The organism is Rathayibacter sp. AY1B6, from assembly GCF_002932755.1.
In the GTDB taxonomy this organism is placed as follows: domain Bacteria; phylum Actinomycetota; class Actinomycetes; order Actinomycetales; family Microbacteriaceae; genus Rathayibacter.
Map to the genome: position 1 here is coordinate 1 of NZ_PSWL01000017.1, position 56,455 is coordinate 56,455.

Below are 56,455 nucleotides of genomic sequence, written 5' to 3' on the forward strand. Positions count from 1 at the left end.
GGGGTGGGGGGGGAGGGGGGGAGGGGGTGGGGGCGGCGCTCATTGCGGACTCCTTCGGCAGCGGTCCGACCATCCTAGAGCCCCGGTGGAGCGCTCTCTCGCCCCGGAACGCGGGGCATCCCGCCCTGGACGACCACGAGGCGCCGCCTCCGCGCCCGGACACCGCGGTGAGGGCGGGGTCCGGGCGGCGGAGGCGGCGCCCCGGAGCAGAGGAGCGGGAGCGCAGGACGCGGGCGGCCGGCGCCTCCCGATCAGGCCCGGTGGGCGCCGTGCCCGTCGCGGGGAGGAGCGGTGCTGATCGAGTCCGTCCGGACGTCCGGCTCGATGCTGCCCGCGGCCAGGTCGGCCCCGGCGCGCGCGGCCAGCTGCGGGTCCGTGCGGCGCAGCTCCTCCGCGCTGTCCTCGGCCGCGAGGTCGTGCGCCTCCTGCATGGCCGACTTCGCCCGCAGCGGCGGGGTCTTGAGGAACCACGAGAGCACGAAAGCCAGCAGGACCACACCCAGCGCGACCTGGAACACGGTCACGGTCGCGTCGTTGAACCCGGTCAGGAACGGTGCCGACAGGGCGCGGTCCGCGGTGTTCAGGAACGAGGTGTCGCCGTCGAGCGCGGAGCCGATCGCGGCGGTGTCCTGCGACTGCAGCAGCTTCAGGATCCCGGCGTTGGCCGGGTCCGCGGCGACGGCCGGATCGGTGGCGGCCCGCTGCAGATCCGCCGCGAGCGCCGGGTTCTTGAAGGCCGCGGCGATGGTGTCGGGGATGCGGCTGAACAGCACCGAGAAGATCACGGCGGTGCCCAGGGTGCCGCCGATCTGGCGGAAGAACGTGGAGGCGCTGGTCGCGACTCCCATGTTCGCCACGTCGACCGAGTTCTGCGAGGCCAGGGTGAGGGTCTGCATCATCTGCCCGAGCCCGAGGCCCAGCATCAGCATCCCGCCCATCATGAAGATCACCGGCTTGTCGATCGTCACGAAGGTGAAGTAGAAGAACGCGGCCGACATCAGGAAGGTGCCGACGATCGGGAAGGCGCGGTAGCGGCCCGTGCGCGAGATGATCTGACCCGAGACGATCGAGGCGATCATCAGGCCGAGGATCATCGGCAGCATCAGGAAGCCGGACTCGGTCGGCGTGGCGCCGTTCACCAGCTGCAGGTACAGCGGGATCGCCATCATGCCGCCGAACATGCCGAAGCCGACGAGGACGCCCAGCACGGTCGCCATCGAGAAGGTCGGCGAGCGGAAGAGCTTGAGGGGGATGAGCGCGTCGTCGCCCATCATCCGCTCTGCGGCGATGAAGCCGATGATGCCCAGCGCGCCGACGATGTAGCAGACCCACGCGATCGGCGAGCCCCAGCCCCACTCGCGGCCCTGCTCCGCGATCAGCAGCAGCGGGCCCGCGGCGATGACGACGAGGGAGGCGCCCCACCAGTCGATCCGCACCGAGCGCTTGCCGGCGGGCTTGGGCAGGTGGAGGAACCGCACGACGATGAAGAGCGCGACGGCGCCGATCGGCAGGTTGATCAGGAAGACCCAGCGCCAGCCGGTGATGAAGAGGATCTCGGGGGTGCCGGCGAGCAGGCCGCCGATGAGCGGTCCGACGACGCTGGAGATCCCGAAGACGGCCAGGAAGTAGCCCTGGTACTTGGCGCGCTCGCGCGGGGGCAGGATGTCGCCCATCACCGTGAGCGCGAGCGACATGAGCCCGCCGGCGCCGAGGCCCTGCACGGCGCGGAAGCCGGCGAGTCCGAGCATCGAGGTCGAGAAGCCGGCGAGCGTCGAGCCGATCAGGAACAGCACGATCGCGATCAGGTAGAGCGGGCGGCGTCCGAAGATGTCGGAGAGCTTGCCGTAGATCGGCGTCGCGATCGTCGAGACGATCAGGTAGGCGGTGGTCACCCACGCCTGCTGCGAGAGGCCGTCGAGGTCGTCCGCGATGGTGCGCATCGAGGTGCCGACGATGGTCTGGTCGAGCGAGGAGAGGAACATCCCCGCCATCAGGCCGAAGATGACGAACAGGATCTGCCGGTGCGACATCACGGCGCCGGACGGCGTCGAGGTCGGAGCGGATGGAGCGGAGGCGGAGTCGGCCACGGTGGTCCCCTTGTCTGGCGGACGCGTCCAGGCACGGCGATCCGCCGCAAACGTTGCGTGCTGCGCAAAGTTACACCGCGTGCGGAGAGCACGACAGGGCGTCCGGCGAGCCTGAACGGGATCTCAGGGCCGCCGTGCCGGGGCGATGCCTCAGGCCGGAGCGGGGACCGCCTCGTCCGCCCAGCCGGCCTCGCGGAGCGCTGCGCGGGCCTCGGCTCGGGCCGAGTACGGCGTGCGCACGCCGAGGATGTCGCGGTAGTTCTGGTGCCCGGGGCCGGCCCAGAGGACGGCGTCGCCCTCGTGCGCCAGGGAGACGGCGACGCGGATGGCGCGCTTGGGGTCGTCGACCTCGTGGATCTCGGCGTCCGGACGTGCGGCGCGGGCGGCGTCGACGAGGGTGCGCCGGATCGAGGCCGGGTCCTCGAAGCGCGGGTGGTGGTCGGTGACGACCAGCACGTCGCTGCCCCGGACGGCGGCTTCGGCCATCGCCGGGCGCTTGAGCGCGTCCCGGTCGCCGTCGGCGCCGAACACCATGATCACGCGGCCGGGAGTGACCTCGCGGACGGCCTCCAGGGTGCGAGCGAAGGCGTCGGCGCTGTGGCCGAAGTCGACGTACACCGTGGGGCCGCGGTCGCCCGAGACGCGCTCGGTGCGGCCGGGGAGGGAGGCGTCCACTCCGCCGTCGCGGTGCAGCGCGGCGCGGATCTCGCCGATCGGCCGACCGGACTCGATCAGCATCACGATCGCCAGCCCGGCGTTGGCCGCCATGTGGGTGCCGATGATCGGCACGGAGGTCGTGATGGCACGGCCCTCGCGGTTCCCGATCCGGAAGCGGGTGCGGCCGAACTCCTGCTCGAGCACCGTCACGGTCCAGTCGGCGTCGACGCCCGGGAGGGAGGTGATCGTGGTGACCGGCACTCCGGCGACCTCGACGAGGCGCGCGCCCGCGGGGGAGTCGAGCGAGACGACGGCCCGGCGCGCGCGATCGGGCTGGAAGAGCTGCGCCTTCTCGCCGAAGTAGGTGTCCATGTCGCCGTAGTCGTCGAGGTGGTCGTGGCTGAGGTTCGTGAAGCCGGCGACGTCGAAGACCACGCCGTCGACGCGGTGGCGGGTGAGGGCCTGGGCGCTGACCTCGATGGCGGCCGCGCCGACGCCCTCCTCCTCCATGCGGGCGACGAGCGCGTGCAGCTCCGTCGCCTCCGGGGTGGTCAGGCCGCTGGTCACCGAGGTGTCGCCGATGTGGCGCTCCGCGGTCGAGCTGAGGCCGGGCACGACGCCGAGCTGGCGGAGGATCCCCTCGAGCATGTGCACGGTCGACGTCTTGCCGTTGGTGCCGGTGACACCGAGCAGCACGGGGGAGCGCTCGGCCGTCCCGTAGACGGCGGCGGCCACGGCGCCCAGACGGGAGCGGGGGTCGTCGACCACGAGGACGGGCAGACCGGTCGCGCGCGCGGCGTCGGCGCCCGCGGTGTCGGTCAGCACGGCGGACGCGCCGCGTGCCACGGCCTGCTCGACGAACTCGGCTCCGTGGCGGTTGACCCCGGGCAGGGCGACGAAGAGGTCGCCGGGCTCGACGTCGGAGGCGATCAGCGTCACTCCGCTGATCTCGGCCGTCAGGCCGCCCTCGTCCGCGATCTCGAGCGTCCGCGCGAGGGCGGCGAGAGGGACGGAGGGTGCGGTGAGGGGTCGGAGCATGGGGTCCTTCCATCGACGGCTCCGTGGGGGGCCGTGCGGCCGAGGGGGCGGTCGCACGCGGAGTCGTGGCTGTCACTCAAGCTAGGGGGTCCGCTTATGTGAATCCTTAGAGGATATGCGCGACCCGCGTGGAGGGGCACGGGTGGACAGAACCGATCGCCAGTGCTTCAGCAGATGCGCAGGAACGGGTCTGTCTAGGCTCGGAGGATGACGTCGAACGAGAACGAGCCGACCGATGGGCACTCCGTCCGCCGCAGAGCCCTGGTGATCGGGGGTGTGGCCGCCGCGGCGGGCCTGACCGCGCTGGGGATCGGAGCCGCCATCGGGAACGGTGCAGCGGCGCCCTCGCCGACCCCCTCGACGGCGCCGCCCGCTCCGTCGCCCTCCACCGCCGCGACCACCTCGGCTCCCACAGCGGAGCCGACCACCACCCCCACGCCGACCCCCGCTCCCACCGCCTCCGGGATCGACCTCACCGCGCAGTCCGTCGACGACCCGGCGAGCACCTGGGTCGTCGTCAACAAGCTGCGGACGCTCGCGCCGGTCGACTACGTCCCCGCCGACCTGACCTTCCCCGACGTGCCCTACGTCAACCGCCAGCCGATGCGCCAGGCGACCGCGGACGCCCTCGTCCCGCTCTTCGCCGCCGCCCGCTCCGAGGCCGGCCTCTCGCTGGCCGTGCAGAGCGCCTACCGCTCCTACGACACCCAGGTCAGCGTCTACGCGGGCTGGGTGTCCTCGCGCGGGCAGGCGGGAGCGGATGCGACGAGTGCCCGCCCGGGGCACAGCGAGCACCAGACCGGCTGGGCGGTCGACGTGGTGGGAGCGTCGGGTGCGTGCGCGCTCGAGATCTGCTGGGGCGACACTCCGGAGGGGCAGTGGGTCGGCGCCAACGCCCACCGCTTCGGCTTCCTCGTGCGCTACAAGCCCGACACCACTCCGATCACGGGGTACGAGTCTGAGCCGTACCACCTGCGGTACGTCGGGACCCCGCTCTCCGGCTACCTGCACGACTCCGGCATCGAGACGCTCGAGCGCGCCTTCGGCCTTCCGGATGCGCCCGATTACGCGCCGGGAACCACTTCCTAGGCGATCTAGCGATCACAGACGGACACGATCGGGCGTGACACGCGCCGCTCGTTACCGTACTGTTATTCGGAGCGCTTTCAGAGGCCCGTCTGACGGGTCTCCCACCCCCGCCTGGTGACATAGCCGCTTCCCCTGCTCCCGAGCCCGGTCCCCCGCCGAGCCGCCGACCCGTGAGACCTCTCTGTGCCCCCTCGCTCCACCCGCTCCACCGTGCCCGCCGACCACCCCGCGACTCCCGCGCCGACCCCCGGCGCTCCGCTGACCCGTCGTGAGGCCCGCGAGCGCGAGGGCCGCATCCGGCCCGCCGCTCCCGCGGCCGCCGCGCGACCCTCGGCTCCCGCCCCGGTGCACCCGGCCCCCGAGGAGTCGTTCCCGTCCCGCCGCGACCGGCGCGAAGCGGAGGGGCACCGGCTCCGCTCCGCACCCGCCCGCCGCGGAGCCTCCTTCTTCCGCCCGTCCCCGCGCACGCTGGCGATCGCCGTCTCCGGCGGGCTCGTCGTCGTGGCCGTCGCGTCGAGCCTCAGCCTCACCGTCGGCACCGGCTCCTCGGCCGGATCGGCCACCGCGACGCCGTCCGCCGCTCCGACCTCGACCAGCGTCGCCGTGCTCCCCGCGACCACCGCCTCCGCCCGGGTCGTCCTCAGCTCCGTCTCCACCACCTCCGGCACCGTCGCCGGCGGCACGAGCGTGACGCTCGAGGGATCGAACCTGGACTCGGTCGCCACCGTCCGCTTCGGCGAGGCCGAGGGCAGTGTCGCCGTCGACAACCCCGACCAGATCACGGTCACCGCGCCTCCCGCCGACGGAGAGGCCGCGGGGGAGGTGCCGGTCGCCTTCTTCGACGCCGACGGTCAGGCCATCACGTTCGACGCGGTCACCGACTCCGCTGCGGCGGTCACCGTCGACGGGACCCCGGCCGACGCGGTGCAGCCCGCCGTCGACACGTCGGGCACCGCGGAGGGCACGACGGCCGAGGCCTCGACCGACCTCGCCGCCCCGACCGCGACCGCCACTCCCAGCCCCGCCGCGACCGGCGTGCTCGCCAGCACCAAGGTCGTCGCCTCGGCGATCACCTTCGCCTACACGCCCGACCCGGCGATCGAGGCCGCGAAGGCCCAGGCCGCGCTGGACGCGAGCCGCCTGGCCTCGCAGCTCGACTACCTCTCCACCTACTGGAACGACTACAACTCGGCCCAGTACGGCGTGATCTCGGGCAACGACTGCGTCAACTTCACCTCGCAGTCGCTGATCGCCCGCGGCTGGGAGATGGACGGCGAGTGGAGCTACTCCTCCTCCGGCGGCTACAGCTCCGCCTGGGCGTCGTCGACCGCGTTCAACGCCTACCTCGGCGCGCACCCCGAGCGCGCGACCGCGATCCCCGACTCCGAGCGGAGCCGCGTGAAGCCGGGCGACATCGTCCAGTTCGACTGGGACGGCTCGGGCGACTGGGACCACACGGGCGTCGTGACCAGCGTCGACGGCGACAGGATCCTCTACTCCTCGCACACCGCCGACAACCACGACCAGAGCATCGACGCGGCCTCCGCCGGCCGGATCATGTTCTGGGGCGTCTGACGCACCACGCACCACGCACGACGACGGGGCCGCCACCGCTGATGCGGTGACGGCCCCGTCGAGGTTCCGGTCAGATCACTTCTTGAAGACGTCCTTGACGTCCTCGCCGACCTTCTTGGTGTGGGCCTTGGTCTGGTCGGCCTGGCCCTCGGCCTCGAGGCGCTCGTTGTCCGTCAGCTTGCCGACGGCCTCCTTGGCCTTGCCGACCAGGTTCTCGGCTGCGTTGCGGATCTTGTCGTCTGCACCCATGAGGGGCTCCTTCTGTTCGGTGTGACCATCCGCCGGCGGATGCCGGGGAAGCTGCGGGACCGGGGTCAGGCGACCCGGTCCTCCTTGGAGAAGCCGGCGCGGGCGCTCGAGGCGACCTCGAGCAGGACCGGCAGGCGGGCGCCGAGCAGGGCGTCGAGCGCGTCGACCTCCTGGTGCACGGCGTCGACCACGGTGCGGGGCGAGACGCCGCCGCGGGGGAGGACGCGCACCTTCAGCGCCGTCTCGGATCCGTGGCGGTAGGCCGCGACGGTGACGTCGAGGAGCTCCGTCCGCCCGGCGAGAGCCGTCTCGAGGACGTCCTCGGCGAAGCCGGTCGCGATCTCGATCCCTCCGGCGGGCGTGCCCTCGGCCTCGTCGCGGAGGACGGTGCCGGTGCGGCCGTGACCGTGGGCGAAGGCCATCACCAGCGCGAGGACGATGCCCAGCAGGCAGATCCCGACGACGGCGTAGAGCGGCCAGAGGACGGCTGCATCGCTCCAGACGGTGCCCTCCTCGGGGGACAGCCGCGACACCAGAGCCGCGCCCTCGCCGTCGGCGAAGGAGAGGACGGAGTCGCGGACCGGCTGCGAGACGGCGATCAGCACGGCACCGGCGCTGACCAGCGCGAGCACGAGACCCACGACGAGCAGGACGAGCCGGTTGACGAAGCGGTTGCTCGTGGTCATCAGATCCTCCCGGAGGTCGAGACGCGGACGGTGGAGCGCGGGGCGGGCTTCGCGCCGATGCGGGCGAGCTCCTCGTCGACGGCGCTCTGCACGGCGTCGCGGTCGACCGCGATGCCGGAGGCGGGGGTCACCTCGACCAGTGCGGTGCGCCGACCGAGCGAGGCGCGGGTGTCCTCGCGCCGGGAGTGGGCGGCCGTGCGGGCTGCGCGGGCGAGGGAGGAGGCGATCACGCCGTCGTCCACGACCACGGCGAGGCGGTCGTCGTCCACGGTGTGGCGGGCCCGGGCGCCGGGCGCCAGGGCGAGCACCAGCAGGACGAGAGCGAGGACTCCCGCGCCGACGGCCACGCCGATGAGGGCGGGGTTCGCCAGCGACGCGACGCCGACGATCGCGCCCAGCAGGGCGGACGGCGCGGCGAGCAGAGGCGCGGCGCCGAGGATCGCGAGCACCGCCTCCGTGCCGACGTACGCCGCGACCAGGGCGATGAGCACCAGGACGATGATCTGCGCGGCGGAGCGGGACTTGTGGGTCTCGCGGCGGAGATAGCGGCTGTAGCGGGTGTCGGGCGCCGACGGTGCGGGGCTCATGCGACTCTCCTCGTGCTTCGGGTGCGGGTGCCCGTGACCCGGATGTCGATCCGGCTGACGGTGCGGCCGGTCAGCGCCTCCATGCGGGAGGCGATGCGGGTGCGGTCGCCGTGCAGGCGCTCGAGCAGGGAGCCGCCGGACGGGGAGGCGCCCGGCTCGACGACGACCGGCGCGGTCACCGCGAGGGCGAGGCCGCCCCGGTCGTCGGAGAGGCGGACGCGGATCGCGGAGACCTCCACGCCCAGCTCCTCGTGGACGATCGCCACGGCGGCGCGCTCGATGGAGCGCACGGTGATGGTGACGGTGCCCGCCACCGGCGATGCGGGACGCGTGTCGAGAGCGGTCACGGTGGGCTCCTAGCGGGAGGTGGTGCGGCCGCGGAACACGTCCACGAGGCTGCGCACGTCGAGGGTGCCGTCGGCGATGCGGGCGATCACGACGCCGAGGGCCATGAACAGGGCGGTGAGGACGAAGCCCCAGAAGCCGAACATCAGGGCCGCGAAGGCGAGGATCGCGCCGACCACGACGCCGAGGACGGTGCTGCGGCCGCCGGGGGCGGTGGGCGCGGGGCGCTGGAAGTCGCTCATCGGACGCGGCTCTCGGTCGACTCGTCGCCCTTGTCGTCACCGGGGATGTGCACGTCGACGACGGCGACGTTGATCTCGGCGACGGTCATGCCGACCAGCTCGGTGATGGCCTCGGAGACGGCGGCGCGGACGGAGTCGGCGACCTTCTGCATGGGCACGGGGTACTCGACGACGATGGTGACGTCGGCCGCGACCTGGGTCTCGCCGACCTCGACGCTCACGCCCTGGGCGTGGTCGGCGCCGCCGACGGCCTGGCGGATCGCGCCGAAGGCACGGGCGGCGTTGTTGCCGAGGGCGAAGACGCCGGGCACCTGGCGGGCCGCGATGCCGGCGACCTTGGCCACGACGCTGTCGTCGATGACCGTGGTGCCCTGGGCGGTGCCGGAGGTCCGCGAGCCGCCGAGGCTCGTGACCGTGTCGACGGGGGTCTTGTCGACGCGGGTGGTGGAGGGGGTGCGCGTGGTGTCGCTCATGAGGTCTCCTGGACGTCTCATCGGCTGCCGTTGCTGAGCAGACCGGGGTCGAAGGCCCGGCGGAAATCCGGTCGGGCTGTGCTTTCATGAGTGAGACGGAGCCCGGACGGCGTTCGTCACGGTGCTCGGCGGACTTTTTCCTGAGCGTCACCTGAGAGGCGGCCCGAGGCCGCGTGAGCGGAGAGGGAGGAGGCGCCGTGCCCGGACTGGAAGCGGCGAGCGATGCGCTGCTCGCCGAGCGCTCCGCCGAAGGCGACGTGCGCGCCTTCGAGGTCCTCGTCAAGCGGCACCAGTCGATCCTCCGTGCCTACGCGTGGCGGCTGACGGGCTCGCAGGCGGACGCCTCCGACGCCGTGCAGAACGCGCTGATCACGGTCTGGGCGCAGCTCCCGCAGCTCAAGGAGCCGGCGAGCGTGCGCAGCTGGATGATGCGGATCGTCAGCCGCTCCAGCGTCGACCTGCTGCGCCAGCGCCGCCCGACCGACGACGTCGACGCCGTGGAGCATCCCCCGGCCCGAGAGCCCGGCCCGTTCGAGGCCGCCGAGCAGAGCGACGCCATGCGGGCTCTCGCGCACGCCCTGTCCGAGCTGCCGGAGTCGCAGCGGCAGTGCTGGGTGCTGCGCGAGGTCGGCGGGGAGTCGTACAACGAGATCGCCGATCACCTCGGTCTCACGGTGACCGCCGTACGGGGCAAGCTCGCCCGCGCGCGCGAGTCGCTGGTCGTGGCGATGGAGGACTGGCGATGAGGGAGCAGACGCGATGAACGCGGACCAGGGTCCCGGCGACGGGCCGGAGCGCGCGGGGGAGCACGACGTCGTGCTGCCGCCCGCACCCGAGGCGGACGCGACGGAGCAGGAGGGCGACGGCATCGGCATCGACGAGCTGAGCGACTACCTCGACCGCGGGCGCACGCCGTACGACCCCGCCATCGAGGAGTCGCCGGAGCACCGGCGCACTCTGCGCGCCCTCGAGCGCGTGCGCGCCCTCTCCGGCGCGCTCATCGACGACGACGCCGCACGCCTGCCCGCGCCGGAGGAGAGCTGGTTCGGCTCGATCCTCACCCAGGTGCGCCGCGAGTCGCGGGCCGGACGCGACATCCCGCTGGCGAGCGTCCAGCCCGACGTGGCGCTCACGATCACCGAGGGAGCGGTCCGCGGACTCGTGCGCGAGGCGGGCGACAGCGTCGCCGGCGTGCTGGTCGGCCGCTGCCGCCTGGTCGGCGACATCGCCGAGCCGGGCGCGGAGGTCGTGGTGGAGCTGACGATCTCGGTCTTCTGGGGGGTGCCGATCGCCGAGGCGGCCCAGCAGGTGCGTGAGCGCGTGCACTCGCGGCTGCTGACCCAGACCGAGCTGCGGGTGTCGAGGATCGATGTCCGCGTGGAGGACGTCTACGTCCCCGGGACGGAGGAGTCGTGAGCGGCCTCGAGGCGGCGGCCCCGGTCGATCCGGTGTCCGCGCTCGCCGCGGAGCTGCGCGCCCTGGACGGGGTCGCGACCCTGATGCCGGCCAAGCCCGAGGTGCGCGACGTGCTCGCGCACGCGGCGACCGCGCTGAGCGCGACCGGGATCGTGGTCGAGCCGCTGGGCACCGCGAGCGGCGGCACGTTCGCCGATCCGGTCCTGGTCCGCGTCGCGGGGGACGAGGTGTCCGTGGCCGTCGACCTCTGCGTGACCGCGGAGGCGTCCGCGCCGGACGTGGCGCGCGCGATCGGAGCCGCGGTGCGCGAGTGGTGCGTCCGGGTGCATCCGGGGCTGCGGCCGCGGGTGACCGTCCGGGTCGCCGCGATCGACTAGGCGAACCGCCCGGCGGACCCGGCTGCTCGCAGGCCGGGGCTCCTCTCGCGAGGTGCGGACCCGTACTCCCCGCTGCCGTGCTCCCCTCCTCCGGAGTGCATCCGGCCTCCCGGAGCGACGGTGCTGCGAGCCGCCCGAGGCCGGTGACGGCGCCGTCTCCCCGGAGCCCCTCGCTCAGGCGCGCTCGGCGAGGAACGCGTCCGTCTCGGCCGCCGTCGGCGCGGACACCGCCGCTCCGGTGCGGGTGACCGAGATCGCCGCGGCCGCGCTCGCCCAGCGGGTGAGGGCGACCAGCTGCTCCGGGTCGTCCAGCCGTGCTCCGGAGGCGGCGAGCCGGGCCGAGAAGGCGCCGCAGAAGGTGTCGCCGGCGCCGGTGGTGTCCACGGCCTCCACCCGGAAGGCCGGAGTGCGCACCGTCTCGCGGTCGCGGACCGCCACGACGACGCCGTCGGAGCCGAGGGTGACCAGCACGAGCGGGACCAGCGCGGTGAGGGCCGCGGCGAGCGCGTCGTCGTCGGCGGCGGTGATGCCGCGATCGGCGGCGAGCTCGCGGGCCTCGTGCTCGTTGACGATCAGCACGTCGAGCACCGCGAGGAGCTCCTCCGGCAGCGGGCCGATCGGGGCGGCGTTCAGGATCGACACCGTGCCGCCGGCGCGCGCGGCGCGGGCCGCCTCCGTCACCGTCGCGGTCGGGATCTCGAGCTGCAGGAGCAGGGCGTCGGCCGCCGCCACCAGGGCCGACTCCTCGGCGGTCAGCTCGACCAGGGCGGCGTTGGCACCGGAGTCGACGACGATCGCGTTCTCGCCGCGCTCGTCCACGGTGATCTGCGCGGTGCCGGTGCGGACGTCGCCGCGGCGGGCGCGCAGCTCCAGCGGCTCCTCGCCGAGGACCGCGGCGAGCCGGTCTCCCGCCGAGTCGCGGCCGAGGCTCGTGACGAAGACGGTGCCGGGCTCGGTCCGTGCGGCCGCGACGGCCTGGTTGAGGCCCTTGCCGCCCGGGAAGGTGCTCGCGTCGAGGGCGAGCACCGTCTCTCCCGGAGCGGGGATCCGGGCGACCCGGTGGACGTGGTCGAGGTTGGCGCTTCCGAGCACGAGGAGGGGCATGCCCTCGACGTTAGAGCACGCGCAAGGGGGTCCGCCGCGGGCTCGGCCGCACCTACGGTGGGGGCATGGAAACTCGAATCCTCGGACGCACCGGCGCCCCCGTCTCCGTCGTCGGCCTCGGAACCTGGCAGCTCGGTGCCGACTGGGGGGACGTCGCCGAGACCGACGCCCTCGCCGTGCTCGACGCCGCGGTGGAGTCGGGGGTCACCCTCTTCGACACCGCCGACGTCTACGGCGACGGCCGCAGTGAGCGGACGATCGGCGCCTACCGCGCGGCGCACCCCGACGCGCAGGTCTTCGTCGCCACCAAGATGGGCCGCCGCGCGGAGCAGATCCCCGCCAACTACGTGCTCGACAACTTCCGCGCCTGGACCGACCGCTCGCGCGCCAACCTCGGCGTCGACACCCTCGACCTGGTGCAGCTGCACTGCCCGCCCACCTCCGTCTACTCCGACGACGCCGTCTACGACGCCCTCGACACTCTCGTCGCGGAGGGCGCGATCGCGGCCTACGGCGTCTCGGTCGAGCGCACGGAGGAGGCGCTGACCGCCATCGCCCGTCCGAACGTCGCGAGCGTCCAGATCATCCTGAACGCGTTCCGCCTGAAGCCGCTCGACGAGGTGCTGCCCGCCGCCCGCGAGGCCGGCGTCGGCGTCCTCGCGCGCGTCCCGCTCGCCTCGGGCCTGCTCAGCGGCCGCTACACGACCGAGACCGTGTTCGCCCCGGAGGACCACCGCAGCTACAACCGCGACGGCTCCGCGTTCGACGTCGGCGAGACCTTCTCGGGCGTCGACTTCGCGACCGGCGTGGAGGCCGCGCAGGAGTTCTCCCGCCTCGCCGACGACCACGGCCTCGCCCCCGCGGCGGCCGCGCTCGCCTGGATCATCCAGCAGGAGGGCGTCACCTCGGTGATCCCCGGTGCCCGCTCGCCCGAGCAGGCCCGCGCCAACGCGGCCGCCGCCTCCGCCGCGCCCCTCGGCCCCGCCTTCATGGAGGCCGTGAACGCCCTCTACGACACCCACTTCCGCCCCACCGTCCACCCGCGCTGGTAGCCCGCCCGCCGGAATCCTCGCTGAGGTGCCCGAGAATGCAGCCTTTCGTGCGACACGACTGCATTCTCGGGCACCTCACCTGTTGATGGCGGCACGGACGAGGTCGACGACGCCGTCCAGGTCGGCGAGATCGTCGCCGGTCAGCTCGATCACGTGCCAGCCCGCTGTGCGGAGGCGCCCCATCCGAGCGCGGTCCTTCCGCCAACGGCCGCGCTCGACGCGGTGGTAGTCGCCGTGGTACTCCACGACGACGCCGGCCCAGCGGATGCAGAGGTCGACACGCGCGAGGAATCGGCCGGAGGAGTCGCGAACGACGACGCCGGGCTCGATGCCGCGGATGCCGTGGGAGACCAGTGCCACACGGACGAGGGACTCGGGACGCGATTCCGCGCGCCCGTCGAGCAGCGCGATCGCCGAGCGCAGCGTGCGGAGACCACGGCGACCGGGGTGGTTCTCCACCGCGGATCGCAGGTCCTCCGAGGTGGCGAGTCGACGGTGGAGGAAGGAGTCTCCGACGGCGACCAGATCCGGGACACCGAGAACGTTCCCGAGGTCGCACCACGTCCGAGCCGGCGAGGTGAGCCGGCCGCGACGCCCGAGGAGGACGTCGCCCGAACGGAGTATCAGCTTCCGTCCGGCGATCCCCGTCGCGTGCGGTGCTCGACGCGGAGCCGCCACCGCGATGTCGAGATCCGACCGCTCCTCCCAGGCGGGCGGGAGCGGAGCGCCCCACAGCAGTGCGGCGGTCGGGCCGCACACGACTGCGGCGTCGCCCAGGCGGTCGAGGAGCGCAGCGCACCTGTCCACGAGGTCTGTCGCCTCCGACTCCGATCTGATGCCGTAGGTCGGGGTGCTGAAGCGGCGTCCGCGAAGGACTCCGGGGGACACTCCCGCGGCGCGCGCCTCCGATACCGAGAAGACGTCCCCGGGTCCTGCCTCCTGCTGCATGCGCCCACAGTGCCCGCGTGCGCGGGTCTGAGTGCGCCACTCTCCACAGGGCACGACCGAGGTGCCCGAGAATGCTCCCGATCCGCTCGGATCACAGCATTCTCGGGCACCTCATGCCCGGACGGAGGAGCGCAGCGCCTAGGAGTTCAGCGCCGCGTCCACGATCGTGCGCGCCTCGGCCTGCACCTCGTGCAGGTGGTCGAGGCCGCGGAAGCTCTCGGCGTAGATCTTGTAGACGTCCTCGGTGCCGGAGGGGCGCGCGGCGAACCAGGCGTCCTCGGTGACGACCTTGACGCCTCCGACGGCCGCGCCGTTGCCGGGGGCCTTCGACAGCTTCGCGATGATTTCGGAGCCGGCGAGGGTCGTCGCCGCGATCGCGTCGCCGTCCAGCTTGCCGAGGGCCGCCTTCTGCGCCTTCGTCGCCACCGCGTCCACGCGCTCGTAGACCGGGTCGCCGAAGCGCTCGGTCAGCTCGCGGTAGAGCGCCGACGGGCTCTTCCCGGTGACCGCCACGATCTCGGAGGCGAGCAGCGCGAGGAGGATGCCGTCCTTGTCGGTGGTCCAGACGGTGCCGTCGAAACGGAGGAACGAGGCGCCCGCGGACTCCTCGCCGCCGAAGCCCACCGATCCGTCGACCAGCCCGGGGACGAACCACTTGAAGCCCACCGGGACCTCCCACAGGCGCCGGCCCAGCGACTCCGCGACCCGGTCGATGATCGAGGAGGAGACCAGCGTCTTGCCGATCGCCGCGTCCTCGCGCCAGCCGGTGCGGTGGCGGTAGAGGTAGTCGATCGCGACGGCCAGGTAGTGGTTGGGGTTCATCAGTCCGCCGTCGGGGGTGACGATGCCGTGCCGGTCCGCGTCGGCGTCGTTGCCGGTGAGGATGTCGAAGTCGCCGGCGCGCGCGACGACCGAGGCCATCGCGCTGGGGGAGGACGGATCCATCCGGATCTTGCCGTCCCAGTCGAGGGTCATGAAGCCCCAGGCCGGGTCGACCTCGCCGTTCACCACGGTCAGGTCGAGGCCGTGCATCTCGGCGATCAGCTGCCAGTAGTGCACGGAGGCGCCGCCGAGGGGGTCGGCCCCGATCCGCACGCCGGCCTTCCGGATCGCGTCGAGGTCGATGATGTTCGCCAGGTCCGCGACGTAGTGCGTGCGGTAGTCGTAGGTCTCGACCGCGGAGGGCTCGGCCGAGGTCACGCCGCGGTTGCCGTCGGCGATGAGCTCGTTGGCCCGGTTCGCGATCCAGGTGGTCGCGTCGGAGTCGGCGGGACCGCCGTGCGGCGGGTTGTACTTGAAGCCGCCGTCGCGGGGCGGGTTGTGCGAGGGGGTCACCACGATGCCGTCGGCCCGGTCGGTGTGCGCGGGGTCGTTGTTGTAGCGGAGGATCGCGTGGCTGAGCGCCGGGGTCGGCACGAAGTCGTCGAACTCGTCCACGAGCACGCGGACCTGGTTGCCCACCAGGACCTCGAGAGCGGTGGTGAGGGCCGGACGGGACAGCCCGTGCGTGTCGGCGCCGATGAAGAGCGGGCCGGTGATGCCCTGCTCGGTCCGGTACTCGACGATCGCCTGCGTGACGGCGGCGATGTGGTCCTCGTTGAAGGCCGTGTCGAACGAGGATCCGCGGTGGCCGGAGGTGCCGAACACCACCTTCTGAGCCGGATCGGAGACGTCCGGCTTCTTCTCGTAGTACGCCCTCACGAGGGCCTCGACGTCGATGAGATCGGAGGCCTGTGCCGGCTTCCCTGCGCGATCGGTCATGCGGTCCATAGTGGCAGTCCGGCCCCCTCCAGGGGTACCGCGGCTGGCTAGGCTTGCGCCATGCCCGACAGCGCCCCCGAGACCCGTGCCTACAGCTATCTCGGGCCCAGCGGCACGTTCACGGAGGCGGCCCTCGCGCAGGTCCCGGAGGCGCGCGGACAGCTGTGGCGCAGCGTCGCGAACGTGGGGGAGGCGCTGAGCGATCTGGTCACCGGCCGCAGCGACGGCGCGGTGATCGCGATCGAGAACTCGGTCGAGGGCGGAGTGACGGCCGCGCAGGACGCGCTGGCGCGGATCCCGGGGCTGCGCATCGTCGGCGAGTACCTGGTGCCGGTGTCGTTCATCCTGGTCGGCCGCCCCGGAGCGCGCCTCGAGGAGGTGCGCACCGTCGCCGCGCACCCCGTCGCCTACGGACAGTGCCGGGTGTGGCTCGACCGCGAGATCCCCAGCCACGAGCACCTGCCCGCCTCGAGCAACGTCCAGGCCACCGTCGACCTGCTGAGCGGATCGCCGGCGGACGCGGCCATCGCCCCTCCCGGGATCGTCGCCCACCACGACGTCGCGGTGCTGGCCGAGCGGATCGGCGACAACCCGAACGCCGTCACGCGCTTCGTGCACGTCTCGCGCTCGCACGCGCTGCCCGAGCCGACCGGCGCCGACAAGACCAGCGTCATCGCGGAGCTCCCGGCCGACCAGCCGGGCGCCCTGCTCGACATGCTCGAGCAGTTCGCGACCCGCGGGGTGAACCTGAGCATGATCCAGTCGCGGCCGATCGGCGACGCTCTGGGCCGGTACCGGTTCGTCATCGACCTCGACGGGCACGTCCAGGACGAGCGGGTCGCCGACGCGCTGATGGGGCTGCGGCGCTTCAGCCCGAAGGTGATCTTCCTCGGCTCGTATCCGCGCGCTGACCGCCGCCCGGTCACCTCCGTGCGACGCTACGACGACGAGGTGTTCCTCGAGGCCCGCGACTGGCTGCGCGGGATCCTCTCCCACGAGCCGGAGGTCGACGATGACCGGGGACGACGATGACAGGTCACGACGATGACTGACGACGACGACGACCGGGTCGACCCGCGCTACGACCCGGCCTTCCAGCGCGGGTTCTCGGGACCGGTGGAGCGCCTGCGCGGCGACGAGCGGGCGTTCGCCAGGCCCGGGACGGGAGCCGTCCCCGGTGCTCCCGCCGCCATGTCCGGAGCCGCCGCTCGTCCGGCGCCTCCGGAGCCGCGCGTGGTCCGACCCGGCTCCTCGTCCGTGCCCGGACCCCGCCGCATCATGGCCCTGCCCGACATCGCGGGAGCCGCCGAGGGCCGGCGGTCGCACCGCCTCGGCGCCGAGACCGCGCCCGCACCCCTGCCGGAGCCCGCCGCCGAGCCCGCCGCCGAGCCCGCTCCCGCAGCTCCCGTCGAGCCCGCGCGCGAGACGCCGCTGCTGCGGAACCCGTGGCTCCTCGTGCTCCTGCTCGCCGGTCTCGCGGGGACTCTGATCGGCCTCGCGCTCCTCTACACCGGCTACTCCTCGCCGCCCCCGCCCTACTACGGCGACTCCGACGTGCCCTCGCCCGCGTGGATCCAGCGGCAGCTCCTCTACTACTCCTGCATCCCCCTGCTGGGCTGCCTGCCGGCGTCCCTGCTGCTGGCGGTCGGAGTGGCCGCCCTGCGGTGGCGCGGAGTCGTCGTGCGGCCCCGCCCCGAGGAGCCGCGGGACGGCGCGCAGCTCCTCGAGGCCGAGGCTCAGACTCCGGACGCGCCGAAGAGCAGGCCGAGGAGGTAGGTCACCAGGGCCGCGCCGTAGCCGATCCCGAGCTGGCGCAGCGCCCGGGCCAGGGGCGGGGCGCCCGAGAGCAGCCCGACGACCGCGCCGGTGGCGAGCAGGGCGATGCCCACGAGCACGCAGGCGAGGACCACCGCGGCGAGCCCCGTCAGGCCGAGCAGGTAGGGCAGCACCGGGATGATCGCGCCCGAGGCGAAGAAGCAGAAGCTCGACAGTGCGGCGCCCATGCCCGTGCCGATCGACTCGTGCTCGTCGACGTCGGGGTCGCCCGCGGGGCCGCCCAGCGTGATCGGCGAGGTGACGGCGCCGCCGCGCAGGCCGGTGAAGACGGAGGCGGCACGTGCGTCGGCCTGCTCCTGGGTCATTCCGCGAGCGCGGTAGACGAGGGCGAGCTCGTTCGCGTCGACGTCCAGGTCGGGGACGATGCGGTTCGCGTCGAGGTCCGGGCTGGAGGCGGAGAGCAGCTCGCGCTGCGAGCGCACCGAGACGAACTCGCCCGCGCCCATCGAGAGGGCGCCGGCGAGCAGGCCCGCGATGCCCGTGAACAGGACGACGCCCGTGCCGACTCCGCTCGCTCCCACTCCGAGGACGAGGGCGAGGTTCGAGACCAGGCCGTCGTTGGCTCCGAAGACCGCCGCGCGGAACGTCCCGGAGAGGCGGTTGCGGCCGCGCTCGGCGAGCCCGCGGACGACCTCGCCGTGGATCCGCTCGTCGGCGGCCATCGCCTCGGTGGCGTCGTCGTCGTCGGCGTAGGGGGAGCGGGCCTCGGCGCGCTGGATCAGGGCGAGGACGAACACGGAGCCGAAGCGGCGGGTGAGGAAGCCGAGGAAGCGCGTGCGGAGGTCCGCGCGGGGCGCGGGCTCCGCCGCGGAGCCGAGCAGCTCCCGCCAGTGCTCCTCGTGGCGGCCCTCGGCCACGGCGAGCGCAAGCAGGATCTCCCGCTCCTCGCCGGTGCGGCGTCCGGCGAGGTCGCGGTAGACGGAGGCCTCGGCGAGCTCGTCGGCGAGGTAGCGGCGCCAGCGGCGCACCTGGGCGGGACTGGGGGTGGGGGCGGTGGTCGCCATGCGATCTCCTGGCTCAGGCCCGCCGACCCGCGCGAGAGGACCGGTCAGGACGTGCGTCGACTGACCGAAGGTCTCGTTCGCCCAGGCCGGAGCCGGGGTGGAGCGCCGGGCCCGGATCGTCCCGGACCAGCATGTCGACGCGCCTCGTCGTCCGCTCGGCGGACGGTGGGAACTACTCCCCTTCGCGGGGACCACCGTAGCCGAGATCGAGCGAGCCCGCCCGGCCGGTCCGCGCTCCGCGGCCCGGCCGTCCGCTCGGCCCGGAGCCGGAGCGTCGTCGCGGACGCTCGCGCCGGGTCAGAGCGAGGCGGTCGCCCGAGCGGCGCGCCGGGTCTGGCGCTCGTGCTCGGCGTCCAGGAGCGCGCGCGTGGCCGGGACCGCCAGGAGATCGACCAGGGTGTCCGTCTCCTCGACGATGCGCTCGGCGCGGTCGAGCGGGTCGGTGCGCAGGAGGCGGCGGGCGGCGGACGCGACGTGCGCCGGCTTCGCCGCCAGGGCGCGCACGCGCTCGTCGACGCGGCCGGCGAGGTCGGCGCGCGGCACGACCTCGGTCACGAGCTGCCACTCCAGCGCCTCGGCCGCGCGGATCGGGCGGCCCGACAGCACGAAGTCCAGGGCGCGGCGGCGGCCGACGACGCGGGGGAGCGCGGCGGTGACTCCGACGTCCGGGACGAGCCCGACGTCGCCGTACGCGCTGAGGAAGAGGGCGGCGGGAGTCGCGATCACGATGTCGGCGGCCAGAGCGAAGGCGATGCCGGCGCCGGCGACCATGCCGTCGATCGCGCAGACGACGACGGCGCGGCTGTCCTCGAGCAGGCGGATCACCTGGGCGGTCGTGGTCGCGACGTCGCGCAGGTAGTGGTCCGGGTGCTCGGACCCCATGATCGCCGAGATGTCGCCGCCCGTGCAGAACGCGCGGCCTGCGGCGGTGATCACGATGACGGAGCAGCCGGAGTCGGCGTCGAGGTCGGCGACGGTGCTCAGGAGCAGTCGCGCGGTGCCGAGGTCGATCGCGTTGAGGGCGTCGGGGCGGTTGAGGGTGATCCGGGCGACGGAGCCGTCGCGCTCGAGGACGACGCCGGGGGTCGCGTCGATGAGGGGGGTGACGTGCATGGGAGAGCCTTCAGGGGAGCAGGGATGTCGAACGCGGGGGGACGTTCTCGGGGGACCTCTCACATTCGCAGCCGTCCCCGCGATCGGATGCCGCCTCGCGGCCGATGCTCAGCCGGCCCCGGGGGTACGCGCGGGCGGCGGCCCGTCCCGGCCCTCCTCTACACTGCTGGGGTGATTGATCCCGTACTTCTGCGCGAGAACCCGGACGTCCTGAAGCGCTCGCAGGAGGCGCGCGGCGACTCCGTCGAGCTGGTCGACGAGGCGCTGGAGGCCGACCGCGTGCGCCGTGCGGCGATCACCGAGGCGGAGCGGCTGCGGGCCGAGCAGAACGCCTTCGGCAGGACCGTCGCCAAGGCCCCCAAGGACGAGAAGGCGGCCCTCGTGGCCGAGGCCCAGCGCCTCGCCGCCGCCGCCAAGCAGGCCCAGCAGGAGGCCTCCGAGGCCGACGACGCCTTCACCGTGCTGGTGAAGCGCATCGCGAACCCGATCATCGAGGGCGTCCCCGCGGGCGGCGAGGAGTCGTTCGAGCTCGTCAAGACGGTCGGCGAGCGCCCCGTCTTCGACTTCGCCCCGCGCGACCACCTCGAGCTCGGCGAGCTGCTGGACGGCATCGACATGCAGCGCGGCGCGAAGGTCAGCGGCGCGCGCTTCTACTTCCTCAAGGGCCTGGTCGCCCGCCTCGAGATCGCCCTGATGAACCTGGGGCTCGAGAAGGCGCTCGCCGCCGGCTTCACCCCGCTGATCACGCCCACCCTGGTGCGCCCCGAGATCATGGACGGCACAGGCTTCCTCGGCGAGCACGACGACGAGGTGTACCGCCTCCGCGACGACGACCTCTACCTCACCGGCACCAGCGAGGTCGCCCTCGCCGGCTACCACGCCGACGAGATCCTCGACCTCTCCGGCGGCGCGAAGCGCTACGCGGGCTGGAGCACCTGCTACCGCCGCGAGGCCGGCTCGGGCGGACGGGACACCCGCGGCATCATCCGCGTGCACCAGTTCAGCAAGCTCGAGATGTTCGTCTACACCCTCCCCGAGGAGGCGGAGGCGGAGCACGCGCGCCTGCTCTCGTACCAGGAGGACGTCCTGCAGAGCCTCGGCCTGCACTACCGCGTCATCGACACGGCGGCCGGCGACCTCGGCCAGAGCGCCGCGCGCAAGTTCGACGTGGAGGCCTGGGTCCCCACGCAGGAGACCTACCGCGAGCTGACCTCGACCTCGAACTGCACCACGTTCCAGGCCCGCCGCCTCGACACCCGCTACCGCACCGACTCGGGGAGGACCGCTCCGGTCGCCACTCTCAACGGCACGCTCGCGACCACCCGCTGGATCGTCGCCCTCCTCGAGACCCACCAGCGGGCGGACGGCTCGGTGCTCGTCCCCGAGGCGCTGCGGCCCCACCTCGGCGGCCTCGAGGTGCTCGAGCCCGTCGCATGAGCGCGGTCCGCGCCTCCGGCCGCCGCCTCGTCGCCCTCGACATCGACGGCACCGTCATGCACGAGGACGGCACCATCACCCGCGCGGTGACGGACGCGATCACCCGCGTGGCCGCCCAGGGCGACGAGGTGATGCTCGCCACCGGGCGCTCGCCCTCCTCCACGCTGCCCGTCGTCGAGCGGCTGGGGATCTCGCCCGAGTACGTGATCTGCTGCAACGGGGCGGTCACTCTCCGCCGCGACGCGTCCGGTGCCTACGTCCCCGAGACGGTCGAGACCTTCGACCCGACGGAGGTCCTCGAGACCATCCGCCGCTCCCTCCCCGACGCGCACTACGCCGTCGAGGACGCGGACGGCGCCTTCTTCTACACCGAGGCGTTCCCCGGCGGCGCCGTGATGGGCGCCGAGACGACCCACGTCCCCTTCGAGGAGCTGCTCGGCCGGCTGTGCACCCGCGTCGTCGTGATCTCGCCCGAGACCGGGATCGAGGAGTTCACCTCGCTGGTCGAGGAGATGGGCCTGCACCAGGTCAGCTACGCGATCGGCTGGACCGCCTGGCTCGACATCGCCCCTCACGGCGTCAACAAGTCCACCGCGCTCGAGGTCGTCCGCGAGGAGCTGGGCATCGAGCGGAGCGACGTGGTCGCGCTGGGCGACGGCCGCAACGACATCGAGATGCTCACCTGGGCCGCCGCCGAGGGCGCAGGGCTGGCGATGGGCCAGGCGCCGGACGAGGTGCGCGCCGTGGCCTCCGCCGTGATCCCCTCGGTCCACCAGGACGGCGTGGCGGTCGCGCTCTCAGCGCTGCGCTGACGCCGGGCGCTCGGCGGTTACTATCGGGTGTCGCTCCTGCGGGAGCGGCGAGGAGGGCTGTCCGAGCGGCCGATGGAGCCAGTCTTGAAAACTGGTGGGCGGAAACGTCTCGTGGGTTCGAATCCCACGCCCTCCGCCACAGCGTCCGGTTCTGCAGGCCGACCCTCGATGGCGTCTTCCGACGCCCGTCCTGGCGCGCGACGACGGAGGCCCGCCCGCTCTCCTTCGGAACGCGCCACCCCTCTGTATAGGATTGCGCGACGCCCGGGATCGACGCCCGGCCCTCACCTCCGCACCACTGACGCCTCGACACCGGGAGACGGATGCGCCGCACGGGCCCTTCGACACAGACTCGCGACACTCCGCGCACGCCGCGCCCCTTCGTGCGGCACGGCCGCCAGAAGCGGCACTCGCTCGCGCGGACCCTGGTGAAGGGAGCCGCCCTGGTGGGCGGTGTCGGCGTGGTCGCCTCGGTGTCGGTGGTCGCGATCGCGGCGACGCTGATCGTCCAGTCCGTGCAGCCCTCGGTCGACCTGCACCCGGTCGCCGCCGGCTCCAGCGTCGAGGCCGGAGGCGCCCCGGAGATCGGCGCGCTGGAGGGCGGCTTCAACGTCCTCGTGGTCGGCAGCGACTCGCGGAAGGGCCAGGGCGACGCCTACGGCGACCCCGACGAGGAGACGAGCGTCCTCAACGACGTCAACATGCTGATGCACGTCTCGGCCGACCACAGCAACGCCACGGTCGTGAGCTTCCCCCGCGACATGTACGTCGACATCCCGGAGTGCGTGAACGCCGCCACGGGCGAGACGATCCCCGCCCGGTACGACACCAAGATCAACGAGGCGATGGGCAGCGACGTCAGCCTCGGCTGCGTCGCGGGGGTCGTCGAGGACCTCATGGGCGTCCGGGTCGACTACGGCGCGGTCGTGCAGTTCAACGGCGTGATCGAGATGTCGAACGCGGTCGGCGGAGTCGACGTCTGCGTCGCGACCGAGATCGCGGACCCCTACACGAACACCTACCTCGAGCCGGGCGTGCACTCGCTCGAGGGCATGGCGGCGCTCCAGTTCCTCCGTAGCCGCCACGGCATCGGCGACGGCAGCGACCTGACCCGCATCAGCAACCAGCAGGTCTTCCTCTCGGCGCTCGTGCGCCAGATCAAGAGCGCGGACACCCTCCTCAACCCGGTCGCGCTCTACGGGCTCGCGAAGGCGGCGCTGGGCAACATGACGCTCTCGACCGGTCTCGACAACGTGAACACGATGGTCCAGATGGGGCTCGCGCTGAAGGACGTCGACCTCGCGGACGTCGTCTTCGCGCAGTACCCGACCGGGGCGACTCCGAGCGGAGTGGAGCCGGACCGTGCCGCGGGCGACGTCCTGGCGAGCGCCCTGCAGACCGATCAGCCGATCGCCATCACCGGCGGCACCGGTGCCGGCGCGACCGTGGAGGGCGAGGCCGCGGCCCCGGCCGACACCGCCGCTCCCTCGGGCCCGGCGACCGCGGATCCGCTCGCGACGTCCGAGGCGGCACCCGGCACTCCTGCAGCGACTCCCGAGGACGGATCCAAGGTTGCCCTGCCAGAATCGGTCACCGGCCAGAGCGCCGACCAGCAGACCTGCTCGGTCGGGTTCTTCGGCTGAGCCGAGGGCGGGCGGCACCACGGGTGCTCTCCACCTCGCGCGCTGACTCCGGGACGACACGCGTCCCGCAGCCGAGAGAGAGTACGACCCGATGAGCGAACGCGCGTCCACCCGGACCACAGCAGCACGGCACGGCCGACTGCGCCGCCCGAGCGGCGTGCGCTTCGCCGCGCGGATCCTCGCGGCTTGCGTGGGCGTCGGCGTCCTCAGCGCGGTCTGCATCGTGGCGATCGCGGCCTCGATGATCGCCGGGAGCGCGCGCCCCTCCGTCGACCTCGGGATCGACTCGGGCGGGGGCGACGTGCCCGAGATCGGGGCGATCGAGGGCGGCGTCAACATCCTGCTCGCCGGCAGCGACAGCGCCGACGGATCGGCCGCCGGAGCGTACGGCGAGCGTGCCGAGAACCTCAACGACGTCACGATGCTCATGCACATCTCGGCCGACCACTCCACCGTGGAGGTCGTCAGCTTCCCCCGCGACCTCTACGTCCCGATCCCCTCCTGCACCGACCCGGCCACCGGCGCCGTCTCGGACGCGGTGGACTCGGCGAAGATCAACACCTCGCTCGAGGCCGGCGGACTGGCGTGCACCGTGCAGACGGTGGAGCAGCTGACCGGGCTCGAGATCCCCTACGCGGCGCTCATCCAGTTCGAGGGCGTCATCGAGATGTCGAACGCGGTCGGCGGAGTGGACGTCTGCGTCGCCACGCCGATCCAGGACGAGTACACCGGGCTGAACCTCGACGCGGGCACGCACACGCTCGTCGGCGCCGAGGCGCTGGCGTTCCTCCGCACCCGGCACGGTGTCGGCGACGGCAGCGACCTCACGCGCATCTCGAGCCAGCAGGTGTACCTCTCGTCGCTGGTGCGCAAGGTGAAGAGCGCGTCGACGCTCTCGAACCCGGTCAACCTCTACGGCCTCGCGAAGGCGGCCGTCTCGAACATGCAGCTCTCGACCTCGCTCGAGAACGTGAACACCCTGGTCTCGATCGGCCTCGCGGTGAAGGACGTCGACCTCGCGAACGTGGTCTTCGTGCAGTACCCGACCTTCATCGACGGCAACGGCGTGTACCCCAGCGAGGACGCGGCGGCGGCGCTGAACGCGGCGCTCCTCGCCGACCAGCCGATCGCGCTGAGCGGCACCACCGGCGGCGGCTCGCAGTCGACGGGGGAGGAGCCCGGAGCGACGGGCGCTCCGGCGGCCACGGAGGCGCCGGCCACCGACGCTCCCACGACCGACGCCCCCGCGACGAGCGCGCCCGACGGGCCGGTCACACTCCCGAGCGACGTCTCCGGGCAGACCGCGCAGCAGGAGACCTGCACGATCGGCCGGCCTCTGTCGGACCAGTAGGCGGCGCGCCCCACCCTCCTGCGGAGGGGCGGGCGCCCGTGTCGCGAGGCCCTCGCGCGTGCGGTTATGATGGTCGTCGTGCGTCCGCCAGCGGGCGCTCAGGAGTCGTCGCATAGTCCGGTCGAGTGCACCACCCTGCTAAGGTGGAGAACCCTTTATTGGGTTCCGTGGGTTCAAATCCCACCGACTCCGCACCTCCCGAAGGCCCTGCTCACGCGGGGCCTTCGTCGTTCCCGGCGGCGCCCGTGCCTGCCGCGGTGTCGGCGGCGGATCCCGAGCGGCCGACGCGACCCGGCGCCCCGGCCGCCCGGGATCCGCCGCCGATCCGCCGGGCGGGTGCGCTCCCGGAGCGGCTACCCTGATCGGATGCCCAGCCCGATCCTCGACGCCCTGTCCGCCCCTCCCGCGCGGAGGGACGTCGCCTCGATCCGCGGTGCTCTCGCCGAGGTCGCGATCGGCGACTCGGTGCGCGTCCTCGTCCGCTCCCCGCGCTACGGCCTCTACGGGATCGAGGGGGTCGTCCGCCAGGCCGTCGGCGGCGAGCTCGTCGTCGCGGACGTCTTCCTCGGCACGGGGACCGAGATCCAGAGCATCGCCCTGGCGCCGGACGCCGACGAGGTCGGCGGGGAGCGCTCGGCCGAGGGGCTCGAGCACGGGGATGCCGTGCGCGTGGCGTTCTCGACCCCGGCGCTCGGATCGTTCACGATCACGGGCCCGCTGACGGCGGGCGGGCGCGACGGGTTCCTTCTCGTCGGCAGCTGGATCGCCGCGGACGGCGGCGAGCCCGGCCGCCACGTCGACCGCATCGAGCGCCTGACGGACGTCGGCGTCCACGAGAAGCACGTCCCCGGCCGCCGCTCCGCGGTCGAGGAGTAGTCCCTCAGCTCTGGCAGTGCGGGCACCAGTAGGTGACCCGCAGCTGCAGCTCGTCGTCGCCGAGCTCGCCGCGCTCGATCGGCGTGCCGCAGCGCCGGCAGGGCTTCCGGTCGCGGCCGTAGACCCAGAGCTGCTGGCCCGGGCGCAGGTTGCCGGTCGTCGTGCGCTCGATCCGCTCGCGGTTGACGGTGATGAGCCGCTTCGCGAGCGCGATGGTGCGGACGAGGTCGCCGCTCTCGCCGACCGGACGCGTGGGCAGCACGCCGCGCAGGAAGCACAGCTCGGCGCGGTAGACGTTGCCGAGCCCGGCCATGATCCGCTGGTCGAGCAGCGCGAGCCCGATCGGCCGCTCCGGGTCGGCGGACAGGCGCCGCAGCGCCTCGTCCGCGTCCCAGTCGGCGCCGAGCAGATCCGGGCCGAGGTAGCCGACCACGTCCTCCTCCGCCGAGCGAGGGACGATCTCGAGGAGCCCGAGCTCGAAGCCGACCGCCTGCCAGTCCTCCGTCTCGAGGACGATCCGGGCCTGGAACGCCGGCCGGTGCCACTTCGGCCGCTCGCCCTCGCCGCGGGCGTAGAGATGCCAGCTCCCCTCCATCTTGAGGTGGGAGTGGATCAGCGCGTCGCCGACCCGCATCAGCAGGTGCTTGCCGCGGGGGACGACCTCGTCGACCTTCTCGCCGGTGAGGTCGACCGTCGCGTACTTCGGCACGCGCACGTCGCAGCGGGTCAGGACCTCGCCGTCGAGCGCCTCGGCGAGATTGTGGGCGGATCGGTAGACGGTGTCACCCTCGGGCACGCGGGCTCCCTCCGGCGCTCACGAGCGCATCCTCAGGCCGCGCGGATTGGCGACGAATCCGGCGGCGACGAGCGCATCGCCGAAGGGGGTGCCGAGCGCGAAGACGCCGTCGATCTTCTCGACGGTCAGCTTCTCGACCCCGCGGGAGCGGACCAGCTGCGAGAGGGCGCCGGCCGCGTCGGCGAGGGCCGCCTCGTCGGCGGTGAAGGTGAGGGCCGTCTTGCCGCCGCGCTCGAGGTAGACCGCGAGCGTTCCGTCGACGACCGCGACCAGCGCGCCGGCCTTCCGACCGGGGCGGTGCCCCTCGCCCTGCGGCCACGGTAGAGCGGCGCCGAACGGATTCGCGGGGTCGGTCGCCGCGAGGGCGAGCACCGGCCGCGAGCGCTCCTGCGCCTCGTCCTGCGGGGCGAACGTGCGGAGCCGGTCGACGCTGCCGGCCGTGCCGAACTGCGCTGCTCCCAGCTTCTCGATGAAGTAGCCCCTCCGAGCGCGGCCCTGCTGCTCGAAGCCGCTCAGCACCTTGTAGGCGAGGGCGAAGCCGCCGAGGACGCCCTCGGCCTGCACGGAGCCGCGGGTGACGATCCCGTACCGCTCGAGCAGCGTCTCGCCGAGCGCGTGCCCGCGGATCGTCGCGTCGGACTCCGCGAGCGGCACGATCGACCAGCGGCCGCCGGCGGTCGGGGGCCCGACGCGGGTGGCCATCGTGGGACGGGCGGTCATCCGGCCCCGGGGTGCGCGAGCGCGGGCGGGGGCGCGCGGCTGGCGGTGCGCGCCGCCGGTCGATCCGACGAGGGTGCGCAGCGGCGCCAGGGTGTCGTTCGTGACGAGTCCCGCCCAGACCAGCTCCCACAGGGCCTCGACGAGGCCGGCGTCGTCGGTGGAGCCGACCGCGTCGGAGAGCTGGCGGAAGAAGTAGCCGCCGCCCGATCCGAGCACGCCGACGATCTCCTGCTGGAGCTCGGTCAGCGTCATGGACTCGGCGGCGGGGACGGGGAGGGTCAGCCCGGCCGTGTCGGCGAGGTGGAGGCTCACCCAGCCGTCGTTGCCGGGGAGGGTGCCCGCGCCGGCCCAGAGGACCTCGCCGGTCGCGGTGAGCTCGTCGAGCATCGCCGGGGAGTAGTCGCGCACCCGCGCGGGCAGGATCAGCGACTCCCAGGCGGACGCGGGGATGGGCGCGCCGGCCAGCTGGTCGATCACGGAGGCGACGCCGTCGATGCCGCGGAGCGAGCCGCCGACGTGCTGCCAGGCGGGGAGGAAGCGGGCGTACGCGGCCGCGTCGACCGGCTCGACCTCCTTGCGGAGCGCGGCGAGCGAGCGGCTGCGCAGGCGGCGCAGCACCTCGGCGTCGCACCACTCCGTCCCGGTGCCGGTGGGACGGAACTCGCCCTCCGAGACGCGGCGCTCGCCCGCGAGGCGCCGCAGAGTGTCGGTGACGACCGCGACTCCGAGGCCCAGGCGAGTGGCGACGGCGGCGGCGGTGAAGGGGCCGTGGGTGCGCGCGTAGCGGGCGACGAGGTCGCCGAGCGGATCGCGGACCGGTTCGATGAAGGCGACGGGGACGCCGATCGGCAGGGGCACGCCGAGGGCGTCGCGGAGCCGGGAGGCGTCCTCCATCGCGGCGTACCGCTGCTCGCCGCCGAGACCGACGGGCAGGACGCGCTTGGCCTTCACGAGCGCGGCCACGTCGGCCTCGAGCACCGGGCGCTCGATCGCGGGCGCCTTCGCGACGTCCGCCGAGGCGACCGACTCGTCGACCAGGCGCTCACCGAGCTCGTCGAGCGTCAGCGGCCCGAGCAGCCGGAGCAGGTCGGCGGCGCCCTCGAGGCCGCGGAGGCGGCGCTCCGGCTCCACGCGCTGCAACTCGCGCTCGATCTGCGCGAGGACCGCCGGGTCGAGCAGCTCGCGCAGCTCCGCCCGGCCGAGCAGCTCGCCGAGGAGCGTCGCATCGACCGAGAGCGCGGCGGCGCGGCGCTCGGCGAGCGGGCTGTCGCCCTCGTACATGAAGGCCGCGACGTAGCCGAAGAGCATGGACCGCGCGAACGGACTGGCCGTCGGCGTCTCGACCTCGAGGATCCGCAGCTCGCGTCCGTCCAGCCGCGCGGCCAGCCGGAGCAGCGCGGGCAGGTCGTAGACGTCCTGGAGGCACTCGCGGACGGTCTCGAGGATGATCGGGAAGGTCGGGTAGGTGCGGGCGACGTCGAGCAGCTGCGCCGCCCGCTGCCGCTGCTGCCAGAGCGGGGAGCGCTTGCCCGGGTTGTACCTCGGGAGCAGGAGCGCCCGCGCCGCGCACTCGCGGAACCGGGCGGCGAAGAGGGCGGAGCCGCCGACCTCGCTCGTGACCAGCTGCTCCAGCTCCTCGCGCTCGAACAGGAACAGCTCGGAGCCCGGCGGCTCCGACTCGGTGTCGGGGATCCGCACGACGATGCCGTCGTCGCCGGCCATCGCCGCTCCGTCGATGCCGTGCCGCTCGCGGACGCGGGCGCCGATGGCGAGCGCCCAGGGCGAGTGCACCTGCATCCCGTACGGGGAGTGCAGCACCAGCCGCCAGTCGCCCAGCTCGTCGCGGAAGCGCTCGAGCACGAGGGTGCGGTCGTCGGGGATCTGCCCGGTGGCCAGGCGCTGCTCGTCGAGGAACGAGAGGAGGTTGTTGGTCGCGTACACGTCGAGCCCGGCCGCCGTGCAGCGCTCGCGGGCCGTCTCGGGAGCGGCGGCGCCCACCTCGCGGGTGAACGCTCCGATCGCCTCGCCGAGCTCGGCGGGGCGTCCCTGCGAGTCGCCCTTCCAGAACGGGAGCCGCCCCGGCTCGCCGAACGCGGGCGTCACGATCACGCGGTCGTAGGTGATCTCCTGGATGCGCCAGCTCGTGGCTCCGAGCGCGAAGACGTCGCCGACGCGGGACTCGTAGACCATCTCCTCGTCGAGCTCGCCGACGCGGTTGCCGGTCGAGCCCGGCTCGCCGACCATGAACACGCCGAAGAGCCCGCGGTCGGGGATGGTGCCGCCGCTGGTGACGGCCAGGCGCTGGGCGCCGGGCCGGCCGGTGAGCGTGTTCGCGTCGCGGTCCCAGACGAGGCGCGGCCGCAGCTCCGCGAACCGGTCGGAGGGGTAGCGGCCCGAGAGCAGGTCGAGGGTCGCCTCGTAGGCGGAGCGGGGCAGGGACACGAACGGGGCGCTGCGGCGGACGGTGTCGAACCAGTCGTCCACGTCGAGGCTCTCGAGGGCCGTCGCGGCGACCGTCTGCTGGGCGAGGATGTCGAGCGGGTTCGCGGGGACGGCGATCGCCTCGATCAGGCCCGAGCGCATCCGCTCCGTCGTCACGGCGGAGTGGAGCAGGTCGGCCCGGTGCTTGGGGTAGAAGGACCCGCGCGAGACCTCGCCGACCTGGTGGCCGGCGCGGCCCACGCGCTGCAGGGCACTCGCGACCGAGGGCGGCGTCTCGACCTGGACGACGAGGTCGACCGCGCCCATGTCGATCCCGAGCTCGAGGCTCGAGGTCGCGACCACGCAGCGCAGGCGGCCGGACTTCAGGTCGTCCTCGATGATCGCGCGCTGCTCCTTGCTCACCGATCCGTGGTGGGCGCGGGCGAGCAGCGGCTCCTCGTCGGGCGCGGACTGCCCGGTGCCGCTCGTCCCTCCGGCCGCTCCCATCGCCTCGGCGGGGGAGCGGCGGGCGGAGGAGGACGAGGCCTCGGCGAGCAGGGCCCCGACCGCGACGGGCTCGCCCGCCTCGCGTGCGCGCTCGGCGGCCAGCTCGCGGCGCTCCGCGTAGATCTCGTTGAGCCGAGCGGTCAGCCGCTCGGCGAGGCGGCGGGAGTTCGCGAAGACGATCGAGGAGGTGTGCGCGAGGACCCGGTCGACGATCGACTCCTCGACGTGCGGCCAGATCGACCCGCTCTGCGCACCGGTGGCCCCCATCGTCGATCCGTCCTGCGGAGCCGCCGTCCCCAGTTCGGACATGTCCTCGACCGGGACGACGACGCTGAGGTCCCACTGCTTCTCGGACGCCGGAGCCACGATCGCGACGGGGGAGCGGCCGGCGAGGAACCGGGCCACCTCCTCGCGCGGGCGCACCGTCGCCGAGAGGCCGATGCGCTGCACCGGCTTCGGGAGCAGGGCGTCGAGGCGCTCGAGGGAGACGGCCAGGTGCGCGCCGCGCTTGGTCGACGCGACCGCGTGGACCTCGTCGACGATGACCGTCTCGACGCCGCGGAGCGACTCGCGCGCCGCCGAGGTGAGCATGAGGTAGAGGGACTCGGGGGTCGTGATCAGGATGTCCGGCGGCGTCTTCTGCAGAACGCGCCGCTCGGCGGCGGGCGTGTCTCCCGACCGCACCCCGACGGTGACCGTGGCCGGCGCGCTGCCGATCCCCTCGGCGCTGAGCCGCAGCGCCGTCTGCGTGACGCCGACGAGCGGCGAGCGGAGGTTGCGCTCGACGTCGACGCCGAGAGCTTTCAGCGGCGAGACGTAGAGCACGCGAGTGCGGTGCTGCGGATCCTCCGGCGGCGGGCCCTGCACGAGCCGGTCGATCGCCCAGAGGAAGGCCGAGAGCGTCTTGCCGGAGCCGGTGGGAGCGACCACCAGGGCGTGCGCTCCGCTGGAGATGGCGGACCAGGCGCCTTCCTGGGCGGCGGTCGGCGCCGGGAACGCGCCCTCGAACCACGCGCGCGTGGCGGGGGAGAAGCGCTCGAGGACGTCCGGCATGCACTCATCCTCCCTGCCACCTCCGACATTGCCGGGGCCGCCGCCCGGAGGCGAGCCCTTGACTCGGGGGAGCCCGTCCGTCAGGCGAAGCCGAGACGCACGAACGTGCCGATGTCGGCGAGCTCGGCCTGCCCGACTCCGTGGGCGACGCCCTCGTAGACCCGCGCGTCGAGCGCCGTGTGCTCCGGGAACCAGTCCGCCGCGTCCCGCACGAGCTCCTCCGGGATCACCGTGTCGAGCGTCCCGCGGCCCCAGAACACTGGAGGACGCTCGCGGGCGAGCCGCTCGTCCGCGTCGTCGCCCTCGGCGAGCGGGACCACGAATCCGGACAGGGCGACCGCGAAGACGAAGCGGCCCGGCGCGCGCCGCAGCAGCTGCACCGCCAGAGCTGCGCCCTGGGAGAAGCCCAGCAGGCCGACCGGACCCGGGTGCCCCAGAGCGTCCAGCCACTCGATCACCCCCGCCGCCGCCGCCTCGACGGCCTCGGGATCGGCCCGCGGCTCGTCCGGCACCAGCGGCACTCGGAGGGGCCACCACGCGTTCGCCCCGCCGCCCAGAGCGAGCGGAGCCCGCAGGGACGCGAGGACCGGCTCCAGCGGCAGGTAGGCGCCGAGCGAGAACAGGTCCCCCTCGTGCGAGCCGTAGCCGTGCAGCAGCACCAGGAGGGGCCTGCCGACGCGGTCGCGCTCGGAGGAGGACCACAGCACCGCGTTCGCGTCGATTCCCATCGCACCATCATCCCCCTGAGCGCGGGATCGCCGCCGCCGGTCGGAACACCAGCCGCGAAGGGTGAGAATGGCTGCATGAGCGTGCGCACCCCTGACCCGAACTCCGGGTGGCTGTCCGACGACGAACTCGCCGAGATCCGCCGGCGGCTCCCGCTGCTGTACGTGGAGGCCGTGCCCGTCCGCGTCGACGGGCTCGGGCAGGTCACCGAGGTCGGCGTGCTCCTGCGCGCGACCTCCTCCGGCCAGATCACCCGCACGATCGTCTCCGGCCGGGTGATGTACGGCGAGACGCTGCGCGACGCGCTGTTCCGCCACCTCGAGAAGGACCTCGGCCCCATGGCCTTCCCCCTCCTCCCGGCGAGCCCGCTCCCCTTCCACGTCGCCGAGTACTTCCCCATGCCCGGCATGGGACCGTTCACGGACGACCGCCAGCACGCGGTCTCGCTCGCCTACGTGGTTCCGGTGACCGGGACCTGCGACCCCCGCCAGGACGCGCTCGAGCTCACCTGGATGACGCCCGACGAGGCCTGCTCCGACGCGATCTCGGCCGAGATGGAGGGCGGGCGGGGCGCGCTGCTCCGCGCCGCCTTGGCCTCCGTCGGGCGTCTGTCTTAGCGGCGCGGAGCGGTCTTCTTGCGCGCCGCGGTCGGCTCTCAGGGACGGCCGGGCGGATGGAGCGTCGGGCGTTCGCCTAGACGGACTCGCTGGCACGCGAATCCGCCGTTCGGCTCGTGGACCCGGTGTCCCACTCGGCCTCCTGCGACGGGGCGTGGAGAGGTGGCGGCGCTGACCGGCGACGGCGCAGCGAAGGGGATCGCCGACTCGCGACGCGGTGAGGACTTCCGGACCTCCCTGCGCGGGACTCCGCCCTGAGATGTTAAGCGAGAACGACGAAGGGCCGGAGCCTGCGACCGAGAGTCGCGGGCTCCGGCCCTCCGTGATCCTGTCGTCCTCACCAGGACGCGCGCTGTCCCGCGATCACCGATCGCCCGGCCCCCGGACCAGCCGCTCCCCGCGAGGCGAACGGTCGATCCGCGTGCGAGCGGATCGGCCTAGCCGGTCGTGACTCGCTCTGCGGATCGCGACCGTCCTGCCGGCCGACCGCGGTGCGCCGCTCCGCGGCGCACTCGAAGGCACAGGCGAACGGTCGATCCGCGTGTCAGCGGATCGGCCTAGCCGTTCGCGACACGCTCTGCGCGTCGCAACCGTGCTTGAAGCCGACCGCGGTGCGCCGCTCCGCGGCGCACGAAACGGTTCAGCCCTGCGCGCGCCGTCCGCCGCGGCGGGCGCCGCCGCCGGCGGACTCGCGGGCGGGAGCGGCCGAGGCTGCTCCACCGGTCGCGGTGCTGTAGAACGAGCGCGATCCGCCCGAGGTCGAGGGGGCGCCGGCGGCCGAGCGGCTGCGGCCTCCGCGGGCGCCGCCGCGGGCGGGTCCCTCGGCGGCGGTGCGGTCGCGGCGGGGGCGGTCGCCTCCGCCGGTCGCGGCGCCCGTCGAGCGTCCGCCGCGGGGTGCGGCGGTGCCCTCGGTGCGGGCCGCGCGCTTGCGCTGCGCGTTGGCGCCCTGCGAGCGTCCGCCCTGCGACTGGCCGCGGGCGGGCTCGACGACCGCGCTGGGGGTGACGTACGGAGCGACGTCGCCGACGAGCTTCGCGACGGCGGCCGAGTCGGCGGTCACCTGCTGGGGCGCGACCTGGATCGCGGCCTTGCGCAGGAGGGTCTTCACGTCGCTGCGCTGCGTGGGCAGGACGACGGTGACGACGTCTCCCTCGCTGCCGGCGCGGGCGGTGCGGCCCGAGCGGTGCAGGTACGCCTTGTGCTCCATCGGCGGGTCGACGTGGATGACGAGCTCGACGTCGTCGACGTGCACGCCGCGGGCGGCGACGTCGGTGGCGACGAGGACCTTGACGGTGCCGGCGCCGAACGCGGCGAGGTTGCGGTCGCGGGCGACCTGCGAGAGGTTGCCGTGCAGGTCGACCGCGGGGATGCCCTGGCCGGTGAGCTGCTTGGCGAGCTTCTTCGCGTGGTGCTTGGTGCGCATGAAGAGGATGCGGCGGCCGGTGCCGGACGCGAGCGTCTTCACGAGCGCGTTCTTGGCGTCGAGGCCGTCGACCTCGAACACGTGGTGGGTCATCAGCGCGACGGGCGAGTTGGCCTCGTCGACCGAGTGGAGCACCTCGTTCTGGAGGTACTTCTTGACCAGCTTGTCCACGCCGTTGTCGAGCGTCGCGGAGAACAGCAGGCGCTGCCCGCCGCGGGGGGTCTTGTCGAGGATGCGCGTGACGACCGGCAGGAAGCCGAGGTCGGCCATGTGGTCGGCCTCGTCGAGCACGGTGATCTCGACGGCGTCGAGGTTCACGAAGCCCTGCTTCATCAGGTCCTCGAGGCGGCCCGGGCAGGCCACGACGATGTCGACGCCCTGCTTGAGCGCCGCGACCTGGCGCTGCTGCGAGACGCCTCCGAAGATCGTGGTGGTGACGATGCCGTAGGCGTCGGCGAGGGGCTGCATCGCGGCGGTGATCTGCGTGGCGAGCTCGCGGGTCGGCGCGAGGACGAGTCCGAGCGGGCGGCCGGGCCGGCGGCGTCCGCCGGCGAGGGAGCCGCCGAGGCGGGCGATCATCGGGATGGAGAAGGCGAGGGTCTTGCCGGAGCCGGTCTTGCCGCGGCCGAGGACGTCGCGTCCGCCGAGCGTGTCGGGCAGGGTGTCGACCTGGATCGGGAAGGGCTCGGTGATGCCGCTCGCGGTGAGCGCGGCCACGAGGGGGGCCGGCACGCCGAGGGCGCTGAAGGAGAGGGGGGTGTTCGACATGGAGTGGTGCCTTTCGGGGGCATCATGCCGATCGAGGACGCGCAGGCGGTGGCCGGGGGCGCGGGTGATCGGCGTTCGGGCGAAGGTGACGGTGGTCACATCCGTTCGCCGTACGATTCGGTGCGCGCGGCCGGGGGCCTCATGCACGTGCGCCAGATGGTCGGGACGGATCCTCGACGGTCAGAGTCCTAGGGGACAAGGGGCGTTCTACGACGCGGGGGAGCGCAGTCGCTGCGCTCGCACCCTCCTACTCTAGTGGATGCCGATCCATCCGCGCATCGCGGCCTGCACGCGGGAGCCGTCGAGGTCGCTCAGCTTGGTTCCGACGAAGTCGCCCGCCCAGTCCGAGGTCTGCACGCGGAAGGCCGGCTCCGGGTCGCGCAGCGTCTTCAGGATGACGGCGGCGACGTCGGACGGGTCCTGCGCGTGGGTCGAGGAGAAGGACGACGCGGCGCGGTCGAGATAGGCGCCGAGCGCCGGCGCGTAGGGGCCGGCCTGCGCGAGCATCGCCGCCGCGTCGATGCCGACGTTCTCGACGAAGCTGCTGCGGACCGCTCCCGGCTCCATCAGCGACACGTGGACGCCGACGGAGGCGGCGACCGGGGCGAGCGCCTCGAAGAACCCCTCGACCGCGAACTTCGCCGCGCAGTAGTCCTCGTTGAAGGGCTGCCCGATCGCGCCGCCGACGCTCGAGACGGTGACGATGCGGCCGCGGGACGAGCGCAGCATCGGCAGCGCGGCGCGGGTGACCGCGACGGTGCCGAAGAAGTTGACCTCCATCACGCGGCGCAGCTCCTCCGGATCCTCCAGCTCGAGGGTGCCGAGATGGCCGGCTCCGGCGTTGTTCACGAGGGCGTCGAGACCACCGAGCTCCTCCTCCACGGCGCGGAGGCACCCGGCGACGGAGTCCGCGTCGGTCACGTCGAGCGCCCGCAGGTCGAGCTCGACGCGGGCCTCGGCGGCGGCGGCGCGCAGGCCCTCCGCCCGCTCCGGATCCCGCACCGTGGCGACCACCCGCCAGCCTGCGCGTGCGGCCTCGATCGCGGTGGCGCGGCCGATGCCGGTGGAGGTTCCGGTGACGAGGAGGACGGGACGGGGCATGCGGCTTTCCTGCTTTCCGGCGCGGGACGGCGCCGCCCGGAGGCTATCGGCCGACCCTCCGAGAACGTCCAGGGTCGGCGTCAGCCCCGGTAGCGCTCGCCGACCGGCACCTCGACCGCCAGCCGGTTGCCCGCCTGGGCGAGCGGGCAGGCCCAGGCGGGGTCGTAGGCGCAGGAGGGGTTGTAGGCGAAGTTGAAGTCGAGCACCAGCGTCCCCGGGGCGGAGCCCGGGCCGAGGTCGGCGCCCTTCACGGTGTCCAGGAGGTAGCGGCCGCCGCCGTAGGTGCCGCCGGGCGTCCCCGCGAGGGCGTCCTTGACCGGCAGGAACAGGCCCCCGCCGTAGGAGGCGAGCCGCCAGACGTCGAGGCTGCCGGCGTCGGGCACCTCGACCGTGCCGATCAGCTCGAAGGGGACGGTGCCGTCGGTGCCGGTCTCGACGTCCATCCGCCGCGCCTCCTCGGCGGGAGCCACCTCGAGCTCGAAGCGCCAGGCCGCGTCGTAGGGCGCGATCGGCAGCGAGCGGAAGTGCGTGCGATCGGCCGGCAGGAGCGGAGTGGAGGGGTGCTGCGCGAAGAGCGCGTTACGCCCGCGGATCCAGGACGCGTGCGCGGCGAGCAGGTCCACGTTCGAGAGCCGACGCACCTCCGCGTAGAGGGCCTGGACGTGGCGGCGCCAGTCCGACACCTCGACCGCGGTCGTGAGGCGGCGGCGGGGCGAGACGGCGTCGTCGTCGTCCTGCTCCTCCTCCTCGGCGGAGGGCCACTGCAGCCGCAGGAGCTCCGAGCGCGACAGCTCGGTCTCCTCCTCGGCGACGCCGTCGGGGCTCATGCGGCGGACTCCCCGCGCGGGCGGGTGTCGGCGCCGAGATCGTGGCGCCAGGTCGGGGCGAGGGAGCGGATGCGGATGCCGCGCCACTGCCAGAACGCCCACATCGACGGCCAGAGCGCGGCCGAGGCGAGGCCCGCCGAGAACTCGAGGCGGTCACGGAAGAGTGTGCGCCCGTCGGGGAGCGGGGCCACGGCCATGCGGTGGTCCCATGCGGTGATGAGGCGGAGGGAGCCGGTGAGCGGCCCGCCGCTGTCGCGCAGGATCCGCACATCGGGCATCGAGGGGACGCGGCGGTAGGAGAGGTCGATCTCCTGCGCTCCCATCGGCACGATCCCGAGGGCGTCCATCGCGACCTCGTGGGAGCCCAGCCCCCAGGTCGGGCGGAAGCCGCCCTCGTCCAGCGACGCGGCGGTCAGGAGCGGGGACATCACCTCCCGGAACACGGCCGGACTCTGCAGGGCGCGCCAGGCGGAGTCGGCGTCGGTGTCGAGCACGTGCTTGAGCATCACCTTCACGAGGGACATCCTCCTCCGCCCGCCCCTGCGCGGGAACCGGGTGCGCGCGGAGCCCCGGACGTGTATGCGCGTCAGGGCTCGCTAGCGTGTCAGGGTGACCGCTCCCGCCGCCTCCGTCGACCAGTCGACCTATCAGATCCGCTTCGAGTGGGGCGCCCGCGCCCTCCGCGTGCTCGCCCCCGCCCACGTCACGGTGCTCGTCGACGCCCTGCCCGGAGGCGAGGGCCCGGACCTCGGGGCAGTGGAGGGCCGCGTCGTCCGCTCGGGCCTGGCCGACCGCTCGGCCGTCGCCCGCTGGATTCTGGAGCGCCAGCACGAGAACGGCGGGCGCACCAGCGTCAACGTGATCGCCCTGGGCGACGTCGACGAGAGCGGAGCGGCGCGGTTCGCGATGGAGGACCAGCTGGCCGCCGGCGCCGTCGTCGACGCGCTCATCGGGCTGGGCATCGATCACGTCTCGCCCGAGGCCGCGGTGGCCTGCGCGTCCTACGAGGGCCTGCGCCGGGCGTGCGCGCACCTGTTCACCGCGTCCGAGTCCGGCCGTCTGCTCGCCGCCGAGGGGCGGGCGGACGAGGTCCGCGCCGCCGCGAGGGTCGACACCGTCGACGAGGTGGCGATCCTCCGCTGACCCGCCGCTCCGGCGGGCGCTGCCTCCGCGCGGTGCTGGACGTCCGCGGAGCGCACAAGCCCCTGCGGATCGGAGCCGCCGCCTCGACCACGCGCCCGCCCCCGGCGTAGCGTTCGGCGGAGGCGGTCCCTCCGCCCCCGCCCCGACCGAAAGCTGGCCCGCATGAAAGCCGTTCTCCACGACGTCGTCCTCGCCGACGCCCCCGACTCCGACCTGATCTCGATCGAGGGCAACTGGTACTTCCCGCCGTCGAGCATCGCCGAGGGCGTGCTCGTCGAGAGCCCGACCCCCTACACCTGCCCGTGGAAGGGCGAGTGCCAGTACTTCTCGGTGCAGACCGGCGACGGTCTGCAGAAGGACAAGGCCTGGTCGTACCCGCACCCCTACCCGACGGCGTTCGACCGCGTCGGCAAGGACTTCTCGGGCTACGTCGCCTTCGACCGCTCGGTCCGCGTCTCCGACTGACCCGTCCCGCCGCGGCGCTGCTCCCGGTGCCGCGGCGGTCCGTCAGCCGCGCGGGGCGGCGGCGCGCGCCCGGTAGGCCCGGACCTTCGCCCGGTTCCCGCAGCGCTGCATCGAGCACCAGCGGCGCGAACCGGCGCGCGACGTGTCGAGGTAGAGCATCCGGCACTCCGGATCCGCGCAGCGCCGCAGCCGTCCGGCCACGGCCGGCCCCAGCAGCCCCACGGCCTCGCGGGCGATCGACGCGAGCGCCTGCCGGCCCGCCGCGTGGAGCCGTCCGGCCTGCCGCGATCCGCCGCTCAGCACCGGCGGGATGTCGGGCATCGCTGCGACCAGGTTGACCACGTCGACGTCGCGCGGATCGAGAGCGGTGCCGGCCTCGGCCGCGACGGCCAGGCGCGCGATCGCGCCCCGGAGCATCAGCGCGTCGTCCAGGCGCGCGTCCCGGCTGTCGGGGCCGACCGCCTCGAAGCGCTCGGCGAGCCAGGCGGCCAGGGCGGCGTCGGAGTCGAGGTGCTCGGCCGCGCCCGCGGGCAGTGCTCCGGTCGTGGCGAAGTCGAGTGCGAGGCTGCCGGAGTCGAACCACCAGCGTCGGCCGTCGGCCTCGGGGAGCCACTGGCCGGTGACCGGGGTGCGGCCGCCGTGCGGAGCCTCGTCCGGGCTCACGGCGCCGGGACCGGTCGGCGGCGCCACTGGATCGCGTTCGCGGGCTCGAACCGGCGCGCGCAGCGGCCGCAGGCCAGGGGCCGGGTGGGTCGGCGGTGCCGGTAGAAGAGGTGGCCGCCCGGGCAGGTGCCGACCCACGGAGCGAGCTCGTCCGCGGTCGGGTTGCTGTGGGTGCGCGATCCCGTGTAGCCGAGCCGCCCAGCGATCCGCCGCCACTGAGGTCCGTGCCCGGCGTCGGGACCGGCGAGCGCGTGCGCGACCTCGTGCAGGAGGGTCTGCCGGACCTCCTCGTCGCTCCAGCGGGCGGCGAGGTGGCGCGAGACCGTGATCCGGCGGCGCGTCCAGTGGCAGGCGCCGCCGCGGGTGCGGGCGTGGTCGAGCGCGAAGGACCAGGAGGGGTCGAGGTGCTCCTCGATCAGCGCGTCGGCCCAGCGGGCCACGTCGTCGAGGTCGGCCACCGGTGGCGCTGCCTAGGACTCGTCGCCGTCGGCGCGGCGGCGGCCGCGGGCGGTGCCGTCGGCGCGGGGTGCGCGGTCGGACCCGTCCTGGAACTCGGACGCGGCGGCGTAGCCCAGGCGCGCGACCTCGAGCTCCTCCTCGGGGACCCCGACGCGCTCGCCGAGTGCGGTCGCGGCGTCGAAGTCGCGCATCGCCCGGCCGTACTCGCCCAGCTCGAAGAAGGTGAGGCCGCGGTGCTTGAGCGCGAAGGAGTGCTCGAGGTGCCACTCGTGCGTGCGCGCCTCCTCGACGCAGAGCGCGAGCTCCGAGAGGGCCTCGTCGGTGCGGCCCCGGAGCTGCATGAGGCGGGCGCGGCGGACGCGGGCGGTGAGCAGCTCGGCGCGGTCGCCGGAGAAGCGGGTGCGGCGGACGGCCTCGTTCGCGAGGTCCCACGCCTCGTCGACGCGCCCGAGCAGGCGCAGCAGCTCCGCCTTCTCGGTGAGCGCGGCGAGGCTGCGCAGCGCGCCGATCTCCTCCAGGCGCTCCTGGGCGGCGTCGACGTCGATCTCCTCGTGGAGGGTCGCGGGGTCGTGGCGGATGATGATGCTCAGGGCGATGCTTCCTCGTGGAGTGCGGATCCGGATCGTCGCGCGCGGCGGACGAGAGGACGGTCGGGGGCGCTGACCCCGGCGTCGAGTGTACCGGCGGGTCCCCGGACGGCGCCCCGACGCGCGGCCCGGGTCAGCCCCGTCGCACCTGGAAGATGCTCCGCGCCGGCAGCGGCGACGGGGTCGCGGTCTCGTCCGTGACGACGAGGGCGCCGGCGATGAAGTTCTCGAGCTCCCGTCCCTGCACGAGCTTGGAGGGCGCGGGGTCGGAGGCGAGGCGCCGCGGCAGGCCGTCGAGCGGCAGCGGATCGGCGGAGGCGAGCATCACCACGTTCCCGAAGCGCTTGGCCTTGAGCATCTGGGTGTCGGTCATGATCGCGGTGTGCGCGAAGACGGAGGCGAGCGTCGCGGCCTGGGCGCGGGCGAAGGCGAGCGCACCGCCGTCGGCCACGTTCACGGCGACGAGGCCGCCGGGGGCGAGCAGCGGCGCGATCGCCCGGTAGAACTCGGCGCTGGTCACGTGCGCGGGCGTGCGCGCGCCCGAGAAGATGTCGACCACGACCACGTCGACCGTGCCGCGCAGCCCGGGCGGCAGCTTGCCGAGCACCTCGCGGGCGTCGCCCTGGCGGATGCGGATCTGCGCCCCACGGGGGAGCGGGAGCGCCTCGCGCACCAGCTCGACCAGAGCGCCCTCGATCTCGACGACCTGCTGGCGCGAGCCCGGCCGGGTCGCGGCGACGTAGCGGGGGAGGGTCAGCGCTCCGGCTCCCAGGTGCAGCGCCGTGACGCTCTCGCCCTCGGGGGCGACGAGGTCGATCGCGTGGCCGATCCGGCGGACGTACTCGAAGGAGAGGTGCGTCGGGTCCGCGAGGTCGACGTGCGACTGCGGAGTGCCGTCGACGACCAGGGTCGCCGCCTCGGGCGAGTGCCGGTCGGGCTCGATCTGCGCGGTGTACCCGCTGGCGAGCACGGCGCGAGGGTGCTCGGAGTCGTCTCCGCGTCGGCGGCCGGTGCGTTCCTGCATCCGACCAGTCTGCCGCGACGGCGGGATCGCGGGGCTCCGCGCCCCGGCCCGCTCGGGACGATCCGGGAGGCCGTGGCCTCGTATACCGGACCCCGCGGGGCGGCGCAAGCATCCGCACTTGCGCGGCGTGGCGCGATGCGGCTATATTCGTACTTTGCGCTCCCGAGTACCCATGCCCTCATATCGCGGTCGGCAGGTCACCGGAACCCGGCATCAGATGGTGGATGCCGTTGCCACACTCTAGCCCCGCCCCCAAGACCGAGTCGCCTCGGTCCGCACGGCGTGCGGGCAGGGGTGGCGGCCCGTCCGGCGGGAGCCCACTCCACACATCCCACAGATTGAGACCCGCGAGGGTCTACGGAGGTTCCTTCCTTGGCTGCTGCGTCCACCGCGACCACCACCTCACCCAAGAACGGACGCGGAGCTTCGCGTCTCTCGTTCGCCAAGATCAGCGACACCCTGACCGTTCCGGATCTGCTCGCGCTGCAGACCGAGAGCTTCGACTGGCTCGTCGGCTCGGAGGCGTGGAAGACCCGCGTCGCCGAGGCGAAGGCCGCCGGCCGGGAGGACCTCCCCGCCAACTCCGGACTCGACGAGATCTTCGAGGAGATTTCCCCGATCGAGGACCTCAGCGAGACGATGCAGCTGAGCTTCACGAACCCGTACCTCGAGCCCGAGAAGTACACGATCGAGGAGTGCAAGGAGCGCGGCAAGACCTACGCCGCTCCGCTGTACGTCGAGGCCGAGTTCATGAACCACCTCACGGGTGAGATCAAGACCCAGACGGTCTTCATGGGCGACTTCCCGCTGATGACCGAGAAGGGCACGTTCATCATCAACGGCACCGAGCGTGTCGTCGTGTCCCAGCTCGTGCGCAGCCCCGGCGTCTACTTCGAGCGCCAGCAGGAGAAGACGTCCGACAAGGACATCTACTCCGCCCGCGTCATCCCGAGCCGCGGCGCCTGGCTCGAGTTCGAGATCGACAAGCGCGACCAGGTCGGCGTGCGCATCGACCGCAAGCGCAAGCAGTCGGTCACCGTGTTCCTCAAGGCCCTCGGCCTGACGAGCGAGGAGATCCTCGAGCAGTTCGCCGGCTACGAGTCGATCGAGCTGACCCTCGAGAAGGACAACATCCTCACCAAGGAGGACGCCCTCCGCGACATCTACCGCAAGCTCCGTCCGGGCGAGCAGGTCGCCGCCGAGGCCGCCCGCGCGCTGCTGGACAACTTCTACTTCAACTCCAAGCGCTACGACCTCGCGAAGGTCGGCCGCTACAAGATCAACCGCAAGCTCGGCATCGACAAGGCGCTGTCCGACTCGGTGCTGACGGTCGAGGACATCATCGCGACCATCAAGTACCTGGTCGCCCTGCACGACGGCCGCACCGCCCTCCCCGGCGTGCGCGACGGCGAGGCGGTCGAGCTGCGTCTGGACGTCGACGACATCGACCACTTCGGCAACCGCCGCATCCGCGCGGTCGGCGAGCTGATCCAGAACCAGGTCCGCACCGGACTGTCCCGCATGGAGCGCGTCGTCCGCGAGCGCATGACCACGCAGGACATCGAGGCGATCACCCCGCAGACCCTGATCAACGTGCGCCCCGTCGTCGCCGCGATCAAGGAGTTCTTCGGGACCAGCCAGCTGTCGCAGTTCATGGACCAGAACAACCCGCTCGCGGGTCTGACCCACAAGCGCCGCCTGTCGGCGCTCGGCCCCGGCGGACTCTCCCGTGAGCGCGCCGGCGTCGAGGTCCGCGACGTCCACCCCTCGCACTACGGCCGCATGTGCCCGATCGAGACCCCGGAAGGCCCGAACATCGGCCTGATCGGTTCGCTCGCGTCCTTCGCGCGCATCAACTCGTTCGGCTTCATCGAGACGCCGTACCGCAAGGTCGTCGACGGCACCGTCACCTCGCAGATCGACTACCTCACCGCGTCCGAGGAGGACGAGTACCTGGTCGCCCAGGCGAACGCCCCCCTCACGAAGGACTTCCGCTTCGCGGAGGGCAAGGTCCTGGTCCGCCCCAAGGGCGGAGAGGTCGAGCTCGTCGACGCCGAGCGCGTCCACTACATGGACGTCTCGCCGCGCCAGATGGTCTCGGTCGCGACCTCGCTGATCCCGTTCCTCGAGCACGACGACGCGAACCGCGCGCTCATGGGCGCGAACATGCAGCGTCAGGCCGTCCCGCTGCTGCGCAGCGAGTCGCCCGTCGTCGGAACCGGCATGGAGGGCTTCGCGGCCATCGACGCCGGCGACGTCATCACCGCCGACAAGGCCGGTGTCGTCCAGGAGGTCTCCGCCGACTCCGTCACCGTCCAGCTGGACGAGGGCGGCACGCAGACCTACTTCCTCCGCAAGTTCGACCGCTCCAACCAGGGCACCTCGTACAACAACCGCGTGGTCGTCTCGGCCGGCGAGCGCATCGAGGTCGGCGAGGTCGTCGCCGACGGCCCCGCCACCGAGAACGGCGAGCTCGCGCTGGGCAAGAACCTGCTCGTCGCGTTCATGCCGTGGGAGGGCCACAACTTCGAGGACGCGATCATCCTCAGCCAGAACCTGGTGAAGGACGACGTCCTCTCCTCGATCCACATCGAGGAGTACGAGGTCGACGCCCGCGACACCAAGCTCGGCAAGGAGGAGATCACCCGCGACCTCCCCAACGTCAGCCCGGAGCTCCTGGCCGACCTGGACGAGCGCGGCATCATCCGCATCGGAGCCGAGGTCCGCCCCGGCGACATCCTCGTCGGCAAGGTCACGCCCAAGGGCGAGACCGAGCTCTCGGCCGAGGAGCGCCTGCTCCGCGCGATCTTCAACGAGAAGAGCCGCGAGGTCCGCGACACGTCGCTGAAGGTGCCCCACGGCGAGCAGGGCACGATCATCGGCGTCAAGGTGTTCGACGCGCAGGACGGCGACGACGAGCTCGGCTCGGGCGTCAACCAGCGCGTGGTCGTCTACATCGCCCAGAAGCGCAAGATCACCGAGGGCGACAAGCTCGCCGGCCGCCACGGCAACAAGGGCGTCATCTCGAAGATCCTGCCGGTCGAGGACATGCCGTTCCTCGCCGACGGCACCCCGGTCGACATCGTCCTCAACCCGCTCGGCGTCCCCGGCCGCATGAACTTCGGCCAGGTCCTCGAGATCCACCTCGGGTGGATCGCGAAGCAGGGCTGGAAGGTCGAGGGCCAGCCGGAGTGGGCCGCGCGCCTGCCCGAGCACGCCCGCGAGGCGGCGCCCGGCACCAAGGTCGCGACCCCCGTCTTCGACGGTGCGGCGGAGGAGGAGCTCGCAGGGCTGCTCGACTCCACCACCCCGACCCGCGACGGAGAGCGCCTGATCGGCTCGTCCGGCAAGACGCAGCTGTTCGACGGCCGCTCCGGGGAGCCCTTCCCGGACCCGGTCTCGGTCGGCTACATGTACATCCTGAAGCTGCACCACCTCGTCGACGACAAGATCCACGCGCGCTCGACGGGCCCGTACTCGATGATCACCCAGCAGCCGCTCGGTGGTAAGGCGCAGTTCGGCGGACAGCGCTTCGGCGAGATGGAGGTGTGGGCCCTCGAGGCCTACGGCGCCGCCTACGCCCTCCAGGAGCTCCTCACCATCAAGTCGGACGACATCCTCGGCCGCGTGAAGGTGTACGAGGCCATCGTCAAGGGCGAGAACATCCAGGAGCCCGGCATCCCGGAGTCCTTCAAGGTCCTCATCAAGGAGATGCAGTCCCTGTGCCTGAACGTCGAGGTCCTCTCGGCCGACGGCACCGCGGTCAGCCTGCGCGACACCGATGACGAGGTCTACCGCGCCGCGGAAGAGCTCGGCATCAACATCTCCTCCCGGTTCGAGTCGTCCTCCGTCGACGACATCTGATCCGCGCCAGCCTCCGACGACTCCCGTCTCTGACGAGACACCCTGTTTTCCGACAAGGAGAAAACATTGCTCGACGTAACCACTTTCGATGAGCTGCGCATCGGCCTCGCGACGGCCGATGACATCCGTCGCTGGTCGCACGGTGAAGTGAAGAAGCCCGAGACCATCAACTACCGCACCCTGAAGCCCGAGAAGGACGGACTGTTCGGCGAGCAGATCTTCGGACCCTCTCGCGACTGGGAGTGCTCCTGCGGCAAGTACAAGCGAGTCCGCTTCAAGGGCATCGTCTGCGAGCGCTGCGGCGTCGAGGTCACCAAGTCCTCGGTCCGCCGCGAGCGGATGGGCCACATCGAGCTCGCCGCCCCCGTCACCCACATCTGGTACTTCAAGGGCGTCCCCTCGCGCCTCGGATACCTGCTGGACATGGCGCCGAAGGACCTCGAGAAGGTCATCTACTTCGCGGCGTACATGATCATCGACGTGGACGACGACGGCCGTCACGCCGACATGCCCGGTCTCGAGAACGAGCTCCGGCTCGAGATCAAGACCCTCTCGGACCAGCGCGACTCCCGCATCGCGGACCGCCTGGCGCGCCTGGAGACCGACCTCGCCGCTCTGGAGGCGGAGGGCGCCAAGAGCGACCAGAAGCGCCGCACCAAGGACGGCGCCGAGAAGGAGATGGGCCAGATCCGCAAGTCCTTCGACGAGGACATCGCGCGGCTCGAGAGCGTGTGGGAGCAGTTCCGCACCCTCAAGGTCGGCGACCTCAAGCCCGAGGACGCGGTCTTCAACGAGCTCGTCGACCGGTACGGCGTCTACTTCGAGGCCTACATGGGCGCCGAGGCGATCAAGAAGCGCCTCGAGCAGTTCGACCTCCAGGCCGAGGCCGAGACGCTTCACCTGCAGATCGCCGAGGGCAAGGGTCAGAAGAAGATCCGCGCCATCAAGCGCCTGCGCGTCGTCAACTCGTTCCTCGCCACCGGCAACTCGCCGGCCGCGATGGTCCTCGACGTCGTCCCGGTCATCCCGCCGGAGCTGCGCCCGATGGTGCAGCTCGACGGAGGCCGGTTCGCGACGAGCGACCTGAACGACCTCTACCGTCGCGTGATCAACCGCAACAACCGCCTCCGCCGCCTGCTCGACCTCGGTGCCCCCGAGATCATCGTGAACAACGAGAAGCGCATGCTCCAGGAGGCGGTCGACGCCCTCTTCGACAACGGCCGCCGCGGCCGCCCCGTCACCGGAACCGGCAACCGCGCCCTGAAGTCCCTGAGCGACATGCTCAAGGGAAAGCAGGGTCGCTTCCGCCAGAACCTGCTGGGCAAGCGCGTCGACTACTCGGGCCGCTCGGTCATCATCGTCGGCCCTCAGCTCAAGCTGCACCAGTGCGGTCTGCCCAAGCAGATGGCGCTGGAGCTGTTCAAGCCGTTCGTGATCAAGCGCCTGATCGACCTGTCGCACGCGCAGAACATCAAGGCCGCCAAGCGCATGGTGGAGCGCTCGCGCCCGCAGGTGTGGGACGTGCTCGAGGAGATCATCCGCGAGCGCCCCGTCCTGCTGAACCGCGCGCCCACGCTGCACCGTCTCGGCATCCAGGCCTTCGAGCCCCAGCTGGTCGAGGGCAAGGCGATCCAGCTGCACCCTCTCGTCTGCGCCGCCTTCAACGCGGACTTCGACGGCGACCAGATGGCCGTCCACCTGCCGCTGTCCGTCGAGGCCCAGGCCGAGGCGCGCATCCTGATGCTCGCGTCGAACAACATCCTCAAGCCCTCGGACGGCCGTCCGGTCACCCTGCCCACGCAGGACATGATCATCGGCCTCCACCACCTGACGACGATCCGCGAGGGCGCCGCCGGCGAGGGCCGCGCGTTCTCCTCCGTCTCGGAGGCGATCCTCGCGAAGGACCAGGGCTCGCTGCACCTGAACTCGAAGGTCAGGATCCGCATGTCGGACGTGTACTTCGCGCAGGGTCAGGCCCCCGAGGGCGTCGAGATCGACGAGAACGGCAAGGTCACCGCGCCGGTCCTCCTCGAGACCACGCTCGGCCGCGCCCTCTTCAACGAGGCGCTGCCGGTGGACTACCCCTACTTCGAGCAGGTCGCCGACAAGACGACCATCTCCGGGATCGTCAACGACCTCGCGGAGCGCTACCCGAAGGTGGAGGTCGCCGCCTCGCTCGACCGGATCAAGGACGCCGGCTTCTACTGGGCCACCCGCTCGGGTGTCACCGTGGCGCTGTCCGACATCCTCACGCCTCCGTCGAAGCCCGAGATCATCGCGGGCTACGAGAAGAAGGCCGCCAAGGTCGAGTCCGAGTACGACAAGGGTCTGACCACTCAGGCCGAGCGCCGCCAGGAGCTCGTGAAGATCTGGACCGAGGCGACCGACGAGGTCGCCAAGGCCATGCGCGCGAACTTCCCGACGGACAACACCATCAACCGCATGGTCACCTCCGGTGCCCGCGGAAACTGGCTGCAGGTGCGCAACATCGCCGGCATGCGAGGCCTGGTGAACAACCCGAAGGGCGAGATCATCGCCCGACCGATCATCTCCTCGTACCGCGAGGGCCTGTCGGTCGCCGAGTACTTCATCGCCACGCACGGTGCCCGCAAGGGCCTGGCCGACACCGCGCTCCGCACCGCGGACTCGGGCTACCTGACGCGTCGACTCGTCGACGTCTCGCAGGACGTCATCATCCGCGAGGAGGACTGCGGCACCTCGAAGGGCCTCGACCTGCCGATCATGCTCCAGGACGCCACCGGCGCCTGGATCAAGGACTCCAACGTCGAGAACTCCGTCTACGCCCGTTCGCTCGCCACCCCGGCGTCGAACGAGGCCGGCGAGCTCGTCGCCGAGGCCGGCGAGGACGTGGGCGACGTGCTCATCGAGAAGCTGGTCGGAGCGGGCGTGCGCCACATCAAGGTGCGCTCCGTCCTGACCTGCGAGTCCGCCGTCGGCGTCTGCGCGGCCTGCTACGGCCGCTCGCTCGCCACCGGCAAGCTCGTCGACATCGGAGAGGCCGTCGGCATCATCGCGGCCCAGTCGATCGGCGAGCCCGGCACGCAGCTCACGATGCGCACCTTCCACACCGGTGGATCGGCCTCGGCCGACGACATCACGCAGGGTCTTCCCCGCGTGCAGGAGCTCTTCGAGGCCCGCACCCCCAAGGGCGCGTCGCCGATCGCGGAGGCCGCCGGCCGGATCACCATCGAGGACACCGACCGTGCCCGCCGCGTCATCCTCCAGCCGGACAACGGCGACGAGGCGGTCATCTACCCGGTGCTCAAGCGCTCGCAGCTCCTCATCGAGGACGGCCAGCACGTCGAGCTCGGGCAGCAGCTGCACGTCGGAACGGTCGACCCCAAGGAGGTCCTGCGCGTGCTGGGCGTCCGCGAGGTCCAGAAGCACCTGGTGGGCGGCGTCCAGGGCGTCTACCGCTCGCAGGGTGTGCCGATCCACGACAAGCACATCGAGGTCATCGTGCGTCAGATGCTCCGCAAGGTCACCGTGGTCGACCACGGCGACACGGAGCTGCTGCCGGGCGAGCTCGTCGACCGCTCGCGCTACAGCGAGGTCAACCGTGCGGCTCTGACCGAGGGCAAGCGGACCGCGTCCGCCCGCCAGGAGGTCATGGGCATCACCAAGGCCTCGCTCGCGACCGAGTCGTGGCTGTCGGCCGCGTCCTTCCAGGAGACCACCCGCGTCCTGACGCAGGCGGCCATGGAGGGCAAGCGCGACCCGCTGATGGGCCTGAAGGAGAACGTGATCATCGGAAAGCTGATCCCGGCGGGAACCGGTCTGCCCAAGTACCGGAACGTGTCGGTCGAGGCGACCGAGGAGGCGAAGGCCGAGCGGTACCCCAACCGCATCTTCGCCGACGACGCCGCGTTCAGCGACGCCGACCTCTCGTTCGTGGACTTCGACTCGTTCTCGAGCGACGGCTACGAGCCGGGCAACTACAGCTGATTGAGATGAGCTGAACGATCGAAGGCCCCGTCGGGACACCGGCGGGGCCTTCGACGTCCCCGGCCCGCGGTCACCCGCACGGGGGGGCCGCCCGTTCGCGACGAGCGGCCTTCCCCACGGCGGCGGGATGATTGACTCGACAGGTGCTCGTCGGGTCGAGCCTGTACCCGTTCCCCCGTCCTGGTCGCGGCACATGAGGAAACGCGCGGATGAGACTCGTGATCGTCGTGCTGGCCGCACTGCTCGTGGTGGTCGGTGCCGTCGTCGTGCCCGCGGGGCGGGCGGAGGCGGCGGAGGCGGTCGCTCCCTCGTCCTGCGGCGTGGCGGAGCTGGCTCCCGTGCTCACGGGGGACGACGTCCGGCCGCGCTCCGCCGCCGCCCTGGTCCCCATCGTGATGCTGCACGGGTGGCTGGGCACGGCGACCCACGACGCCGACCGCACGGGGGCCTTCTCCCACCTCGTCGACATGGTGTCGTCCGAGTCGGCGACCGCTCCGCTCGACGCTCCCGAGCCGTCCCTCCTCGGGCGGCTGCAGCAGATCGACGGCGTCGCGGTCTACACCTTCGACTACCGCCGGCTCGCCGCGCGCTGGGTCACCGACCCGGGGATCAGCGATGCGCTCGCCTCCTCGATCGCGTGCCTCGTCTCCGCGACCGGGCACCGCGCCGTCGTCGTCGCGCACTCGATGGGCGGCCTCGCGGCACGTCAGGCGTTGAGCGGCGCGGTCGACGGCACCGCCGTCGCCTCGATGGTCTCGTCCGTCCTCACCTTCGGCACCCCGAACACGGGATCCGATGTCGCGGAGCGCCTCGGACGGATGGTCGACGACTCCGGTCAGGTCAGCCCCGCGGTGATCGCGGGACTGGACCCGCAGAGTCGGCTGAGCGTCTCGGCGATGCTCGCCTCCTGCGGGGACGCCGTCTCGGAGGACGCCGAGCACGCGGGGGAGTGCACGGGAGTGCCGATGATCGACGCCCTCGCCTCGGCGGCGGGCAAGGGTCTGCGGACGGGATCGACCGAGCTCGGCTCCCTGCCGCCCTGGCCCGCCGGCGTGCACGTGACGGCGCTGGTGGGCGACATCCAGGTGACCGCCGCGGTGGCGCTCGGCCTCGCCAGCGCCCCGGTCGACCTCGGCGACATCATGGTCGCGACCGGATCGGCGACGGCCGGAGTCGACGACTACGTGGTCTCGACCTGCCGCTACACGTACCTCGCCGCAGCCGACGTGCCGTCCCTCGTCGCCGAGCTCTCGCCGTTCGCGCGGCTCGGCGACGCCCTGCGCTTCGCGAAGCTCGTGGTCGACGTCGACGCGAGCCCGTGCCACCACGCGCGGCTGACCCGGAACGTCGACCTCGTCGAGCACGCCACCGCCGTCGTGTCGGACGTCGTCGCGGGCGCGCTGTCCGCTCCGCACGCCTCTCGAGCGCAGACCGCGGCGAGGGCGCTCCCGGCGGCGGAGGAGTCCCGGAGGCGGTCCTCGTGACAGGGTGGCGGCCGCCACGAGGAGACATCATGTCGCGTCAGTTGACGGACGTCTGTCGGGAAGCATACGGTCGGACCGGCCCATGGGGAGGCCGCCTGGGGGACAGGCAGCGCGGCCCGCGCGGCACCCGAGCCGCATGCGCGGGCCGCGCCCGTCTCCGATCTCCTCTCACGTTCCGCGCTCCGTCCGGGTACGCTCGGCTGCAGCAGATGCCGGAGGAACCTCCGTGCATCCCGGCGCCGGAGGCCTGATGAGCGACGACCCCCTCGACGCGGAGGAGTCGGCGCGTCCTCCGCGCCTGACCCGCGATCAGGTCCGCACCCGCCTGCTGGACGCCGCTCTGGCGGTCGTCCGCGCCGAGGGCCTGCGCGTCGGAGTCGCTCACCTGCCCCTCGAGGACGTCATCCGCTCGGCGGGCGTGCCGCGCAGCACCGTGTACCGGATCTGGCCCACCCGCCAGTCCTTCTACGACGAGCTGATCGCCGCGATCCCGGAGCGGGTCCTCGCCACCCGGCTCGATCAGCCGTCCCTGCGGGCCGGGAACGCCCACCTCCACCGGAGCCTCGACCCGGAGCCCACCCCGGCGCAGCGCCGCGAGGCTCTGATCGCCTCCGTCCGGATCGCCGTGGACGCGAACGTCGACAACGTCTTCTCGGCGCAGCACTGGCGCAACTTCATCGCTCTCGCCGGCGCGGTCGACTCGCACGAGGAGCCGGCGCGGTCCGCCATCGGCTCCGCTCTGCGCGCCCGTCAGCTGCACTTCATCGACAACATGGCGAAGTACTACGAGCACACCCTCGCCGAGGCGGGGCTCCGGCTGCGCCCGGGCCGCGGCTCCGCCGCTCTCGCCTCCGCCGTCTCGGCCCTGGTCGAGGGGCTGTGCGTCGCGCGCATCGCGGCACCGGAACTGGTCACCGGCCCGCTCGACCCGGCCGATCCCGACGGGCCGTCGCTGGCGGTGGTGTCGGTGCTGCTGCTGATCGACGGGTTCACCGAACCGGACGAGTGATCCGGGCGGCGGATCCGCTCAGTCCTCCGCGACCGGCTCCAGCATCCCGTCGACGATCGAGCGGATCGTCCAGGCCGCGAGGGTCCACTCGACCGGCTCGCCGTCGAGGCCGGGGGCGGTCACCGGAGCGTCGAGGTCGTCGTCGAGGAGCCGGCCGCGGTGCGCGAGCCCGTCGACCACGATCGCGGTGAGGTGGGCGAGCTGGAGCGTCGTGAATCCCGGGCGCATCGTGCCGCCGAAGACCGCCAGCGTCTCCTCGTAGAAGTCGCGCATCCGGCGAGTGAGCATGACCTCGATCCGCTTCGCCGTGGCGCGCACCGCGGCGCGCGCAGGCCCCTCCTCCATCGAGAAGGTGCAGGCGAGCAGCGCGTTGTAGGACGACCAGTCGGCGGAGCGGCGCAGCGACTCGGCGTTCGCCCGCGCGCCGATGCGGATGGTCTCCCAGGCGACCCGCCGACGGCCGGCGGCGGTGGAGAGGAGCTCGGCGGAGCGGTCGTAGACCTCGCGCATCTCCTGCTGGGCCTCGGGATCGGAGCCCTCCGCGTACCGGTCCCGCACGAAGACCTCCCCGATGAGGTCGGCCACGAACTCCTCGCGGGTGCTCCAGATGCGGTAGACGGAGCTGCGCGGCACCCCGGCCAGACGGATGTACTCCTCCATGGGCAGGTGCGCGAAGCTCACCGTGAGGCCGTGGTTCGAGACGACGTCGCGCGCCGTGGCGATCATCCGGCTGCGGACCTGCTCCGCAGGGATCCTCCGGGCCCGCCGGGAGCCCTCTGCGCTGTCGTCCATGGAGAGGGACATTAGCCCCAGACGGCGCCGCGGGGGGTCCTCCACGCGCTCCGTGAGCCGATCCGGAGCGCTCTGTCGGCGTCCTCACACTGAGACGGAATGTCCCGTCGCGTGCGCGACGTCGCAGCGGCCCGCTACGGTGCAGCCGGGGCGGACCCGAACCTGCCCCTGCTAGGGGATCCCCGTGACCGGATTCGATCGGTTCACGCTGGCCGTCGTGGACGGACCAGCGATCGAGCGCGCCGCGCTTCAGGCGCTGCTCGCACAGCTGCTGCCGCAGTTCTCGCACGACGAGGAGGGCGTCGACCGCATCGCGGTCCTCGACCTCGACGGCGTGCCCGGCGAGGAGGTGGCAGACACTCTCGAGCGCGCGGCGGCCCGGACCGTCGGACTCGTCGTCCTCTCCTCCTCCGACTCCCTGGAGCCGGTGCGGGCGGTGCTGCGACGGGAGAGAGCGGCCTACGTCTGGAAGGGCGACGACCCGAGCGAGCTCGCCGCGGCGGTCGTCTCGGTCGCCTCCGGCCGCACCTGGATCTCGGACACGGCCCGACACCGGCTCGTGCACGGGCGCGAGGAGCGCCGCCCGGTGCTGAGCCCGCAGGAGAGCCGCGTGATGCGCGCCTACGGAGCGGGTGCCGCGGTCCGCACCGTCGCGGTCGACCTCAGCGTCGCCGAGCACACCGTCCGCACCTACATCAAGCGGATCCGCGCCAAGTACCTCGAGACCGGCGTCACGCTCGACTCACGGGTCGACTTCTACCGCCACCTCGGTGACCACGACGTCGCGATCCGCCGCGGCGGAGACCGGGTGCGGGCCGGCGCGCAGCAGGCGGTCGGCGACGTGGTCGGCGATCGCCGAGCCTGAGGCGAGCAGGATCGCGTTCCCGCTGGTGCGCCCCTCGACGAACGCGGTCGATCCGACCGCTGCGGTGACCGGGAGCAGCCCGCGGACGACCCCGCGCAGGCGTTCCAGCCTCCGGTGGTCGGCGTCGTCGGCGACGTTGACCGCGAGGAGCCCGTCGGCGCCGACCCGGGCGGCGAGCGGAGCGAGGACGGACGCGCGGTAGAACGCCTCGGGGATCTCGTCCCCGTCGTACACGTCGAGCACGACGAGGTCGGCGCTCCAGGGCGGCAGGGGCCCTGCGGCGTCGGCCGTGAGAAGCCGGACGCGCGCGCCGCGGGGGAGCGGGGCGTGCTCGAGCACGAACTCCACGAGTCCCGCCGCGCTCTCGACCGCGAGCTGCTCGGAGCCCGGCCGGGTCGCGTCGACGTAGCGGGCCAGGGCCAGGGCGCCGGCTCCGAGGTGCAGCACGCGCAGCGGCTCGCCGGGAGGGGCGGCGGCGTCGACCACCGCGCCGAGGCGCGCGAGGTACTCGAGGTGCAGGGCACGGGGATCGCCCGGATCGATCAGCGACTGCTCCGCGCCGTCGACCGTGAGCAGCAGCGCCTCCGGCCGCACCGGATCCGGCCCCAGCACGGCCCTGCGGCCTCCCGGCAGCACGAGGGACGGAGGCATCCCGTCACGCTAGCGCTCCTCGCGCGAGCCGCCCCGCCGCCGCTACGGTGACAGGCATGGCCGCCCTGATCCTGCTCGACGTCGACGGCGTCCTGAACCCCTCCGTCCGCAGCGATCGCGCCTCGGGCTCGCACCGCCTGGAGCTCGAGCCGGAGCGGGAGGCGCTCGTGGCCCGGCTGGCCGCGGTCGGCACGATCGTCTGGGCCACCACCTGGCCGCCGCGCTTGACGCGGGTCCTCGCGCAGGACCTCGGACTGCCGGCCGGCACGGACGCGATCGTCTTCGACGGGGGCCTTCCGCGCGACCCGCGATTCCCGGGCCGGACGGGCAAGCTCCAGCCCGTCGCGGTGTGGCTGGAGGCGGCCGCCGAGCGCGGCCCGATCGACGCCGTGGTGTGGATCGACGACAACCTCCACGAGGACGCCTACGACTGGGCGCGCGAGCAGAGCACCCCCTTCCACCTGGTGCGTCCGGAGTCGGCGACGGGCCTCACGAGCGAGGAGGTCGACGGCGCCGAGCGCTTCCTGGCCGGACTCCCGGCGTCACACGGCGACATGCGGGAATAGGGCCGCCCCCTCCACTGGTTATCGTCACTCCGGGCGGTTCCGCCGAGCAGCGGTCCGCCCCGGGACGACCCGTCCCCTCGTCGATCCCCGCGCCGCATCCGGCGCAGCGGGACCGCCACGACTCCGTGATGCACCGAAGGACAACACCGTGACCCTCTCCGCCCGCACCTCCCTGCGCGTCCTGGTCGGCGCGACCGCCGCCGCCGCCGCCCTGGTCCTCGCTGGCTGCGCGCCCGCCTCGACCGACGACGTGGTCTCCGGCTCGAGCGGCGAGGGCACCGCCTCCGCGAGCTCCGGCCTGACCCTGGCCGAGGTGGAGGACTCGGGGAAGCTCACCATCGGCACCGAGGGCACCTACCCGCCCTTCTCCTTCCACGCCGACGGCGGGACCGGAGCTCTCACCGGCTACGACGTCGACGTGATCACCGCCGTGGCCGAGAAGCTGGGCGTCGAGCCCGACTTCCAGGAGACGCAGTGGGACGCGATGTTCGCGGGCCTGGACGGAGCGCGCTTCGACGTGATCGCGAACCAGGTCTCGATCAACGACGAGCGCGAGGCGAAGTACGACTTCTCGGAGCCGTACTCGGTCAGCCCCGGCGTCGTGATCGTCCCCTCGAGCGACACCTCGATCACCGACCTCGCCGGCCTCTCCGGCAAGACCACCGCGCAGTCGCTCTCGAGCAACTGGTACACCGTCGCGCAGGAGAACGGCGCCGAGGTCGAGGGTGTCGAGGGCTGGGCGCAGGCCATCGCCCTCGTCGAGCAGGGACGCGTCGACGCGACCGTGAACGACCGCCTCACCTGGCTCGACTGGTCCACGACCTACCCCGACCAGGCCGCGGGCCTCAAGGTCGCCGTCACCACCGACGACACCTCCGAGAGCGCCTTCACCTTCCCGAAGGGCTCGGACGACCTCGTCGAGGCCGTCGACTCCGCCCTCGACGAGCTGCGCGAGGACGGCACCCTCGCCTCCATCTCCGAGCGCTACTTCGGAGCCGACGTCTCCCAGTAGTCCGGCACCGAGACGGCTCCTCCCCTCCCGGGAGGGGCCGTCTCGTGCGTGAGCGGCGCCGACGCGGGGCGCGGCGGAGCGGCTCAGGCCGCGGGTCCGCCCGCAAGAGCGCCCGCCCCGGCGCGAAGCGTGCCAGCATTCCCGAGGAGGCGGACACGATCCGCCCCGACGCCACCACCCGATCGAGCCGACCGCGGATCCTCCCGCGAAGGCGGGAGAACACAATGGACCTCGTCCTCCGGTCGTTCTGGCCGATCCTCTCCGGGGGCATCGTCGGGACGATCCCGCTCGCGCTGGCGAGCTTCGCCATCGGGCTCGTGCTCGCGCTCGCGGTCGCCCTGATGCGGCTCTCGCGCGTGCGGATCCTCTCGTGGATCGCGCGCGCCTACATCTCCGTCATCCGGGGCACGCCGCTCCTGGTACAGCTGTTCGTGATCTTCTACGGCCTGCCGAGCCTCGGACTGAAGATCGACCCCTGGCCCAGCGCCACCATCGCGTTCGCCCTCAACGTGGGCGGCTACGCGGCGGAGGTCATCCGCGCGGCGATCCTCAGCGTCCCGAAGGGGCAGTGGGAGGCGGCGCACACGATCGGGATGAGCCGCTCGCTCTCGCTGCGGCGCATCATCCTGCCGCAGGCCGCGCGCGTCTCCGTCCCGCCCCTGTCGAACACCTTCATCTCGCTGGTGAAGGACACCTCGCTGGCCTCCCTCATCCTGGTGACCGAGCTCTTCCGGCAGGCGCAGAAGATCGCCACCGCGTCGAGCGAGTTCATGCTCCTCTACCTCGAGGCCGCTCTGATCTACTGGCTCATCTGCCTGGTGCTCTCCAGCGGCCAGGGCCTGCTCGAGAAGCGATTGGACCGCTATGTCGCCCGCTGACACCCCGACCGACGCCCGGCCCGTGCTCACGGCCCGCGGACTCCGGAAGTCGTTCGGCGGGGTGGAGGTGCTGCGCGGCATCGACCTGGAGGTCCGCCGCGGCGAGGTCGTCGCCCTGATCGGGCCGTCCGGCTCGGGCAAGACCACCGTCCTGCGCTCGCTGAACAGTCTCGAGGTGCCGGACGGCGGGGTGGTCGAGCTCGCCGACGGCAGCGTCCTCGACTTCGACCGCGGCGTCGGCCGGAAGGCGCTGACCAAGCTGCGCGACCACTCCGCGATGGTCTTCCAGCACTTCAACCTCTTCCCGCAC

At 72.9% G+C, this 56,455-nt stretch carries 50 protein-coding genes and 2 tRNA genes (1 of these 52 cut by a window edge); 27 read left to right on the top strand and 25 right to left on the bottom strand.

From position 1 onward, the window contains the following. Positions 1–251 precede the first annotated feature (251 nt). Both C5D08_RS10340 and C5D08_RS10345 read right to left on the bottom strand, forming a co-directional pair. Positions 252–2,030 (bottom strand): MDR family MFS transporter, encoded by a 1,779-nt coding sequence (locus tag C5D08_RS10340; RefSeq protein ID WP_104277023.1) that lies wholly within the window; start codon positions 2,028–2,030, stop codon positions 252–254. A gap of 207 nt (positions 2,031–2,237) precedes the next feature. Then, on the bottom strand, positions 2,238–3,782 hold the full coding sequence (locus C5D08_RS10345; protein WP_104276972.1) for a Mur ligase family protein: 1,545 nt from the start codon (positions 3,780–3,782) through the stop codon (positions 2,238–2,240). 207 nt (positions 3,783–3,989) lie between these two features. Between C5D08_RS10345 and C5D08_RS10350 the strand changes: the two genes are divergently transcribed. Both C5D08_RS10350 and C5D08_RS10355 read left to right on the top strand, forming a co-directional pair. Continuing rightward, entirely contained in the window at positions 3,990–4,871 is an 882-nt protein-coding gene (locus tag C5D08_RS10350; protein ID WP_104276973.1) for a D-alanyl-D-alanine carboxypeptidase family protein, read from the top strand. 183 nt (positions 4,872–5,054) lie between these two features. Further along, a complete protein-coding gene (locus tag C5D08_RS10355; protein WP_104276974.1) occupies positions 5,055–6,446 on the top strand; it encodes an amidase domain-containing protein in 1,392 nt (463 codons plus the stop codon). 75 nt (positions 6,447–6,521) lie between these two features. On the opposite strand, the gene C5D08_RS10360 is transcribed toward C5D08_RS10355, so the two are convergent. From C5D08_RS10360 to C5D08_RS10385, 6 genes are all read right to left on the bottom strand, one after another. Continuing rightward, positions 6,522–6,695, bottom strand: a complete 174-nt coding sequence (locus C5D08_RS10360) for a CsbD family protein (RefSeq protein WP_104226788.1) — start codon at positions 6,693–6,695, stop codon at positions 6,522–6,524. A 65-nt stretch (positions 6,696–6,760) separates the two neighbouring features. After that, on the bottom strand, positions 6,761–7,381 hold the full coding sequence (locus C5D08_RS10365; RefSeq protein ID WP_104276975.1) for a hypothetical protein: 621 nt from the start codon (positions 7,379–7,381) through the stop codon (positions 6,761–6,763). Then, positions 7,381–7,968 carry a DUF6286 domain-containing protein gene (locus C5D08_RS10370; protein ID WP_104276976.1) on the bottom strand — a complete coding sequence of 196 codons (588 nt, stop codon included), beginning with the start codon at positions 7,966–7,968 and terminating at the stop codon, positions 7,381–7,383. The genes C5D08_RS10365 and C5D08_RS10370 overlap by 1 nt, the downstream gene beginning before the upstream one ends. Beyond that, complete coding sequence (locus tag C5D08_RS10375) at positions 7,965–8,315, bottom strand: hypothetical protein (RefSeq protein ID WP_104276977.1); 351 nt, start codon at positions 8,313–8,315, stop codon at positions 7,965–7,967. Before C5D08_RS10375 ends, C5D08_RS10370 begins: the two co-directional genes overlap by 4 nt. Positions 8,316–8,324: 9 nt before the next feature. Beyond that, complete coding sequence (locus tag C5D08_RS10380; protein ID WP_104224954.1) at positions 8,325–8,555, bottom strand: DUF2273 domain-containing protein; 231 nt, start codon at positions 8,553–8,555, stop codon at positions 8,325–8,327. Further along, entirely contained in the window at positions 8,552–9,028 is a 477-nt protein-coding gene (locus tag C5D08_RS10385; protein ID WP_104276978.1) for an Asp23/Gls24 family envelope stress response protein, read from the bottom strand. The genes C5D08_RS10380 and C5D08_RS10385 overlap by 4 nt, the downstream gene beginning before the upstream one ends. Before the next feature lie 197 nt (positions 9,029–9,225). Between C5D08_RS10385 and C5D08_RS10390 the strand changes: the two genes are divergently transcribed. From C5D08_RS10390 to C5D08_RS10400, 3 genes are read left to right on the top strand one after another with little or no spacing between them, the layout of a single operon-like run. Further along, complete coding sequence (locus C5D08_RS10390) at positions 9,226–9,774, top strand: RNA polymerase sigma factor (protein WP_104224956.1); 549 nt, start codon at positions 9,226–9,228, stop codon at positions 9,772–9,774. A 13-nt stretch (positions 9,775–9,787) separates the two neighbouring features. Beyond that, the gene (locus C5D08_RS10395) at positions 9,788–10,444 is read left to right on the top strand and encodes an Asp23/Gls24 family envelope stress response protein (RefSeq protein WP_104276979.1); all 657 of its coding nucleotides are present in this window, start codon (positions 9,788–9,790) and stop codon (positions 10,442–10,444) included. Further along, the gene (locus C5D08_RS10400; RefSeq protein ID WP_104276980.1) at positions 10,441–10,821 is read left to right on the top strand and encodes a hypothetical protein; all 381 of its coding nucleotides are present in this window, start codon (positions 10,441–10,443) and stop codon (positions 10,819–10,821) included. Before C5D08_RS10395 ends, C5D08_RS10400 begins: the two co-directional genes overlap by 4 nt. A gap of 174 nt (positions 10,822–10,995) precedes the next feature. Here the strand turns inward: C5D08_RS10400 and C5D08_RS10405 are convergent, their stop codons facing one another. Then, positions 10,996–11,925 (bottom strand): ribokinase, encoded by a 930-nt coding sequence (locus tag C5D08_RS10405; RefSeq protein ID WP_104276981.1) that lies wholly within the window; start codon positions 11,923–11,925, stop codon positions 10,996–10,998. Between the two features lie 65 nt (positions 11,926–11,990). Here C5D08_RS10405 and C5D08_RS10410 point away from each other — a divergent pair, with 65 nt between their 5' ends. Next, positions 11,991–12,977: an aldo/keto reductase gene (locus C5D08_RS10410; protein ID WP_104276982.1), complete on the top strand. Its 987-nt coding sequence runs from the start codon at positions 11,991–11,993 to the stop codon at positions 12,975–12,977. 75 nt (positions 12,978–13,052) lie between these two features. Here C5D08_RS10410 and C5D08_RS10415 read toward each other — a convergent pair whose 3' ends face one another. Next, complete coding sequence (locus tag C5D08_RS10415) at positions 13,053–13,925, bottom strand: endonuclease domain-containing protein (protein WP_146086076.1); 873 nt, start codon at positions 13,923–13,925, stop codon at positions 13,053–13,055. A gap of 138 nt (positions 13,926–14,063) precedes the next feature. After that, on the bottom strand, positions 14,064–15,686 hold the full coding sequence (gene pgm, locus C5D08_RS10420; RefSeq protein WP_104277024.1) for a phosphoglucomutase (alpha-D-glucose-1,6-bisphosphate-dependent): 1,623 nt from the start codon (positions 15,684–15,686) through the stop codon (positions 14,064–14,066). Positions 15,687–15,746: 60 nt separating this feature from the next. Here pgm and pheA point away from each other — a divergent pair, with 60 nt between their 5' ends. Both pheA and C5D08_RS10430 read left to right on the top strand, forming a co-directional pair. Continuing rightward, positions 15,747–16,718, top strand: a complete 972-nt coding sequence (pheA, locus tag C5D08_RS10425) for a prephenate dehydratase (RefSeq protein WP_104276984.1) — start codon at positions 15,747–15,749, stop codon at positions 16,716–16,718. A gap of 12 nt (positions 16,719–16,730) precedes the next feature. Next, positions 16,731–17,462, top strand: coding sequence for a hypothetical protein (locus C5D08_RS10430; RefSeq protein ID WP_104276985.1), 732 nt, complete (start codon positions 16,731–16,733; stop codon positions 17,460–17,462). On the opposite strand, the gene C5D08_RS10435 is transcribed toward C5D08_RS10430, so the two are convergent. Then, complete coding sequence (locus C5D08_RS10435; RefSeq protein ID WP_104276986.1) at positions 17,423–18,526, bottom strand: VIT1/CCC1 transporter family protein; 1,104 nt, start codon at positions 18,524–18,526, stop codon at positions 17,423–17,425. The two genes, C5D08_RS10430 and C5D08_RS10435, sit on opposite strands and share 40 nt — an antisense overlap. A gap of 297 nt (positions 18,527–18,823) precedes the next feature. Next, complete coding sequence (locus C5D08_RS10440) at positions 18,824–19,639, bottom strand: enoyl-CoA hydratase/isomerase family protein (protein WP_104276987.1); 816 nt, start codon at positions 19,637–19,639, stop codon at positions 18,824–18,826. 171 nt (positions 19,640–19,810) lie between these two features. On the opposite strand from C5D08_RS10440, the gene serS reads away from it, so the two are divergent. The 7 genes from serS (at position 19,811) to C5D08_RS10475 (ending at position 25,758) form a co-directional block, all read left to right on the top strand. After that, on the top strand, positions 19,811–21,076 hold the full coding sequence (gene serS / locus C5D08_RS10445; RefSeq protein WP_104276988.1) for a serine--tRNA ligase: 1,266 nt from the start codon (positions 19,811–19,813) through the stop codon (positions 21,074–21,076). Continuing rightward, positions 21,073–21,888 carry an HAD family hydrolase gene (locus tag C5D08_RS10450; RefSeq protein WP_104276989.1) on the top strand — a complete coding sequence of 272 codons (816 nt, stop codon included), beginning with the start codon at positions 21,073–21,075 and terminating at the stop codon, positions 21,886–21,888. Before serS ends, C5D08_RS10450 begins: the two co-directional genes overlap by 4 nt. 51 nt (positions 21,889–21,939) lie before the next feature. Further along, positions 21,940–22,027: transfer RNA gene (locus tag C5D08_RS10455), tRNA-Ser, on the top strand. A gap of 289 nt (positions 22,028–22,316) precedes the next feature. Beyond that, a complete protein-coding gene (locus C5D08_RS10460) occupies positions 22,317–23,531 on the top strand; it encodes an LCP family protein (protein ID WP_258065058.1) in 1,215 nt (404 codons plus the stop codon). 91 nt (positions 23,532–23,622) lie between these two features. Further along, positions 23,623–24,882 (top strand): LCP family protein, encoded by a 1,260-nt coding sequence (locus C5D08_RS10465; RefSeq protein ID WP_104276991.1) that lies wholly within the window; start codon positions 23,623–23,625, stop codon positions 24,880–24,882. 101 nt (positions 24,883–24,983) lie between these two features. Beyond that, a tRNA-Ser gene (locus C5D08_RS10470) sits at positions 24,984–25,074 on the top strand. Between the two features lie 174 nt (positions 25,075–25,248). Then, positions 25,249–25,758 carry a hypothetical protein gene (locus C5D08_RS10475; protein WP_104276992.1) on the top strand — a complete coding sequence of 170 codons (510 nt, stop codon included), beginning with the start codon at positions 25,249–25,251 and terminating at the stop codon, positions 25,756–25,758. A gap of 4 nt (positions 25,759–25,762) precedes the next feature. Here C5D08_RS10475 and C5D08_RS10480 read toward each other — a convergent pair whose 3' ends face one another. From C5D08_RS10480 to C5D08_RS10490, 3 genes are all read right to left on the bottom strand, one after another. Beyond that, positions 25,763–26,554 (bottom strand): DNA-formamidopyrimidine glycosylase family protein, encoded by a 792-nt coding sequence (locus C5D08_RS10480; protein ID WP_104276993.1) that lies wholly within the window; start codon positions 26,552–26,554, stop codon positions 25,763–25,765. 18 nt (positions 26,555–26,572) lie between these two features. Next, a complete protein-coding gene (locus C5D08_RS10485) occupies positions 26,573–31,255 on the bottom strand; it encodes an ATP-dependent helicase (RefSeq protein ID WP_104276994.1) in 4,683 nt (1,560 codons plus the stop codon). Positions 31,256–31,335: 80 nt separating this feature from the next. Next, positions 31,336–31,983: an alpha/beta hydrolase gene (locus C5D08_RS10490; RefSeq protein WP_104276995.1), complete on the bottom strand. Its 648-nt coding sequence runs from the start codon at positions 31,981–31,983 to the stop codon at positions 31,336–31,338. 75 nt (positions 31,984–32,058) lie between these two features. On the opposite strand from C5D08_RS10490, the gene C5D08_RS10495 reads away from it, so the two are divergent. Then, positions 32,059–32,598, top strand: a complete 540-nt coding sequence (locus tag C5D08_RS10495; protein WP_104276996.1) for an NUDIX hydrolase family protein — start codon at positions 32,059–32,061, stop codon at positions 32,596–32,598. 640 nt (positions 32,599–33,238) lie between these two features. Here the strand turns inward: C5D08_RS10495 and C5D08_RS10500 are convergent. The 4 genes from C5D08_RS10500 to C5D08_RS10520 all read right to left on the bottom strand — a co-directional run bounded on the left by C5D08_RS10500 (position 33,239) and on the right by C5D08_RS10520 (position 37,241). Next, entirely contained in the window at positions 33,239–34,789 is a 1,551-nt protein-coding gene (locus tag C5D08_RS10500; protein ID WP_104276997.1) for a DEAD/DEAH box helicase, read from the bottom strand. A 252-nt stretch (positions 34,790–35,041) separates the two neighbouring features. Then, positions 35,042–35,890 carry an SDR family oxidoreductase gene (locus tag C5D08_RS10510; RefSeq protein WP_104276999.1) on the bottom strand — a complete coding sequence of 283 codons (849 nt, stop codon included), beginning with the start codon at positions 35,888–35,890 and terminating at the stop codon, positions 35,042–35,044. A gap of 80 nt (positions 35,891–35,970) precedes the next feature. Beyond that, positions 35,971–36,717: a DUF1684 domain-containing protein gene (locus tag C5D08_RS10515; RefSeq protein ID WP_104277000.1), complete on the bottom strand. Its 747-nt coding sequence runs from the start codon at positions 36,715–36,717 to the stop codon at positions 35,971–35,973. Continuing rightward, positions 36,714–37,241: a hypothetical protein gene (locus tag C5D08_RS10520; RefSeq protein ID WP_258065059.1), complete on the bottom strand. Its 528-nt coding sequence runs from the start codon at positions 37,239–37,241 to the stop codon at positions 36,714–36,716. The genes C5D08_RS10515 and C5D08_RS10520 overlap by 4 nt, the downstream gene beginning before the upstream one ends. 85 nt (positions 37,242–37,326) lie before the next feature. Here C5D08_RS10520 and C5D08_RS10525 point away from each other — a divergent pair, with 85 nt between their 5' ends. Both C5D08_RS10525 and C5D08_RS10530 read left to right on the top strand, forming a co-directional pair. Then, on the top strand, positions 37,327–37,860 hold the full coding sequence (locus C5D08_RS10525) for a 2-phosphosulfolactate phosphatase (RefSeq protein WP_104277001.1): 534 nt from the start codon (positions 37,327–37,329) through the stop codon (positions 37,858–37,860). 162 nt (positions 37,861–38,022) lie between these two features. Next, positions 38,023–38,325: a DUF427 domain-containing protein gene (locus C5D08_RS10530; protein WP_104277002.1), complete on the top strand. Its 303-nt coding sequence runs from the start codon at positions 38,023–38,025 to the stop codon at positions 38,323–38,325. A gap of 42 nt (positions 38,326–38,367) precedes the next feature. On the opposite strand, the gene C5D08_RS10535 is transcribed toward C5D08_RS10530, so the two are convergent. The 4 genes from C5D08_RS10535 to C5D08_RS10550 all read right to left on the bottom strand — a co-directional run bounded on the left by C5D08_RS10535 (position 38,368) and on the right by C5D08_RS10550 (position 41,058). Next, entirely contained in the window at positions 38,368–38,988 is a 621-nt protein-coding gene (locus C5D08_RS10535; RefSeq protein ID WP_104277026.1) for a CGNR zinc finger domain-containing protein, read from the bottom strand. Then, positions 38,985–39,446 (bottom strand): SprT-like domain-containing protein, encoded by a 462-nt coding sequence (locus tag C5D08_RS10540; RefSeq protein WP_104277003.1) that lies wholly within the window; start codon positions 39,444–39,446, stop codon positions 38,985–38,987. The genes C5D08_RS10535 and C5D08_RS10540 overlap by 4 nt, the downstream gene beginning before the upstream one ends. Before the next feature lie 12 nt (positions 39,447–39,458). Next, entirely contained in the window at positions 39,459–39,788 is a 330-nt protein-coding gene (locus C5D08_RS17010; RefSeq protein ID WP_181110095.1) for a hypothetical protein, read from the bottom strand. A 379-nt stretch (positions 39,789–40,167) separates the two neighbouring features. Further along, a complete protein-coding gene (locus C5D08_RS10550; RefSeq protein WP_104277004.1) occupies positions 40,168–41,058 on the bottom strand; it encodes a spermidine synthase in 891 nt (296 codons plus the stop codon). Between the two features lie 372 nt (positions 41,059–41,430). Here C5D08_RS10550 and rpoB point away from each other — a divergent pair, with 372 nt between their 5' ends. From rpoB to C5D08_RS10570, 4 genes are all read left to right on the top strand, one after another. Further along, positions 41,431–44,922: a DNA-directed RNA polymerase subunit beta gene (gene rpoB, locus C5D08_RS10555; RefSeq protein WP_104247589.1), complete on the top strand. Its 3,492-nt coding sequence runs from the start codon at positions 41,431–41,433 to the stop codon at positions 44,920–44,922. A 66-nt stretch (positions 44,923–44,988) separates the two neighbouring features. After that, positions 44,989–48,888 carry a DNA-directed RNA polymerase subunit beta' gene (locus C5D08_RS10560; RefSeq protein WP_104224580.1) on the top strand — a complete coding sequence of 1,300 codons (3,900 nt, stop codon included), beginning with the start codon at positions 44,989–44,991 and terminating at the stop codon, positions 48,886–48,888. Positions 48,889–49,097: 209 nt separating this feature from the next. Continuing rightward, complete coding sequence (locus tag C5D08_RS10565; RefSeq protein ID WP_104277005.1) at positions 49,098–50,372, top strand: triacylglycerol lipase; 1,275 nt, start codon at positions 49,098–49,100, stop codon at positions 50,370–50,372. Between the two features lie 250 nt (positions 50,373–50,622). Continuing rightward, entirely contained in the window at positions 50,623–51,381 is a 759-nt protein-coding gene (locus C5D08_RS10570) for a TetR/AcrR family transcriptional regulator (RefSeq protein WP_146082528.1), read from the top strand. An 18-nt stretch (positions 51,382–51,399) separates the two neighbouring features. On the opposite strand, the gene C5D08_RS10575 is transcribed toward C5D08_RS10570, so the two are convergent. Next, entirely contained in the window at positions 51,400–52,173 is a 774-nt protein-coding gene (locus C5D08_RS10575) for a hypothetical protein (RefSeq protein WP_146086075.1), read from the bottom strand. A gap of 184 nt (positions 52,174–52,357) precedes the next feature. Between C5D08_RS10575 and C5D08_RS10580 the strand changes: the two genes are divergently transcribed. The 5 genes from C5D08_RS10580 to C5D08_RS10600 form a co-directional block, all read left to right on the top strand. Continuing rightward, positions 52,358–53,038, top strand: a complete 681-nt coding sequence (locus C5D08_RS10580; RefSeq protein ID WP_104277008.1) for a LuxR C-terminal-related transcriptional regulator — start codon at positions 52,358–52,360, stop codon at positions 53,036–53,038. Between the two features lie 707 nt (positions 53,039–53,745). Next, positions 53,746–54,255 (top strand): HAD domain-containing protein, encoded by a 510-nt coding sequence (locus tag C5D08_RS10585; RefSeq protein ID WP_104277009.1) that lies wholly within the window; start codon positions 53,746–53,748, stop codon positions 54,253–54,255. 148 nt (positions 54,256–54,403) lie between these two features. Beyond that, positions 54,404–55,267 carry an amino acid ABC transporter substrate-binding protein gene (locus C5D08_RS10590; protein WP_374953945.1) on the top strand — a complete coding sequence of 288 codons (864 nt, stop codon included), beginning with the start codon at positions 54,404–54,406 and terminating at the stop codon, positions 55,265–55,267. A 224-nt stretch (positions 55,268–55,491) separates the two neighbouring features. After that, positions 55,492–56,145, top strand: coding sequence for an amino acid ABC transporter permease (locus tag C5D08_RS10595; RefSeq protein ID WP_104224574.1), 654 nt, complete (start codon positions 55,492–55,494; stop codon positions 56,143–56,145). Beyond that, positions 56,132–56,455: the start of an amino acid ABC transporter ATP-binding protein gene (locus C5D08_RS10600; RefSeq protein WP_104277010.1), read on the top strand. 462 nt of this gene lie beyond the right edge of the window; the window shows 324 of its 786 coding nt (coding positions 1–324); the start codon lies at positions 56,132–56,134; its stop codon lies off the right edge, out of view. The genes C5D08_RS10595 and C5D08_RS10600 overlap by 14 nt, the downstream gene beginning before the upstream one ends.

Coding starts and splice junctions, on each gene's coding strand:
- C5D08_RS10440 (WP_104276987.1), bottom strand. CDS start 19,639: ATGCACGTCACCCCCCTCATCGACGCGACCCCCGGCGTCGTCCTCGAG.
- C5D08_RS10575 (WP_146086075.1), bottom strand. CDS start 52,173: ATGGACGACAGCGCAGAGGGCTCCCGGCGGGCCCGGAGGATCCCTGCG.
- C5D08_RS10530 (WP_104277002.1), top strand. CDS start 38,023: ATGAAAGCCGTTCTCCACGACGTCGTCCTCGCCGACGCCCCCGACTCC.
- C5D08_RS10550 (WP_104277004.1), bottom strand. CDS start 41,058: ATGCAGGAACGCACCGGCCGCCGACGCGGAGACGACTCCGAGCACCCT.
- C5D08_RS10520 (WP_258065059.1), bottom strand. CDS start 37,241: ATGTCCCTCGTGAAGGTGATGCTCAAGCACGTGCTCGACACCGACGCC.
- C5D08_RS10595 (WP_104224574.1), top strand. CDS start 55,492: ATGGACCTCGTCCTCCGGTCGTTCTGGCCGATCCTCTCCGGGGGCATC.
- C5D08_RS10490 (WP_104276995.1), bottom strand. CDS start 31,983: ATGGGAATCGACGCGAACGCGGTGCTGTGGTCCTCCTCCGAGCGCGAC.
- C5D08_RS10395 (WP_104276979.1), top strand. CDS start 9,788: ATGAACGCGGACCAGGGTCCCGGCGACGGGCCGGAGCGCGCGGGGGAG.
- C5D08_RS10415 (WP_146086076.1), bottom strand. CDS start 13,925: ATGCAGCAGGAGGCAGGACCCGGGGACGTCTTCTCGGTATCGGAGGCG.
- C5D08_RS10345 (WP_104276972.1), bottom strand. CDS start 3,782: ATGCTCCGACCCCTCACCGCACCCTCCGTCCCTCTCGCCGCCCTCGCG.
- C5D08_RS10340 (WP_104277023.1), bottom strand. CDS start 2,030: ATGTCGCACCGGCAGATCCTGTTCGTCATCTTCGGCCTGATGGCGGGG.
- C5D08_RS10435 (WP_104276986.1), bottom strand. CDS start 18,526: ATGGCGACCACCGCCCCCACCCCCAGTCCCGCCCAGGTGCGCCGCTGG.
- C5D08_RS10500 (WP_104276997.1), bottom strand. CDS start 34,789: ATGTCGAACACCCCCCTCTCCTTCAGCGCCCTCGGCGTGCCGGCCCCC.
- C5D08_RS10410 (WP_104276982.1), top strand. CDS start 11,991: ATGGAAACTCGAATCCTCGGACGCACCGGCGCCCCCGTCTCCGTCGTC.
- C5D08_RS17010 (WP_181110095.1), bottom strand. CDS start 39,788: ATGCAGCTCCGGGGCCGCACCGACGAGGCCCTCTCGGAGCTCGCGCTC.
- C5D08_RS10475 (WP_104276992.1), top strand. CDS start 25,249: ATGCCCAGCCCGATCCTCGACGCCCTGTCCGCCCCTCCCGCGCGGAGG.
- C5D08_RS10450 (WP_104276989.1), top strand. CDS start 21,073: ATGAGCGCGGTCCGCGCCTCCGGCCGCCGCCTCGTCGCCCTCGACATC.
- C5D08_RS10360 (WP_104226788.1), bottom strand. CDS start 6,695: ATGGGTGCAGACGACAAGATCCGCAACGCAGCCGAGAACCTGGTCGGC.
- C5D08_RS10585 (WP_104277009.1), top strand. CDS start 53,746: ATGGCCGCCCTGATCCTGCTCGACGTCGACGGCGTCCTGAACCCCTCC.
- C5D08_RS10465 (WP_104276991.1), top strand. CDS start 23,623: ATGAGCGAACGCGCGTCCACCCGGACCACAGCAGCACGGCACGGCCGA.
- C5D08_RS10350 (WP_104276973.1), top strand. CDS start 3,990: ATGACGTCGAACGAGAACGAGCCGACCGATGGGCACTCCGTCCGCCGC.
- C5D08_RS10365 (WP_104276975.1), bottom strand. CDS start 7,381: ATGACCACGAGCAACCGCTTCGTCAACCGGCTCGTCCTGCTCGTCGTG.
- C5D08_RS10370 (WP_104276976.1), bottom strand. CDS start 7,968: ATGAGCCCCGCACCGTCGGCGCCCGACACCCGCTACAGCCGCTATCTC.
- pgm (WP_104277024.1), bottom strand. CDS start 15,686: ATGACCGATCGCGCAGGGAAGCCGGCACAGGCCTCCGATCTCATCGAC.
- pheA (WP_104276984.1), top strand. CDS start 15,747: ATGCCCGACAGCGCCCCCGAGACCCGTGCCTACAGCTATCTCGGGCCC.
- C5D08_RS10495 (WP_104276996.1), top strand. CDS start 32,059: ATGAGCGTGCGCACCCCTGACCCGAACTCCGGGTGGCTGTCCGACGAC.
- C5D08_RS10570 (WP_146082528.1), top strand. CDS start 50,623: ATGAGCGACGACCCCCTCGACGCGGAGGAGTCGGCGCGTCCTCCGCGC.
- C5D08_RS10515 (WP_104277000.1), bottom strand. CDS start 36,717: ATGAGCCCCGACGGCGTCGCCGAGGAGGAGACCGAGCTGTCGCGCTCG.
- C5D08_RS10510 (WP_104276999.1), bottom strand. CDS start 35,890: ATGCCCCGTCCCGTCCTCCTCGTCACCGGAACCTCCACCGGCATCGGC.
- C5D08_RS10385 (WP_104276978.1), bottom strand. CDS start 9,028: ATGAGCGACACCACGCGCACCCCCTCCACCACCCGCGTCGACAAGACC.
- C5D08_RS10405 (WP_104276981.1), bottom strand. CDS start 11,925: ATGCCCCTCCTCGTGCTCGGAAGCGCCAACCTCGACCACGTCCACCGG.
- C5D08_RS10565 (WP_104277005.1), top strand. CDS start 49,098: ATGAGACTCGTGATCGTCGTGCTGGCCGCACTGCTCGTGGTGGTCGGT.
- C5D08_RS10380 (WP_104224954.1), bottom strand. CDS start 8,555: ATGAGCGACTTCCAGCGCCCCGCGCCCACCGCCCCCGGCGGCCGCAGC.
- C5D08_RS10430 (WP_104276985.1), top strand. CDS start 16,731: ATGACTGACGACGACGACGACCGGGTCGACCCGCGCTACGACCCGGCC.
- C5D08_RS10485 (WP_104276994.1), bottom strand. CDS start 31,255: ATGCCGGACGTCCTCGAGCGCTTCTCCCCCGCCACGCGCGCGTGGTTC.